We start from the raw sequence: 53,402 nt of genomic DNA on the forward strand, positions 1-53,402 counted from the left end.
TCGCCGGCGGACTGGGTGGTGCCGGTGTAGCTGATGTCTAGTGTGATGTTGGAGGTGCCGTTGGCCGTCACGTGGTCGGCTTCCATCGGAGCGATGACCAGCTGATGGGTGTCGGTACCCACGGTCAGGTCAATGTCGCCGTTGACGTCGAAGGCCAAGCCCTTTTCGGACCCGGGCATGCCCATGCCGTCCACCGCGTAGTGGATGTCGACAGCATTGGTAGCGGACTTGCGGAAATACTGCGTCAGCGTGTGCTGGTTGCCCTGCGAGTCGTAGACCACCGACACGCGCGACATATTGTAAGACTGCGGATCTGGCGAGGTGGGCGGGGTGGTGGTCGCGTCCGGCTCGACGTAGGGCACGACCGGCACGGTCCACTCGGCCGACAGATTGCTCACGTAGGTCAGCTTGGTGCTGGGCACGGCCGGAATCTGGCCGGTCGGCACCGTCAGGTCGCCCATCGGTCCCAGCGTGGTCGACGGCGGGGTCATGGCGAAGCCCTGCACCTTGCGCCCGGATGTGTCGGCCAGGAAACCGTTGGCATCCGCATGGAAGATGCCGACGCGGGTGTAGTTCATCTGGCCCTGGGCGTCCTTGGCGACGAAGAAGCCGCGGCCGTTGATGGCCGCGTCCATGCCCTGGCCGGTGTTGACCACGCCGCCGTTGCGGCCGATGCTCTGGGTGACCGAACCGATCTGCACGCCGGTGGCCTGGTCGCCCGCGTACTGCGAGGCGAAGTTGGCGCGGCTCGACTTGAAGCCGTAGGTACCCGCGTTGGCGATGTTGTTGGAGATGGTGCCCAGCTGCTCGTTGATGGCCTGGATGCCGGACAGTGCGATATCGAAACTCATGGCGAAAACCCTTTCGTGGTTGCGTCGTTAGTTGCTGGTAGAAGAGGAGGCGGCAGCGGCTTTGCCGTTGAACGCGGTAATAGCCGCCGGCGATGTTTCGCCAACGTTGGAGACATTCAGGACAACTGCCCCGCCCGAACCGAGCCGCACGCTGTTCAGGCGGCCTTTCAGGTCGATCGCGGGATTTTCTTTGCTGCTGGTTTCCACCCGCATCTTGTATTCGCCGGTGGGCAGGCCGAGCGCGGACGGGTCGAGCGCGAATGGCACGGCGCCGCTCGACTGCGAGCCCAGTTCGACCTTGTGCTCGCGCCCGTCCAGGCCAGTCAGCACCAGCGTGGTCTGGTTGCTGTTGCTCGACAGATTGATTTCGCCGTGCACCTTGGCCACGTCGAGCTGCACCTTCTCAGCCGATACCTGCACGTCCGAGCCGACCTGGGCGCCCAGCGCGAGCACCTGCATGCTTTGCAGGATGCTGGCGTTGGCGCTGGTCAGGTTGCCCACGTTTTGCAGCGCCTCGGTTTGCGACAGCTGGGTCAGCTGGTTGATGAACTGGCTGGGGTCGGACGGCGACAGCGGATCCTGGTTCTGGATCTGCGCGACCAGCAGCTTGGTGAACATGGTCGACGTTTCGCTGCCGCTGGCCAGCGGGTTGCTGCTGCCGGTGGTGGCGGCGGCGGGCGTCGTGCCCGGGAAGAAATTGGTTTGCATGGTTTAGCCTTCACCGAGTTTGAGCAGCGACTGCTGCATGGAGCGGATGCGCCCCAGCACTTCGACATTGGTTTCAAAAGCGCGCGAGGCCGACATCATGTCGGTCATCTCGGCCACCTGGTTGACGTTGGGGTAGAACACCATGCCGTCGGCATTGGCCAGCGGATTGCCCGGCTCGTACACCTTGCGCAGCGGTTCGCTGCTCTCGACCACGTCCAGCACCTGCACCTTGCCGCCGTTGTCGGCGTTGGCGCCCTCGTTCATCACGGCGGCGAACACCGGCTTGCGCGCGCGGTAGGTGGTGGCCTCGTTGCCGGAGACCGAGTCGGCGTTGGCGAGGTTGCTGGCCACCGTGTTCAGCCGCACCGTCTGCGCGGCCATGGCCGAACCGGCGATCTGGGAAATGTCCTTGAAGCTCATGATGGCTCGCTTAGATGGCCGTGACCGGCCGTGATTGCTTGTTGTTCGACAACTGCTTGAACCGCTTATTGACCATTGATGGCTTTGGCCAAGCCCTTGAGCTTCATGTTGATGAAGGTCAGGCTGGTCTGGAAGTCGGAGGCGTTCTGCGAGAAGGCCGCCTGTTCCACGCCGATCTCGACGGTGTTGCCGTCGCGGGTGGGGTGGAAGGGCACGCGGTACAGCGCGTTGCCGTCGGCATCGAATTGCGGCTCGCCGGCCTGCAGCGACTGGGTCTGCGCCAGCGTGGCGGCGAAATCCATGTCCTGGGCCTGGTAGCCGGGCGTGTTTTCATTGGCGATGTTGGATGCCAGGATGCGCGTGCGCTCGGCACGCAAATGGAGCGCATCGGAGTGCACACCGACTGCGTCTTTGAAGTTTATGCCCATTATTTTCCTCCCGTGGATAATTCATTGCCCATGTAAAATGGGGCCGGGGCGCTAGGTGCGCACCGCAGCCAACATAGTAAAGGTATTGCCCATGTTCAACAATCCAATTCTACCTCCGATTTTCGCCGCGTTGGCAATCATCGTGCCAATTCTTGGCGAAGCGGCCACGACAGCGGAGCAGACTGTGGCGTTGGTGGAACAAACGGCGCGCGAAGTGCTAAGCCGGCAAGCCGAAAGCGCAAACATGGTGGAGCCGCAATTCGAAGTGGCCGCTGTGCGCACCAGCCGCGTGCTGCCGCCGTGCGCCGTGCCGGTCGCGGTGGAGGCGCTCGACACGCGTTCGGTCACGCGCCTGCGCCTGGTGGCCAGCTGCCCGGGAGAGGGCGGCTGGAAATACGATATCGTGGTGCGCGCCAAGGTCACGGCGCGGGTCGCGGTGATGGCGTCCGACGTGGCCAGCGGCAAGCCGGTGGAGGCGGCCGATGTGTCGCTGGAGCGGCGCGACGTGAGCATGGTGCCGGACGCGGTGTCGGACCTGACGCTGCTCGAGGGCATGGCGGCGCGGCGTTCCCTGCGCAGCGGCGAACTGCTGCGCCAGAACATGCTGTCGGCGCAGGTGCTGGTCAAGCGCGGCGAAGCGCTGCGCATCGTGGCGCGGTATGAACAGATCGAGGTCAGCATGGGCGGCGAGGCGCTCGATCCCGGCGCGCGCGGCGCGCTGATACGGGTGCGCAACGCCAACGGCAACGTGATCAAAGCCCGGGTGACGGGAGCCGGTACGGTGGAACCTGCCGATCTGCCCGTGTCCATTCAGTCACCCAGATGAATTTTTAGCTGCTGGAGTTTGCCGGCCAGCTTGCTGAGCTTGTCGGCGTAGTGGGGGTCGGTGGCGTAGCCGCCGCGCGCCAGGCCGGCGGCGAAGGCGCGCGCGTCGTCGCCCGTGTTGAGCGCCTGCTGGTAGCGCGGATTGGCGATCAGGGTGTTCGCATAGTCGTGGAAGGCGGCGGCCTGGTCCGGATAGCTGCGGAAGCGCTCGACCTTTTTCAGGGCCAGGCCCTGTTCGTATTCGGTGGTGGCGGCGGCGGTGACCGCGCCCTGCCATTGCCCGCCGGCCTTGATGCCGAACAGGTTGTTGCTGCTGCCCAGGGGATGCTGGCCCCAGCCCGATTCCAGCGCCGCGTGCGCGGCTACCAGCTCGGGCGCCACGCCCAGGCGCTTGGCGGCGCTGGCCGCCCAGGGCTGGATGGTGGCGAGGAATTCCTGTTGTTCCACGGTGGTGCCGCCGTTGCCGGGACCGTCGCCGCCGCTGTTCGCATCGTCGATGGCGCCGGCCGCGCGCGCGCGCAGCGCCGCGGCGGCCGCGCTCATCGCCTGCGAGGGCAGCTCGCCGCCGCCGTTGCTGGCCTGGCCGCCGGCCGAGCTGCTCCAGCCGTTGTTGATATAGGCCGCGACGTCGCCCTGCACCTGGTGGAAGGCCGCGTTGAAACTGGCGTAGTTGGCAAGCCCGCCCGTGCCGCCGGTGCTGCCCAGGCTGGCCGTGGGCCGCATATTGCTGGCCGTGGCTGCGGTGGCCATGGTGGCCTGGGTGGGGCGCAGCATGTCAACCCGGCTCATAAATCTGGTCCTCGCCGTGCAGCACGCGCTGCATGATGGTGTACTGGTCGACCAGCAGGTCGCTATTGCGCTTGCCCAAACGTTTGCATTCGATCACCAGCGTCTCCAAGCGCGCCCAGTCCTGCTCCAGGCGGGCGCGCGGTTCGGCTTTGAGCAAGGTGAACACTTGCGCCATCGAAGGGGCAGGGCCCAGCAGGCGGACGGCGCATGCCACGCGCTGCTGGCGGCGCGCTTCCATGGCGTCGACCAGGACGGAGATGGTCTCGGCCAGCTGCTCGAGGCGGGCGCGCTGGTGGCGCACCGAGGCGTCGAATTGCTGTTCCAGCAAGTCTTGCAGTTCGGCATAGCCCGCCAGGTCCAGGGCGACACCGTGCAACAGCTGCTGCATGGCTTCCTGGCGCGTCGGCACGGCGCTGCCCGCAGCCGGAGCTGCGGGTGCCGCGTTCACCGCCTGTGTCACTTGTCGCTCCCGTGGAAGCGCTGGATCAGGCCGGCCAGCTTGTCCGGGTCGAAGGGCAGTTCGCCCTTGGCCAGCGCGTCGCGCAGCTCGGCCACGCGCTCGTGGTCGATCTCGGGCATGGCCTTCAGGGCCGCCAGCGCAGGCTGCAGCACGGCCGATTGCAGCTCGGCCGGAGCGCCGGACGCGGGTGCGGCCGCCTGCGCGCCGTCGGCGGGCGCGCTCTCGGCGACGCGCTGGACGGCCATGCCGTCCGCGCTTCCAGTCGAAATTCTCATACGTTGACCTCTGGTCTTGGAAGTTTGCATAGTAACCCGCCTTACACCGGCGAAGGTGGTATTTGTTCAGTTCCCATTGCGGCCCGTCCCGTATTTGCCTTCCGGACCGAGCTTGTTGCGCAGTTTCTGCAACGATTCGGCGTCCGGGATAGCGGTATCGATTTCCTCGCCCAGCTTGTTCTTCGCGCCCGGCATGCCGAACATGGATGATACCGCCTTGGCCTGGGCCGAGGTCAGTATCAGCAGCTCGATGCGGCGGTTGACGCCGGCGTCGGCCTTCTGGGTGTCGATCGGCGCGCGGTCGGCCATGCCGACCACCTGCAGCACGCTATCCTTGCGCATGCCGCCCGACAGCAGCATGGAGCGCGCCGCCATGGCGCGGTTGGCCGACAGGGTCCAGTTCGAATAGGCGAAATAGCCGGTGTCCGAGTACTGCGTGCCGTCGGTGTGGCCGACCACCAGCATCTGGTTTTCCATGCGTTCGAACAGCGGGCCCATGCTGCGCAGCAGGGCGCGAAAACGGTCGGTCGGCACGGCCGAGCCGCGCACGAACATGCCCTGCTTGTCGGTGTCGTGCAGCATCACGCGCAGGCCGTAGGGGGTGATCACCGATTCCAGGTTGGCCGCCAGGCCGGTCTCGGCGCTCAGCTTGTTGAGCGCCTTCGACAGCTTGTGCAGTTCGCCCGGGGTTTCATAGCTGACCTTCTGGTCGGCCTCGGACGAGGCGTCGCCGCTCGACAGGGCCTGGCCGGGCGATTCGCTCTTGCCGCTGCGCGGCATGGGGAAGCGCTCTATCAGGCTGCCGCGCGGTCCGCCCACCTGCTCGGGCATGACGCCCTTGCCCTGGTCGGTCTTGTTGCCGTCGGCCTCGGTCAGGATGTGCTGCAGGCTTTCCGTGTTGCGCGCGGCCATCAGCCACAGCACCAGGAACAAGCACATCAGCGCCAGGCAGAAGTCGGCGAAGGCTACCTTCCAGGCGCCGCCGTGGTCGTCGTGCGCATGCTTGCCGCCGCCGCGCTTGACGATGGTCTCTTCATGTTTCTCATGCGGCTTTAGCACGGCCACCTCCTCGGCGCGAACCGGATTCGGGCTCGCTGTCGCGGCCTTCGAGCTCGTTGATCCAGCGTTCCAGCTGGGCAAAGCTCGGTTTGATGTTGAGCGGCACCAGGCGGCGCCCTGCGTCGATCGCCAGCAGCGGCGGCTTGCCGGCCACGTGCGTGACCAGCACCACCTTCACGCATTCCTTGTTGGACGCTTCCTGGTTGACCAGCTGCTTCATGACGTTGGCGATCGGATCGAGCACGCCGTAGCACAGGAAAATACCGATGAAGGTGCCGACCATGGCGGCGCCCACGTGTTCCGCGATTTCGCCCGAGGTCGCGCCTTCGGACACGGTGTTCATGGTGATCACGATGCCCAGCACGGCGGCCAGGATGCCGAAGCCCGGCATCGCCTCGCCGATCTTGGCGATCGACTTGGCGGGCTGGTTCAGTTCCTCGTGGATGGCTTCCAGTTCCTGCTCCAGCACGCCTTCCAGCTCGTGCGCGTTGATCTTGCCCATGGCCATCAGGCGGAAGTTGTCGACGATGAAGGCGAGCAGCTTCGGTTCCTCCAGCACCTGCGGGTAGCGCTGGAACAGCGGGCTGTCCTTGGGCGCTTCGACGTGGGCGTCGAGCGCCTTCAGGCCGCCGGCGGCCAGTTGCAGCAGTTCATACATCAGCAGCAGCAACTGGCGCTGGAATTCGGAGTCGTATTTCTTGCGCGTGACGATCTTCTTGAGCTGCGTCATCATCTCGGCCAGCACATGGCGCGGATTGCCGATGATGATGGCGCCCAGGCCGGCGCCGGCGATCACGAACAGCTCGATCGGCTGCCAGATCTGGTGGAACACGCCGCCCATCATGAAGAAGCCGCCGAACACACTGCCCAGTACAATGATGATGCCGATTAGTTGCTGCATGATGATACGCCTTTCTGCGTCTATTCTTAATGTCGTGGACCACCGCTGGGCGGATCAGGCGCTTTTCAGCACCGCTTTCATTTTGCTCAGGGCCGCCTTGTTGAGCTGGCAGACGCGGGCGTCCGTCAGGTCCAGCACGGCCGCGATTTCCTTGTAGCTCAGTTCGAACTCGTAATACATCTGCACCACGCGCTGCTCGCGCTCGTCGAGCCCGCCCAGCGCCTGCGCCAGGCTGCGCCGCGTCATCAGCAAGTCTTCCGGGCTGGGCGCGGTGTCGCCGCCCGGGCTCACGGTGTCTTGCAGCACCTCGTCGAAACTGGACATCAGCTCGGCGCTTTCGTCGAGCTGGTAGGCCTGGTAGGCCTCGGCGGTGATGTTCAGGCCGGTGATGATCTCGCGCTCGTCCGGTTCGCGGCCGAGGCGGCGCGTCAGCTCGCGCACGGCGTCGCGCAGCTTGTGGCTCTGCTGGCGCACGGCGCGCGGGCGCCAGTCCTGGCGCCGCAACTCGTCGAGGATGGCGCCGCGCACCCGCAGGCTGGCGTAGCTGCCGAAGGCGGCGTCCGGCTCGCCGTAGCGGCGCAGCGCCTCGAGCAGGCCCATCAGGCCGATCTGCTCCATGTCCTCGCGGTCGATGGCGCCGCCGATCTGCGAATTAAGCTGGCGCACGATACGCTTGACCAGCGGCGCGTAGGCCAGCAAATGCTTTTGCTCGTCGGCCACGCTGTGCGTGGTCGGCGTGCTGCCCACGTCGCCATAGCTCTCGGCGTACGTGTCCGCGTCTTGCTCTATATATGCCATGCCCGCCCCACTCATATCGGCTGTACTCGATTATCCGATTATCCGATTACCCGATTACTCGAGGATCAGTTTCCCGATCATCACTTCCGAAAACGGCCGTTCGCGCTTGTCCTTCGCGTAGGTCTCGTCGAAAGCCTTGTTCAATTCGTCGGCGAACTGGTCGATCGACATGGTCGCCGCCTTCTGCATCGGCAAGCCGGACAGCGCCTTGACCGCCACGCTGCGCAGCAAGGGCAGATGCTCCTTGCACTCTTTTTCCTGCTTGGCCGTGGTGGCGACCACCAGGTCGGCCGACAGGTAGTGGGTGACCGTTTCGCCCTCGCCGCGCTTGAGCATGACGATCACTTTCTCGACGGTGATGTATTTCGGTGGTTCGGTGTCCGCCTTGACTTCCTCGTGCTTGACCGCCTTGCCCTCGGTGCCGGAGGCCGCCTGCTTGCCCATGTACCACACCGCACCGCCGGCCACGCCGCCGCCCAGCAGCAGCACGCCCACTAACGCTATCACCAGTTTTTTATTCATCTATTCTTTACTCCCGCTCGGTCGTCATGGCAAAGGTGGAGGACGCCTGTTCGTCCTCGGTCAGGGCGCGGCCCGGGGCGCGCTGCTCCTGGCCCTGGCCCTGCTGGCGGCCGTTGCCGCCGTCGGCCAGCGACGGGTTGCCGCCGCGCGGCGAGGCCGACACGGTGACCGCCACCTCGGAGAAGTTGCGCTGGGACAGGTCCTGGCGCACGCTGTCGCCGATGGTGTTGAGCTGGCGCAGCACTTCCGAATTATTGGCCGACAGGTTGACCTGCAGCGCGCCGGCCGTGTGGCGGATCGAAATCTCGATCGAGCCCATATTGGGCGGTTCCAGGCGGATCACGGCGTGGTCGTTATTGCGTTGCAAGCTCAGTTGCAAACGGTCGCCCAGGGCCTCGCGCAGCGGCTGTTGCCATTGCTCGGGCGTGCCGGCCAGCTTGACCGCGTCGGCGCCGGCCGTGGCCGGGGCCGGCTGGGCGACGCCGCCGGCCAGCGGCGGCGTGAGCACGAAGCCGGCACTGGCGCCGTCGGCGGCGGACTGGCTGCCGGCGGCCATCGGCGCGGCGCCGGCGGCCAGGGCAGCACCGCTGATGGTGGCCAGTTCGGCGCGCGGGCCGGCCTGGCGTTGATGGCCTTGCAGCATCTGGTTGGCCGCCTGCTGCAGCGCACTTTGGGCAGCTGCCTGGACGGCGTTTTGCGCGGCGGCCGTGGCCATGGCTTGCGGTTCGACGCGCGGCGCGGCGCTGGGCACGGCGTTGGGCACGGCGTTGGCGGCGGCTGCGAGATTGGCGGCCTGGGCTGCCGCGCGTTCTTCGCGCGCCGCGTACTGGGCGGCAGCCACGGCGGCGGTCGGCGCCGCAGTCGGGGCGGCGGTGGCTGCGGCGGTGCCATAGGCGGGCGGAGCCTGGGTGGGGAAGGCTGGCGCGGCGCTCGGGGCGGCCGTGCCAGGCGCATAGACGCCTGCCGTTGCCGGACTTGGTGCACCGGTGGGGGCTGCCGACGGGGCCGCCGAAGGGGCTGCGGACGGGGCATACACGCCGGCCGGGGCGGCGCTTGGCGCCTGGGTGGCGGCCTGCCAAGCCACGGACGGGGCCGGTGCGCCGGCGGGCGCGGCGGTCGGCGCCAAAGCCGGGGCGCCGGTCGGCGCCGTAGCGGCGGCAAGCAGGCCGGCCAGGGCGGTCGGTGCGCCGGCGCCGGCGGCGGCAATGCCGCCCACGGCGGAAACGGCAGGGGCGCCGGTGGGAGCGCCGGTGGGAGCGCCGGTCGGGTAGGCGCCGGGTGCCGTCGACGGCGCGCCGGTCGGGCCGGCGGTGGGCAGCAGCAGCGCCATCAAGGGGTTCATGCCGGCCATGGCGGCGCCGCCGTCGGCGCCCTGGGCTGCCTCGTCGGCGGCCGGGGCGCTTTGCTGGACTTCGGACGGGTCCGCTTGCGCGGCATCGTCCCCGGCCTCGCCGAGGAAGCGGGAAAACAGCGGCAGGGCGGCAACGGCGGCCGGGCCGCCCAGCAGCGCGGCCGCCGCCGCGGCGGCGTCAAGCGCGGCTGGCGCGGCCGCGCCAGGCGCCGCATCCAGCGGAGACTGGTTGCCTGGCGTGGCTGGCGCGGGTGTCGAGATCATAGTCATGCAGTGGTTCCAGTGGCAGCGGGGTCGCTGTGTTCGTCTAATTCGTTGTCCTCGCCGGTCATGGCGTACGCCATCCAGCCTTCCTTGTTCGATTGCATCTCGCTCATACGGGCGGCCAGTTCGCCGCTGGCCAGGTGGGCGCAGTGCTGGGCTTGCAGGTGCAGCTGGCGCAAGGCTGCCAGCGCGGCGCGCTCGGCCGGGCTCCACGGGCCCTGCGCCGCCATGGTGGGCAGCGCGGCGGCCATCAGCGTGTTGACCGCCACCAGCGCCGTCCAGTCGGCGGCGGCGGTGGCGGCGCTCATCTTCTGTGCCAGTTGCAGCAGTGACTGTTGTCTATCCATTCTTGGCTTGCACTCCGAGCCAGCCCTGCTTGATGGTGCTCAGCAGGCCGCTGACCTCGTCGAGCACGGCCGGGTCCATGTCGACCCCGGCGCGGTACAGGCGCGCCACGCAGTAGTCGTACAGCCGGCCCAGATTGGCCACCACCTCGCCGCCCTGCTCGTAGTCGAGCGAGCTGGACAGGCCGTTGATGATCTCGGTGCACTTGTTCAGGCTGAGCGCCTTGAGCTCGTAGCGCTTGCCGACCACGTGGCCGCGCGCGCGCGCCAGCTCTTCCAGCAGGCCGTCGGTCAGCACCAGCACCAGCTCGACCGGCGAGGCGCGCGCGGTCTGCGCGTCCAGATTGACTGAGTGATAACTGCTGTAGGCATCCTGGTTCATCATGGTTCTCGTGTGCTAGGGTGGGGCGGGCCCGGTTACGAATCTTTGCTGTTGCTGAACATGGCGTCGAACAGGCCGGTGTTCTGCGACATCTGGTTTTGCAGCGACTGCAGCTGCGTGAACTGCTGCAGATAGCGCTTGTAGGCGTTGTTGTACTGCCGGTCCAGGGTCACCTGGCGGTCGGTCAGCGAGGTTTGCAGGCGCTCGTTGGACGTGCGGCGCTGGCCGATCTGGCCCTTGACGCTGCTGGTCCACTGGCTCATCAGCTTGTCCAGGCCGCCCAGCAGGGCCGACGTGTTGGCGAGGCTGGCGGTGCCGAAAATAGTGTCCAGCGCGGCCGGGTTGGCGGCGATGGTCTTGGCCAGGCGCGTGCCGTCGACCGCGACGGTGCCGTCGCGCTGCGCGGTGATGCCGAAGGTGGCCAGGCTCTGGCCGCCCACCGGCTTGCGCAGCAGTTCCTGCATGCGGTTGCGCAGCGCCTTCAGGCCGGCGTCGTTGGCGAAGGGGCCGGGGGCCTTGTTGTTGGCGATGTCGCCGACGAAACCGAGCTCGTCGAGCACGGCGTTGAGCTTGTTGAACGCGTCGACAAAACTCTGCACATTGGACTGGGTGGCCGAGCTGTCCGGCGCCACCGTCAAGGTGACCGGCGGCGCGCCGACGGCTTGCGCGCTGGTGAACGTCATCTTGACATCGTCGACCACGGCGTAGGTGTTCGAGGCCTGCTGCATCTTGGTGCCGGTGCCCTGCGGGCCGACCCAGACGATGGCGTCCCGCGCGGTCACCAGCTGGGTTTGCTGGGCGACGTCGTCGAACATGGCCTTCAGCGCCAGGTTGGTCACGCCCGAGGTGTCCAGCGAGGCCGCGTTGTCGACGCCGGTGGCGTTCGAGCTGAGCACCAAGGTGGTGGCGCCGTTGACGGTTAGCGTGGAGGCGGTGACGGTGGAATTGTTGTCGGCCGCCGTGTTGATGGCGCTGGCCACTTCCTGTGCCGTCAGCGTGCCGTCCAGGTTTTTGTCGGCGTTGACCAGGTTGACGTTGAAATTGGTGCCGTCGGCCAGCACCACGTTCAGGCTGCCGCTGCCGGCGGCGGCGGTGTCGGACAGGCCGCCGTAGGAGATCTGGCCGGCCGTGGCCAACTGCTCGACGTAGAAGCTGTAGGTGCCGGCGACCGCGGCCGGCCCGGCGGTGGCGGTGCCGACGGTGGAGCTGAACGTGGCCGAGTTGGCCAGCACGCTCTTTTTCGCCGTCAGCGCGAGCAGGCTGCTGTCGAAGGTGCCGAGCGCCGAATTGAGCTTGGTGATGCCGCTGGCCACGGCGGCGGCGGCCTTGGTCTTGTCGGTCAGCAGCGCCTGGGTCTCTTCCGTGTAGCGTCCGGCCAGCTGAGTCGCCATGTAGGATGCGTATTCGCTGCTGTTAGTGCCTGGGACAGTGCTTGCCATGATCGTGCTCCGGAGAAATTAGAGGGAAGTGTACATTGGTAACAGGCGACCTAAAGTGTTTCCCTATGAAATTTATTCTGTTTAGCCGGGTTTTTGACTGCGCAACCACAGTTGCGTTGCCAGTTCGTCATGCTGTTTGCGTTCCTGCTGCCTTTCCTCCTGCACCACGGCCTGCTGTTTCTTCTGCAGCACCTGGTCCAGCACCTCGCGCTTGACGTAGGCGGCGGTCAGCGCGCGCTGCGACACGGCCATGTCGGCCTCGTGCATCGACAGGTCGAGGCGGTGGCTGTCGGCCATCTGCATCACGGCCTGCTTGTAGTCGCCGCAGTTGGACGCCAGCGCCATCGGCAGCTTGCCGCTGGCGCCGCTGTTCTGGTACAGGCCGGTGAGCCGGTCCAGGTTCTTCTGGTAGCGTTCGCGCACGCTTTCCTTGGCCGCCATCTCGGTCTGCAGGCGCTGCACGTCGCCGCTGCGCAAGTCCACCAGGGTGGACAGGTTGCGTATCATGTGGCCAGCCTGGGTTTTGGTGTCGCTCATGCCATCAGCCTTTCTAGCGTGTCCACGCAAGCGTTGTAGGGCGCCGCTTCCCTGGTGCCCTGGCACAGGAATTCTTCGATATGCGGATGCAGGTTGACCGCCTTGTCGGTGACCGGATCGGCGCCGGGCACGTAGGCGCCCAGCGGGATCAGGTCGCGCACGCGGTCGTGGCGCGCCATCGACGCCTTCAGCAGGCGCGCGGCCAGCACGTGTTCCTTGGCGATCACCTGGTTCATGCAGCGGCTGATCGAGGCGCCGATGTTGATCGCCGGGTAGTGGCCGCGCTCGGCCAGTTCGCGCGTGAGCACGATGTGGCCGTCCAGGATGGCGCGCGCGGTGTCGACCACCGGGTCCTGTTGGTCGTCGCCCTCGGCCAGCACGGTGTAGATCGCGCTCATGCTGCCGTTCGGGTTCTCGCCGTTGCCGGCCGACTCCACCAGTTGCGGCAGGGCCGAGAACACCGACGGCGGGTAGCCCTTGGTGGCCGGCGGCTCGCCCAGCGCCAGCGCCTGTTCGCGCAGCGCCATCGCGTAGCGCGTCAGCGAATCGACCAGCAGCAGCACGTTCTTGCCCTGGTCGCGGTAGTGCGCCGCGATCGAGTGGCACAGTTCGGTGGCCATGATGCGCATCAGGGGCGACTCGTCGGCCGGCGCGATCACCAGCACCGCCTTGCGCAAGCCTTCCGGCCCGAGCGACATGTCGACGAATTCGCGCACCTCGCGCGAGCGCTCGCCGATCAGTCCGACCACCACCACGTCGGCCACGGTCTGGCGCGTGAGCATGCCCAGCAGCACGGATTTGCCGACCCCGGAACCGGCCATCAGGCCGACGCGCTGGCCCTTGCCCAGGGTCAGCATGGAATTGATGGCGCGCACGCCCACGTCGAGCGGCTCGGTGACCGGCTTCTTGCGCAGCGGATGCACGCGCGGCGGCGTGTAGTCGAGCGGAAAGTCGCCGCCCAGCTTGCCCAGCCCGTCGATCGGCTCGCCCAGGCCGTTGACCATGCGCCCCAGCCAGCCGGGGCCGATGGTCAGGCTCACTTTCTCGGCCATCGGCATGACGCGCGCGCCGGTGGTCAGGCCGATGGCTTTCTTGAACGGCATCAGGAAAGACAGCTTGTCGCGGAAGCCGACCACTTGCGCATCCAGCCATTCGCCGCTCACCGTTTCGATCTGGCAACGCTGGCCTGTGTGCAGCGGGCAACCCATGGCTTCGAGCAGCAGGCCGGACGCTCCCACCAGGCGCCCGGTGGGGGTGGCCATGGGCACGGCGTCCAGTTCCAGCTTGCGCAAGGCATCGGCTATCATTCTTCGCTCTCGGACTCGTCGCCGCTGTCGGCGGCCTGTAATTGATTATCGACCTGTTCCATGACGGCGGCAAGGCGTTGGTGGCAACCGGCGTCGACCTCGTTGTCGCCGGCGCGGATGCGGCACTCGCCGATGTCGAGGCGGGCGTCCGGGATCAGGTTCCAGCGCTTGGTGCGTTTCGGGTCCAGGTCGGCGATGCGGCGCAATTCTTCCGGGTTCAGGTAGACGTCGATGTCCTCGCGCGTGGGCGGCATCGAGGCCAGGGTCTCGTCGACCAGGGCCATGATCTGCACCGGCTGCAGCGCCAGCTCGGCGCGGATGACGGAACGGGCCACCTTGGCCACCAGGTCCACCACCTCCTTGCGCTGCGCCGCGCGGTAGTCGGCGCGCAGTTTTTTGAGGCCCTTGAGCATGGCTTCCACCGGGCGCGCCATGGTGTCGAAGCCGACCAGGGTCTCGTTGCGGCCTTCCTCGCGGCCCTGCTCGAAGCCGGCGTTGCGGCCGGCCTCGAAGCCGTCCTCCTGGCCGCGCTGCAAGCCGATCTCGTAGCCGTCGCGCTGGCCTTGCTCGAAGCCTTCGCTGACCGAGGCTTGCCACTGGGCACTGTCGGTGGTCATGCCGCCGTTGCCGCCGGCGCGCGAAGGCGGCGGCGCGAACTGCGACAGGGGCGGGAAGCGGTAGGGGCGGAATTGCTTCATCATTCAACGACCTTTTCTGCGAACAGCTGCACTTCGACTTCGCCGGCGTCGGCCAGCGCCTTGACCGTGGCCATGATTTCCTGGCGGGTCTGCTCGATGCGCGACAGCGGCACCGGGCCGGCGCGCCGCATCATGTCCTCGAACGCTTGCGCCTGGCGTTTCGGCATGGTCTTGAGCACCGCGTCGCGGATCGCCAGCTCGGCGCCCTTGAGCGCGATGGCCCACTGCTCCAGCGGCACTTCCTCGATCAGGCGCGACAAGGTGGCCTCGGTCTGGGTCGACAGGATCAGGAAGTCGTACATCGACAGTTCGATCTGGTTCACCACCTCCGGGTCGTGCGCGCGCAGCAGTTCGACGATCTGCGAGCGGTTGCCGGGCAGGCGGTTCAGGATCTCGGCCACCTGGCGGATGCCCTCGACGCTGGTGCTCTGGCTGTCGAAGCTGCCCAGGCAGCGGTTGACCAGGTCGTCGAGCTCCTGCAGCAGGTCGCGGTCGATCTCGTCCAGGCGCGCCAGGTTCAGCAGCACCAGGTCGCGGCCCTCCATCGGCAGCGCGTCGATGATCTGGCCGGCCAGGGCCGGCGGCAGGAAGGCCAGGAACACGGCCTGCATCTGCACGTGCTCGTTGGCGATGTATTCTGCCAGCCACTTCGGCGAGGCCCACTGCAGACGCGCCATTTTCGGGCGCAGCTCGTCGCCGTAGATGTTGTTGAGCACGGTGTTCGCGATGTCGTTGCCCAGCGCCAGGTCCAGCGAACGCTTCAGGTAGGAGCGCGAAGCGCCGTGCACGCCGGACTGCTCGCGGTAGTCGTCGAAGAAGGACTGCATCGCGGTCTTGACGGAATCGACCTTGATGCCGCTCATGCGCGACATCACCTGCGTCACTTCCAGCAATTCCTCGCGCGACAGGCAGCGCAGCACCGCGGCAGCCGGCTCCTCGCCTATGCTCAGCAGCACGATGGCGGCTTGTTCGACCGGAGTCAGGCCCGAACCTTCGGGCAATTCGTTATTGAGATCGGCCATTCTTCTGCATCCATTGTTTGACGACTTCGGCTACGCGTTCCGGCTCTTTTTCGGCCAGGATCTTCAGGTGGTCGACCATCACGTCGACCGAGGAACCGGTCGGCGGCAGGTCGTAGTTTTCCAGCAGCGGCACCACCGGCATGCCAGGCTTGGCGCCGCCATGTTCGTCCAGCGCGGCGGCCTGGGCGGCCGCTTGCGCCGCCTCCGGCGAGCCCAGCGCGGGGGCGCCGGCGGCGGCCTTGTCGGCCGCCAGCGCGGCCGGCGAACCGGCCACCACGGTGGCTTCGGCGCTGTGGGCGCCGCGCCCGCCGGCCGCGTTGCGCAGCGCCGCAGGCGACGCCGCGGCCGGGGTGAAGCGCGTGGTGAGCAGGCGCAGCATGGGGCGCAGCAGCAGGAAGTAGCCCAGGATGGCGCCCACCGCGTACATGATCCAGCCGCTGAAGTCGACCACCGTGTCGCGTTCCTGCCACCATGGCACGACCGCCGCCTTGGGCGGGAAGTTCATGGCCGTCACCACCAGCGCGTCGCCGCGCTCGGCGTTGATGCCCAGGCCGTTGCGCAGCACCTTGTCGATGTTGGCCAGCTCGGCCGCGGTCCAGCCGGTTTTCGGGAAGGGCGCGGCGGCCTGCGCCAGCACCACCGCGATGCTCTGCTTTTCCAGCGTGCCGCGGGCGTGCCTGGTCTGCGTGATGCTGCGGTCGTAGGCGTACTGGCGGGTGGTGGCGTTCTTCTTGGCCGAGCCGTCCGGCTGCTGGTTGGGGTCGGCGGCCTTGCCGGCGTCGGCGGCCGGCGGGCGGTTCGACAGCGTGCCGGGCACGCCCATCACCAGGCGGTTGCGGTCCTGCTCCTCGCGCATGGCCTCGCTGGTCACTTTCGGCGTCTCGCCGTATTTCTCTACCGTTTCGTCGACCTTGTCGTTGTTGACCGAGGCCGTCACGCTGAGGCGGAAGTTGTCCTCGCCGACGATGGGGCCCAGCAGGCCGCGGATGTTGTTGCGGATGTCGTCCTGCAATCGCTTGCCGTTTTCGTTGCTGGCGGCCGACGAGTCGAAGCCGTCGGCCAGGTCGACGTGGGACGAGAGCAGGTTGCCGGCCTGGTCGACCAGGCTCACGCGCGCCGGGCTCAGGCTGGCCACGCTGCCCGACACCATGTTGACCACGGCGGCAATGGTTTCCGGCGACAGATTGCGGCCCGGCTTGGTGGCGATCACCACCGAGGCGGACGACTTGTCGCCGTCGCTGGTGACGAAGGAGGTCGATTTGGCGATGGACAGGTGGACCCGGGCCGAGGCGATCGCGTCGAGCGTCATGATGGACTGCGCCAGTTCGCCCTCCAGGCCGCGCCGGAAGCGCACGTCCTGCACGAACTGCGACACGCCCAGCGGGTCGTTCTTGTCCATCAGCTCCAGGCCGGCCGGCAGCTGGGCCGTCACGCCCTTCGACGCGAGCAGCATGCGCACCTTGCCCAGCATGGACTCGGGCACCAGCACCTGGCCGCTGTCCGGGTGCACGCGGTAGGGGATGTGTTCGCCGTCCAGCACCGTCATCATGTCGGCCGCCACCACTTTCTCTCGGGCGCCGAAGACCGGCTTGTAGGCCGACTGGTCTTTCCACAGCACCATCAGCACCAGCGCGGTCAGGCCGATCGCCAGCAGCAGGATGGGGGTGAGGTTCTTCAGCAGGGCGGGCGGCAGCGCGGGCGACTCGCCGGCGCCGGAGCGCCAGCGTCCGAATGCGGACTTGATGGTGTTGATCACTATGGACTTTCCCGTGGAAAGGAATAAACGAAATCGAAAAGGGGAGTGCTGGCCGGGCCGGCGCCGCCGTTACAGCGGGCCCGGCCGTGCCGCCGTCACAGCGGCAGCTTGATGAGCTCGTCGACCGCGCCCATCACCTTGTTGCGCACCTGCATCAGCATCGAGAAGGACAGGCTGGCCTCCTGGCTGGACAGCATGGCGCCGACCAGGTCGTCGCTGCGGCCGGCGTCGACGTCGGCCATTTTCTGGGCCGCCATCTGGTCGTCGTTGTTGACCCGGGTCACAGCGTCGCGCATCGATTGGGCGAACGAGAAGGAACTGTTGTTGCCGGCACCGCCGGCGTGGCCCGCCAGATCGGCGAACTGGGCGGCCGGCGCCACGGCGCTGCCCGACAGGTCGGCCGCGGCATTGGTCAGGGTAGCCAGATCCGCCTGGATCAAGCTGGCAAAGTCATTGGCCATATCCACCTCCACTTAATTGCATCGTTGCTCACACATGGCTACCATAGCCCCATGCCGGCCATATCCTGTCGTTGCCAGGCTCATGCACTGGCTGCGACGCGTGTAAAAGCGGACTCAGGGAATGATACATGCTGGAAATTAGTTCGGCGTACCGGCGTGCAGCGAAACAACAAAAAAGGCTGTGCTTGACACAGGAAAACGACAGAATTTCCTTTTTAATCATGGACTAAGCACACCGCAGACTATTTTTGTTGCAGCCTCGCGGGAAGCGGGTCATGCTACGAATAAGCTTACTAGCTAGCAACTTTTCTGTAAAGCCTTAATTGGTGGGATTTGGTGATATTGATGCATAGCAACATCAACCGTTTTCCTGTAAGCTTGGCGACCGTCAACTTCCTAGCTACGGCAACGGTTTTTAAGCTAGGATGTGGCATGCGGTGACGCTATGGCCCTTGTACGGCCCGGTGTACCGACCGCGTACCGATCAGATCCTATATGACCACCATAAAACAGACTGCGCAACATCAAGTCCTGGACCCGTGCCTGCTGGGCAGGCCGGTGCACAGGTTGCCCGTATTCGCCGCCCAGCTCAAGGAAGACCTGCGCCAGGCCATGCGCCTGAACGTGAACCGCCGCTACTGGGGCAGCTTCCAGGTCGACGGCGTGGAGTTCAGCCGCCTGGGCGACGCCGACGGCAGGCTGCGCTGGACCAACTTCTCCGCGCCGGCCGGCAATATCGCCTTCGCGCTCGAGCGCAAGGTGCTGCTGGCGGTGCTGAACTATCGCTACGGCCGCGCCAAGAGCGACGCCTCGGCCGACGAGGCCGGCGTGAAGCTGACCGCCACCGAGGAGCGCCTCGCTGTGGTGCTGGGGCAACAGTTGGCCGGCACCCTGGCCGGCCGCATCGAGCTCAATTTGCCGGCGCTGGACAAGCCGGCCGGCGCGGACGACGGCTTCAAGCCTTCGCCGGGCGTGTCGCCTGCCAAGGGCGGCTGGATCATCAGCGTCGCGGTCAGCGACCCCGACAGCGCAGGCAGCGCGCCGCTCAGCGGGCGCTTCTTCTTCGCGCTCGACAAGGAACTGATGGCCAGCGTGCTGCGCGGCCTGCAACCCGAGCGCGACCAGCGCCGCGCGCTGCGCAACAGCACGCCGCTCGCGGCGCGCCTGCCGGTGTCGCTGCAGGGCCGCCTGGTCAGCAAGGAAATGCAGCTGGGCCAGCTGTTCGACCTGCAGATCGGCGACGTGATCCCGATCACCATGCACCGGGCCGAAGTGCTGCTCGACGACTCGCGCCTGTTTACGGCCGCCGTGAGCGAGCACAAAGGCAAGCTCTGTTTAACCTCTTTTGAAGACGTCGAATAAACCCATGATGAACATCAACGCAAACAGCACCAGCGACGCGCTGCTGGAGGACATGTCGGAAGAAATGATCATCGACCAGGTCAGCAGCGACCTGGCCGACGTGGCGCCGGCGCGCAGCGCCCGCGACCGCCGCGAACTGCCGCAGATGATGCGCAAGATCCCCGTCACGCTGACCCTGGAGGTGGGCTCGGCCCGCATCTCGCTGCAGGAACTGATGGCGATCGGTCCGGACAGCGTGGTCGAGCTCGACCTGCTGGCCGGCGAGCCGCTGATCATCAAGGTCAACGGCACCGCGATCGGCCGCGCCGAGGTGGTGGTGGCTGGCGAGAACTACGGTTTGAAGGTAATCGACCTGGACGGCCTGAATCTCGACATGATGGCGCCATGACCCTGGCGTTGCGCGGGCGCACGCCCGGCGCCTTGCTGCTGTTGTGCCTGGCCGGCCTGCTGTGCAGCATGCCGGCGCACGCGGTCGACCTGCTGGCCAATGTGGTGCCGGGGGCGAAGACCGAGCTGACGGTCAAGACCCAGATCCTGATCATCATGACCTTGCTGGGCTTGCTGCCCATCCTGGTGATGATGATGACCAGCTTCACCCGCTTCGTCATCGTGCTGTCGCTGCTGCGCCAGGCCCTGGGCCTGCAGCAGGGCTTGCCCAACCGCGTGGTCACCGGCGTCGCGCTGATCCTGACCCTGCTGGTGATGCGGCCGATCGGCGACCAGGTCTGGAAGGACGCCTTCGTGCCCTACGACCAGGACAAGATCGGCCTGGAGCAGGCCTTGAAGATCGCCGAGGCGCCCATTTCGCGCTTCATGCTGGCCCAGACCAGCAAGGCCGCGCTCAAGCAGATCGCCCACCTGGCCGGCGAGGACAAGGTGGACAAGCCGTCCGAGCACGCCTTCACCGTCAAGCTGGCCGCTTTTGTGCTCTCGGAGCTGAAGACCGCGTTCCAGATCGGCTGCCTGCTGTTCATCCCCTTCCTCATCATCGACCTGGTGGTGTCCTCGGTGCTGATGGCGATGGGCATGATGATGCTCTCGCCGCTGGTCATTTCATTGCCCTTCAAGCTGCTGCTGTTCGTGCTGGTGGACGGCTGGACGCTGACCGTCAACACGCTCGTGACCAGCATCCAGGCCTATTAGCGGAGCGACCAGACATGCTGACTCCCGACATCGCCGTCGACCTGATCGTCGAATCGCTGCACATCGTCATGGTGCTGGTGCTGGTGCTGGTGGTGCCCGGCCTGATCATGGGCCTGCTGGTGGCGCTGGTGCAGGCCGCCACCCAGATCAACGAACAGACGCTGAGCTTCTTGCCGCGCCTGCTGGTCACCTTGCTGGCATTGATCCTGGCCGGGCGCTGGATGGCCGGCTACCTGATGGATTACTGCGTGTCCATTTTCACCCGCGCCGCGACACTGGTAGGGTAGGGCGGAGCGGCCATGGAATCGGTGCTGGCCCAGTTGCTGCCTCTGCTGAACGCCTGGTGGTGGCCCTTCGTGCGCGTGCTGGCGGTGCTGAGCGCCGCGCCCGTGGTGGGCGAGGCCATGATGCCGGTGACGGTGCGCATCCTGCTCGCGCTGGTGCTGTCCATTTTGATGCTGCCGCTGACCCAGAACGCGCTGTCCATCGACCCGATGTCGCTGCAGGGCGTGGCGGTGACGGTGGAGCAGGCCGTGATCGGCGGCGTGCTGGGGCTGGCGTTCCACTTCAGCATGTCGGTGATGATGGTGCTGGGCTACCTGGTGTCGAGCCAGATCGGTTTTTCGATGGCGGTGATGAACGACCCGGTCAACGGCCAGTCGTCGGACGTGGTGTCGGCGCTGCTGTCCATGCTCACCATCATCGTGTTTTTCGCCATCGACGGCCACCTGGTGATCGCCGGCGTGATCGGCGGCAGCTTCCAGGCCTGGCCTCTGGGCGGCGGCTACAACCCGCTGCTGCTGCAGACGGTGGCCTGGAACGTGGCCTGGATTTTTGCCGCCGCCATGCTGCTGGCGGTGCCCATCGTGTTCGCCACCATGGTGGTGCAGATCGGCTTCGGCTTCCTGAACCGGGTGGCGCCGACCATGAATCTGTTCGCGCTGGGTTTTTCGGTGATCACCATCTTCGGCCTGCTGATGCTGGGCCAGGTGGTGCGCTTCATCCCTGAGCACTACATCCGCATGACGGGGCGGGTGCTGGAAATGATACGGCAACAGATGCAGGTGGCCCACCATGGCTGAGAGCAGCACCGGCGACAAGTCAGAAAAGGCTTCACAACAGAAGCTCAAGAAGTCGCGCCAGGAAGGGCAGGTGGTGCGTTCGCGCGACCTGGCGACCGCGCTCGGCATCCTGGTGACCTTGAAGCTGTTCATCTGGCTGCTGCCCAGCTACCTGACGGACTTCCGCGAGCTGTTCCACCAGAGCTTCGCCCGCTTCGACAGCCAGGGCGCGCTGGAGAACACGCTGTCGACCATTTTCATGACGTCGATGTGGCTGCTGATCAAGATGCTGCTGCCGCTGTTCGTGGTGCCGCTGTCCATCGTGCTGGGCGCCATGGTGCCGGGCGGCTGGGTGTTCTCCAGCAAGCACTGGGAGCCCAAGCTGGAGCGCTTCAGCCCGATCGCCAACCTGGGCCGCCTGTTCACCGGCAAGCATGCCTTCGAGTTCGGCCTGTCGCTGGCCAAGGCCAGCGTGCTGATCTGGGTGCTGGTGCACGTGGCCACCACCAGCATGGGCGGCTACACGCGGCTGCAGGGCATGCCGCTGAACGAGGCGCTGCTCAATGGTTCGGCGCTGATGCTCGACGGGCTGATGGCGCTGGTGTCGGTGTTCATCATGTTCGCCATCCTGGACGTGCCGGCGCAGGCCTTTTTCTTCGCCAAGAACCAGCGCATGAGCAAGCAGGATTTGAAGGAGGAGTACAAGAGCAACGAGGGCCGGCCCGAGGTGCGCCAGCGCATCCGCCAGCTGCAGCGCGCGCTGTCGCAGCGCGCCGCGCGCAAGACGGTGCCGAACGCGGACGTGGTGATCGTCAACCCCGAGCACTACGCGGTCGCGCTCAAGTACGACGAGGACCGCGCCGAGGCGCCCTATGTGCTGGCCAAGGGCGTCGACGAGATGGCGCTGTTCATCCGCCAGATCGCGCAGGAACACGAGATCGAGATTTTGCCCCTGCCGCCATTGGCGCGGGCCATTTACAATACCAGCCAGGTCAACCAGCAGATTCCGGTGCAGCTCTACCAGGCCGTGTCGCAAGTGCTGAATTATGTGTTGCAGCTGAAGGCCTTCCGTGCCGGACGCCGCAACGCCGAGCCTAATTTCCCCAATGAAGTCGCCGTGCCAGCTTCCATGAGTGAGGTCAAACCCGCATGAATCTCCTGAACAAGATAATCGCAGAGATGCGCCGTCACAAGTTCGCCACCCCGCTGTTCGTGATGGCCATCCTGGGGATGATCATCCTGCCGCTGCCGCCGGTGCTGCTGGACGTGTTGTTCACCTTCAACATCGTGCTGGCGCTGATCGTGATCCTGGTCAGCGTGTCGGCCAAGCGGCCGCTCGACTTCTCGGTGTTCCCGACGGTGATCCTGGCCACCACCCTGATGCGGCTGACCCTGAACGTGGCGTCGACCCGGGTGGTGCTGCTGCACGGCCACCAGGGCACGGACGCGGCCGGTAAGGTGATCGAGGCCTTCGGCAACGTCGTCATCGGCGGCAACTTCGTGGTCGGCATCGTGGTGTTCGTGATCTTGATGATCATTAACTTCGTGGTGGTGACCAAGGGCGCCGAGCGGATTTCGGAAGTGTCGGCCCGCTTCACGCTGGACGCCTTGCCGGGCAAGCAGATGGCGATCGACGCCGACCTGAACGCCGGCCTGATCAACCAGGAAAAAGCCCAGGCCAGGCGCAAGGACGTGGCCAACGAGGCCGACTTCTACGGCGCCATGGACGGCGCCTCGAAGTTCGTGCGCGGCGACGCCGTGGCTTCCATCCTGATCCTGATCATCAACATGGTCGGCGGCGTGGCGATCGGTTCGCTGATGCAGGACATGTCCTTCGGCGACGCCTTCCGCCAGTACGCGTTGCTGACCATCGGCGACGGCCTGGTGGCGCAGATCCCGGCGCTGCTGCTGTCGGCCGCCTCGGCCATCCTGGTGACGCGCATCAGCGACGCCGGCGACTTCGAGGACACCGTCAAGGGTCAGCTGCTGACCTCGCCGAGCGTGATCGGCGGCGCGGCCGGCCTGATGGCGGTCCTGGCCGTGGTGCCGGGCATGCCGTGGCTGATGTTCATGACCTTCGCGCTGGCGCTGGGCTATGTGGCCTGGCGTTTGAGCCGCCAGGTCAAGGTGCCGGACACCAGCGCCATCCAGGCCATCGAGGCCGCGCTGCGCGAGGAGAAGGCGCCCGAGCTGGAGTGGCAGAGCTTGCCGGCCGTGCAGCCGCTGCAGCTGTCCTTGGGCTACAAACTGGTGGGCATGATAGACAAGGCCCACGGCGAACCGCTGAGCAAGCGCGTGCGCGGCGTGCGCCAGAGCCTTTCCGAGGCGATGGGCATGGTGCTGCCGCCTATCGGCGTGCGCGACGACCTGGGCTTGAAGCCGTCGCAGTACGCGGTCATGCTGAGCGGCAGCGTGGTGGCGCAGGCCGAGGTGTTCCCGGACCGCCTGATGGCCATCCCGTCGCCCACCGTGTACGGCAAGATCGACGGCATCCCCGGCGTCGAGCCGGCCTACGGCATGCCGGTGACGTGGATCGACGTCAGCGAGAAGGCCAACGCGCTCGGGCTGGGCTACCAGGTGGTCGAGGCGCCGAGCGCCATCGCCACCCACGTCTCCAAGCTGATCCGCGAATACCTGCCCGAGCTGTTCCGCCACGAGGACGTGCCGGCGATACTGGAACGCCTGACGGCGCTCTCGCCCAAGCTGGCCGGCTCGCTCGACAAGGCGCTGACCCACACCCAGCTGCTGCGCGTGTTCCGCGTGTTGCTGGCCGAGAACGTGTCACTGAAGGACATCGTGCCGATCGCCACCACCTTGCTCGACAGCTCGGAGACCACCAAGGACCCCATCCTGCTGGCGGCCGAGGTGCGCTGCGCGCTGCGGCGCCAGATCGTCACCGGCCTGTTCGGGCAGAAGTCCGAGATGCTGGCCTTCAACCTGGGCGGCGAGCTGGAGAACATGCTGCTCGGTTCGCTGAACCAGGCCCGCCAAAGCGGCAAGGTGGTGCTGGACAACTATCCGATCGACCCGCACCTGCTGGCCCAGCTGCAGGTGAACATGCCGGTCGCGCGCGAGCAGATGAAGCAGCAGGCCACGCCGCCGCTGCTGCTGGTGCTGCCGCAGATCCGGCCGCTGCTGGCGCGCTACGCGCGATTGTTCGCGCCGGGATTGAACGTGTTGTCGTACAACGAGGTGCCCGAGAACCGCGAAGTGAGCATTATCGGCACGGTGGGCTAGGGCATGTCATTCCCGTGCAAACGGGAATCCATGGGGCGTATGGAAGTTGAGTATGGTTGGTTTCCCGTTTTCACGGGAATGAGCTGTCTCAGGCCGACTCGGAGAACAGGTCTTTGGGCTGCTGCGGCTGGGATAGCAGCACGGCCGTCTCGGCCATGGCCTTGAAGATGGACTGGGTCAGCATGGCGGTCTGGACCCGGGTGGGATTGTTGTATTCCTCGCGCACCGGCGCCAGTTCGCGCATCAGGTGGCAGCGCACCAGGGTCAGGCCGTTGCGGGTGACGATGGCGGCCAGCTCGGGCAGCATTTCGCGCATGAAGGCCATGCTGGCGTTCTGGTTGGCGCCGATCTCCAGCACCACGCCCTCGCCGGCCGGCTCCATCTGCACCAGCACCTTGCCCAGGCCTTCCAGATGCAATTCAAGCCGGATCGCCACGCGCGCGCGGCGGCGGCGCGGCTCGTCCGGCTGGCCGGGGTCGCGCGAGACCACCCGCAGCACCAGCTTTTCGGCGCCCCAGGCGTAGACGGCGAAGCGCCAGGTTTCCATTTCGTTCAACAGCTGCGGCGCGGCGCGGCCCTCGCGCATGGCGGACTGGCCGTGCTCGGTCATGAACAGGCCGGACGGCAGGCGGCGGCCGTGGGCCTGCTCCATCAGCGCGGCGCGCTGTTCGCCGTAGGTGCGCACCATCACCGCCCAGGACATGGCCATGGTGGTGGCGTCGGGCTGCTGCCAGACCAGCTGGCGCGACATCTGCAATTGATCGGGACGCAGCGCGGCGGGGTCGGCCAGGCTGGCGGCCTGCGCCTGCGCGGCGTTGGCGAACGAGCGCAGGCCCGGCTGGGCCAGCAGGGCTTCCTGCGCGTCGGCCACGACCACGCCGCCCAGTGCCTGCGACAGGCCCGGGGGCAGCGAAAAGCTGGCTTCCTCGCCCGGCACGTTGGCCACCGGCGGGATCGCCTGGTTCTGGCCTGGCTGCTCGCGCACCATCCTGTCGTGGATGTTGAGCGATGGGGCGGAAGGCGTAAGTCGTTCTATTGCCATAGAGTAAGCTCGTATTGCCTACAAATAAAAAAAGCCAACCGGCAGTCCGGTTGGCTCTAGTCGTCCCGGGCGCGCGAGCACCCGGGAAGCCCTGGCTATTACTGCAGCAGGGACAGAACCAGCGAGGACTGGCTGTTGCTTTGCTTCAGCATCGCGGTGCCGGCTTGCAGCAGCATCTGGCTCGAGGTCATCGAAGCGGACTCGGAAGCGAAGTCTACGTCCATGATACGGCCGGTTGCGGTTTTGGTGTTGGTCGAAATGTTCGACAAGTTGTTGTAGACGTGGTCCAGGCGGTTCGAGATCGCACCGATTTTCGAACGCAGGGTCGATACCGAGTTGATGGCGTCGTCCAGGTCGCTGATGGTGCCGTTGGCCAGGGCCGAGCCTGCTGCAGCGCTGGCAGCGCCGCCGCCCACTTCGCTACCAGGTGCGGCCATCGCCACGCCGGTTGCGCCATCATAGCCTGCGGACACGGCCAGCAGCGTGGTGTGCACGTCGGTCAGTTCGGCCGACATGTCGCCGTCCATGGTTTCTGACTGGTCGGCGCCGATCTGGAAGGTCACAGCGGCCGACAGCTTGCCGGTGCCGCTGGTCAGCAGCGCGGTGCCGCCGAACTTGGTGTTGGTCATGATGTTGCTCAGTTCGTTGGTCAGCGAGTCGAACTCAGCCTGGATCGCGGTCTGGTCGTCCGCCGTCGACGAGCCGTCGGCTGCCTGGGTGGCCAGGTCTTTCATGCGGACCAGGATGTTGGTGGTCTCGTCCAGCGCGCCTTCGCCGGTTTGCAGCATCGAGATCGAATTCTGGGTGTTGCGCATCGCCATCGCCATGCCGCTGGTCTGTGCTTTCAGACGGGTTGCAATCTGCAGGCCTGCAGCGTCATCCATTGCCGAGTTGATGCGGTAGCCGGTGCTCAGACGAGTCATCGACGTCGACAGGTTATCCTGCGTGCGGGAGATCGAATTTTGTGCGGACAGGGCCGCGGCGTTGGTGTGAAGGCTCAGCATGAATAACTCCTGGTAGGTGGGTTCGATTCAGAGCAGCGTTGCTTTATTTGCGCTCTCCCAAGTACAAGACGACCAATCCGAAGCGGACATTAAATGCTTTAGAGAAATTTCGTGAAAAATATTTCGTCATGGACGATTATGGCCCGAAACGCACAACAGCGCAGGCCCGGGGGAGCGCTGCGCTGTTGTTTTATTGCCAGCCTACATGCTTGTTACATGTTCGGATAGTTGGGGCCGCCGCCGCCCTCCGGCGTGACCCAGACGATGTTCTGGGTCGGATCCTTGATGTCGCAGGTCTTGCAGTGCACGCAGTTCTGGGCGTTGATCTGCAGGCGGTCCTGGCCTTCGTCCGTCTTGATGAACTCGTATACCCCGGCAGGGCAGTAGCGCGCTTCGGGACCTGCGTACTTGGACAGGTTGACGGACACCGGCACGCTGGCGTTCTTCAAGGTCAGGTGGATGGGCTGGTCTTCTGCGTGGTTGGTGTTCGAGATGAACACCGACGAGAGGCGGTCGAAGGTCAGCTTGCCGTCCGGCTTGGGATAGGCGATCGGTGCGTAGTTGGCGGCCGGCTTCAGGCATTCGTGGTCGGCGTGGCTGTGGTGCAAGGTCCACGGCGCCTTGCCGCGCAGGATCAGCTGGTCGATGCCGGTCATCACGGCACCCAGGTACAGGCCTTTGCTCAGCCAAGGCTTGACGTTGCGCGCCACGTGCAGTTCCTCGTGCAGCCACGATTGCTCGAAGGCGACCGGGTAGGCTGCCAGTTCGTCGTGCTGGCGGCCTGCGCCCAGGGCGTCGAACGCCGCTTGCGCGGCCAGCATGCCGGTCTTGATGGCGGCGTGCGAACCCTTGATGCGGCTCATGTTCAGGAAGCCGGCGTCGCAGCCGACCAGCGCGCCGCCCGGGAACACCAGCTTGGGCAGGCATTGCAAACCCCCTGCCGTGATCGCGCGGGCGCCATAGGAAATGCGCTTGCCGCCTTCGAAGAAGCTCTTGATGGCAGGGTGGGTCTTGTAGCGCTGGAATTCCTCGTACGGCGACAGATAGGGGTTCTCATAGTTCAGGCCGACCACATAGCCGACCATGACCTGGTTGTTTTCCAGGTGGTACAGGAAGGAGCCGCCGTAGGTCTTGCTGTCCAGCGGCCAGCCGGAGGTGTGCACCACCAGGCCGGGCTGGTGTTTGGCCGGATCGATTTCCCACAGTTCCTTGATGCCGATGCCGTAGGACTGCGGGTCCTTGCCCTTGTTCAGGTCGTACCTGGCCATCAGCTGCTTGCCCAGGTGGCCGCGCGCGCCTTCGGCGAACAGCGTGTACTTGCCGTGCAGTTCCATGCCCAGCTGGAAGTCCGGACCGGCTTCGCCGTCGCGCTTGACGCCCATATTGCCGGTGGCGATGCCCTTGACCGAGCCGTCGTCGTTGTACAACACTTCGGCGGCGGCGAAGCCGGGGAAGATCTCCACGCCCAGCGCCTCGGCCTGCTGGCCCAGCCAGCGCACCACATTGCCCAGCGAGATGACATAATTGCCGTGGTTCTCGAAGCAGGCCGGCAGCAGCAGGTTCGGCGCCTTGTAGGCCTTGCTCTCGGTCAGGAACAGGAAGCGGTCTTCGGTCACCTCGGTGTTCAGCGGTGCGCCCAGTTCCTTCCAATTCGGGATCAGCTCGGTCAGCGCGCGCGGGTCCATGATGGCGCCCGACAGGATGTGCGCGCCCAGTTCGCCGCCTTTTTCCAGCACCACGACCGACACTTCCTGGCCTTTTTCCGCGGCCAACTGCTTGAGTTTGATGGCGGCCGAAAGGCCGGCCGGACCGCCGCCGACGATGACGACGTCATATTCCATCGCGTCGCGGGGGCCATACTGTTCTACGAGATTTTGTGTCATGGTTTTTATATAAAAGTATTGCGGGATTCTACGCCGACTGCTCGCACGGCTCTAATAATTAGCACGAGTGTGCTTCTTTTTGCCGGGTTTGGCAATATGCGCGCCATTTTGCGGGACAATCTTAGACGCCGCAATCTAATACTGGCATTTTGTGTAATGATTACGATCAGACAGCGGCGGCGCGCGGAGCTTGCACAGGCTCGCGCGGCGCCGGTCATGATAACAACGGATACAGGGAGTAGCGCCGTGGGCATAGAAGTGAACTTTGAAGGCAAAATCGCGCTGATTACCGGCGCTTCCAGCGGACTCGGCGCCCGCTTCGCCAAGGTGCTGGCGCAGGCGGGCGCGCAGGTGGTGCTGGCGTCGCGCCGCATCGAGCGGCTGAAGGAGTTGCGGGCCGAGATCGAGGCGGACGGCGGCGCGGCCCATGTCGTGGCGCTGGACGTGACGGACTACGCCAGCATCAAGTCGGCCATCGCGCACGCGGAGACCGAGGCGGGGCAGATCGACATCCTGGTGAACAATTCAGGTGTGTCCACTACGCAACGTTTGGTCGACGTGACGCCGGAGGATTACTCTTTTGTGATGGACACGAACCTGCGCGGCGCCTTCTTCGTGGCGCAGGAAACGGCCAAGCGCATGATCGCGCGCGCCAAGGGAGACCCGAAAAAGCAGCACCGCATCATCAATATCGCGTCGGTGGCGGGCTTGCGGGTGCTGCCGCAGATCGGCGTGTACTGCATGAGCAAGGCCGGCGTGGTGCAGATGACCAAGGCGATGGCGGTGGAGTGGGGCAAATACGGCATCAACACCAATGCCATCTGTCCGGGCTACATCTCGACCGAGATCAACGAGGACTATTTCGCCAGCGAACCGGGCCGCAAGCTGATCGACATGCTGCCGCGCCGCCGCCCGGGCAAGCCGGAGGACCTGGACGGCTTGCTGCTGCTGCTGGCCGGCGACGATTCCCACTTCATCAACGGCGCCGTGATCTCGGCTGACGACGGCATGACGGCGATGTAGTTTCTACAGCTGCACACCCACCAGCTTGTGCACCAGCTCGGAGGAGGTGGCCGCCTCGAACTTGCGCATCAGGCGGGCGCGGTGCATTTCGACCGTGCGCGGGCTGAGGTCGATCTGGCGCGCGATCACCTTGCTGGTCTTGCCTTCCACGAGCAGGGCGGCGATTTCGCGCTCGCGGGGGGTCAACTCGGCCGTCACAGGCCGCTTTTCACTCACATCCTCGAAGGTCCAGATGCCCGGTCCCAGCGGTTCGCGCGCCTTGAGCGCGTGGCCGGTGACGTGGCACCAGAACAGCTCCCCGTTCGCGCGGCGCATGATGCGCTCGTCCGAATAACGGCCCTTGGCGTTCATGATGGGGATGATGCGGTCGCCCGTGCGCTGGAACTCGTCCGGCGTGGGATACAGCAGGCAGAACGATTTGCCCACCAGCGCCTCGCGCGTGTAGCCGAACATGCCGGCCAGCGCCTCGTTGCAGGACTGGATGGCGCGGTTCTCGGAAATGCACATCCCCACAGGCGCATGCAGGAAGATGGTTTCGTAGTCGATCGCGAGCGGTGCATTCATCGGAGCCTGGCCGGTAGTTCTACGGTATTGTGGTTTCACAGTGCGTATTCTATGCTGATACCCCATGTGAACAACAGTGCAAGCTTATCAAAACATAAGGGGACGTGTATGAATAAAGTTTATCCCGATGCCGCAGCCGCCCTGGCCGGTATTGTGCAAGATGGGCAAACCATCGCCGTCGGCGGCTTCGGCCTGTGCGGCATACCGGAAGCACTGATCGCCGCGCTGCGCGACAGCGGCGTCAAGCAGCTGACCGCCATTTCCAACAACGCCGGCGTCGACGGCTTCGGCCTCGGCCAGTTGCTGGAGACGCGCCAGATCCGCAAGATGATCGCCTCCTACGTGGGGGAGAACAAGGAGTTCGCGCGCCAGTACCTGGCCGGCGAGCTGGAACTGGAATTCACGCCGCAGGGCACGCTGGCCGAGAAGCTGCGCGCCGGCGGCGCGGGCATCCCCGCCTTCTTCACCAAGACCGGGGTCGGCACCATTGTGGCCGAGGGCAAGGAAATCCGCGAATTCGATGGCGAGCAGTACGTGATGGAGCGTGCGCTGGTGGCCGATGTGTCGCTGGTGAAAGCATGGAAGGCCGACAAGGCCGGCAACCTGGTGTTCCGCAAGACGGCGCGCAATTTCAACCCCAACGTGGCCGCCGCCGGCAAGATCACCGTGGTGGAAGTCGAGCAGCTGGTGGAAATCGGCGAGATCGATCCGGACCAGGTGCATACGCCGGGAATTTTCGTGCACCGCATCGTCGTCAACGCGACGCCGGAAAAACGCATCGAACAGCGCACCGTGCGCGCCAACTGAGGAGACGGACATGGCATGGACTCGTGATGAAATGGCGGCCCGCGCGGCCAAGGAACTGCAAGACGGTTTTTACGTCAACCTGGGCATCGGTTTGCCTACAATGGTGGCCAACTATGTGCCATCGGATATCGAAGTGTTCCTGCAGTCGGAAAACGGCCTGCTCGGCATCGGCCCCTTCCCGACCGACGCCGAGGTGGACGCCGACCTGATCAATGCCGGCAAGCAGACCGTGACGGCGCTGCCGGGTTCGGCCTATTTCAGCTCGGCCGATTCCTTCGGCATGATACGGGGCGGCAAGATCAACCTGGCCATCCTGGGCGCGATGCAGGTGTCGGAGCAGGGCGACCTGGCCAACTGGATGATCCCTGGCAAGATGGTCAAGGGCATGGGCGGCGCGATGGACCTGGTGGCCGGCGTCAAGAAGGTGGTGGTGCTGATGGAGCACGTGGCCACCGCCAAGGACGGCAGCACTTCGCACAAGCTGCTCAAGAAATGCGACCTGCCGTTGACCGGCGTGGGCGTGGTGGACCTGGTCATCACCGACCTGGGCGTGATGGAAGTGACGCCGGCCGGCCTGAAGGTGACCGAACTGGCGCCCGGCGTGACGCAGGAGCAGATCGCCGCGGCCACCGGCACCGAGCTGGATTTTTCGGCCCTGTAATCGCGCAAGCCCTCATCGAAAGCACGCTGCGGCGTGCTTTTTTTATGTGCGCCCAGCATGGGAGCACTCTTGTGGGTGAAAGTCCCGCCGTGAGTTGACCACAGCGAGCGAAGTGAAGCGCAACTGCGGAAGGGTGACCGACTGCGGGAAGGAAGCGTGGAGCGAAACTGCGAGCCGATGAACAAGAACCGGATAGAAGGCGCTGCCAAGTAGGTCGAGCGGGCATAAAACCGCGAAGCTCTCGTGGTCAAAGCGAAGCGGCGTAGATCCGGCGGTTGTGCAGGGAAGGAGCGCGTTCTTACCTGGGGAGATCTCGCCTCATGCCTGAAAGGGCGACGTTGAGAAACGGCGCGGGAAGTCAGCAGAGGCCGTAGTAGCTGGATTTATTTTTCAGCGAAGGGCCCCCAACCGGCGCGGCGCGACCGTCTGATTCAGCTGGCACTGTTGCAAGTGCTGCAGCCGCTGATCGATCCTACCTTTAGTGAACACAGCCATGGATTTCGGCCCGGACGCCGGGCACGCGATGCCGTGCTGGCTGCGCAGCAGTATGTGCAGGAAGGCTTCCGGGTGGTTGTCGATGGTGACCTGTCCAAGTTCTTTGACCGGGTCATCCACGATATCCTGATCGACCGACTAAGGAAACGCGTGAGCGATGCCGGCATCATCCGGCTGGTGCGTGCCTACCTGAATGCGGGAATCATGGATAACGGCGTGGTGCTGGAACGGGTGGACGGAACGCCGCAGGCGGTCCGCTCTCTCCGTTATTGGCTAATGTGCTACTCGACGAGGTGGATCGTGAGCTGGAATGGCGAGGCCATCGCTTCGCTCGCTATGCCGACGACTGCAATGTGTATGTGCGCAGTCGGAAAGCTGACGAACGGGTAACGAACCTGCTCAAGCGGCAATACGACAAGCTGCACTTGAAGATCAATGAATCAAAAAGTGCGGTTGCCAGCGCGATTGGCCGCATGTTTCTGGGCTTATTCCCTTTGGGCCGCTCGGATAGGCGAGGTTAAGCGTAAGGTGTCGTGGAAGGCGCTGGAGACGTTTAAGCAAAGGATACGGCAGATTACACGCCGGACCGGACGCAGTATCGCCGAGGTGATCGATAAACTGCGCGGCTATGAGCTGGGACGGAAGGGCTATTTTAGATTGGCGCAGACGCCGACAATCTGGCGCGAGCTGGACATGTGTATGCGCCATCGGATGCGGGCTTATAATGGCCGCCCCTATGCCTATGCGCCAAGCAAGGCCGCGTTCGAGCAAGTGCGAGTCTCGCCGCAAGCTGATCATAGCTGCTGCAACTCCGAACGGCTTTGCACGGGGTCCCCAGAAGATAGCACAGGAACTATGATATGGTTTCCACTTGGAAATTTAATTAGGGTTTTTATGATACATAAGAGGATGATGGTTGGACTTGCCGGACTTGCTGCTTTGACCGTGGGTGGCGCGTCAGCCAGTGTGATAAGCCTGGATGCAAACGCGCTGGCGACTAATCGGGTGGTTGACTTCAATGAACTGCTCTTACCTACGGCAACTCCGGTGCTGTCTCAATTCGGTTCACAGGGCATTATGTTCTCAGGCCCAGTCTATGGTAACTCCTGCGCAATCAGCTCGCTCGGTAGTTACGCTAATTTTTCGGGAAATAAACTTTATTCGAAGTCGCATTGCTATCCTGAGAATGAGCCCCAGGTACAATTTTCAATGCGCCTAGACCATGATGTAAATCGATTTTCAATGGGAGTATATGCAATTGATAGCGCGCTCACGCGTGACACGTTGGAGTTGTGGCACGATGGAGGAAGGGTCACGAGCTTTTCGCTCTTCAATATTCAGAATAGTCTGCCATTTTGCACTACGCCAGCGTGCATAAGCGGTACCAATGCTCGCGGAATTCTAAATATTGACGGGTTGATTTTTGATGAATTTCGCTTTACCAAGATTGGTGACGATACCTCGTATCTAGTCTTTGACAACGTCGGTTTTACGTATGCTCCAACTGTTGTACCGCCGCGTTCGGTACCGGAACCGGGGACTGCTCTGCTCATTGCCCTGGGATTGCTGGGGGTTGTTCTCTTCCGGAAACGTGACGTCACCGAGGTCGGACGAGTGTGACAAGGTGGTTCGGATGTGCGCAAGCGGGGCAGTTCCGGCAACAGCCGGAGCGCGGAGAGGGGGCAGTTCCAGCAACGGAGCGGGGTCATCACCGACCTGGGCGTGATGGAAGTGACGCCGGCCGGCCTGAAGGTGACCGAACTGGCGCCCGGCGTGACGCAGGAGCAGATCGCCGCCGCCACCGGCACCGAGCTGGATTTTTCGGCCCTGTAATCGCGCAAGCCCTCATCGAAAGCACGCTGCGGCGTGCTTTTTTTACGGCTAAGGCGGCTGCTGTCGACTGCTTGATTCCTATCCGAGGATATTTGCGCTGATTTTTAGTCGGACGCATGCGGAGTGCAGGCGTCGGTCCCGGGTCCACAGTAACGGCGGCGGCTCAAGTAGAGCTGAAGCGAGCAAATGGACGTCAACAAACCCCAGACCCGTGCCAAACAGCCGATGACCCACGAGCACATGAAGGAAGTAGTCCTCATTCGCAACGATTGCCTGAGGTAATGATCGAAGTTCGTGCAGCGTGTCCTCGCGGTCCCGCAAATTGCCAACGGCAAGCTCACCTGTGACAAAGGGGTGAACCAAAATCTCGCCTGCGCCAAGGAAAGCTTTCATGAGCGGGTCGCGCTGGCGCAGATAATCCACCCAAACCGAGGTGTCGGCCAATATCATGCGCGTTTGGATCTGCGTCTAGGAATGTCGTCCAAGAATGGTTCAGATCCGCCTCTAAGGGCTAATTGCCGCGCCGCCTCACGTTGGACAAGGGCAGTAAGGGCTGTATGTATCAAGGCGTTGAGGTCCATAGGGCCGGCAAAGTGGAAGGCCTCTGCCAGCAATTTCTCATCTATTTCGACAAACGCTTTCATGATTTTCCTCCTAGCTTGCTCTATCAATGTAGCAGCAAGAGAGAAGGACAGCGATGACGGAACGCAAGCCGATCAGGACCTTGGCACTGCCTGCAGCGCCTTGCGCATGAAGATCGTCGCTTGCGGGTTGTCGTTGTAGCGGGCGCAGCGCAGGTAGCCGCGCCGTTCGTAGACGCGCAGTGCCGGGGCCAGGTCATCCTTGGTGTCGAGGTAGATCCATGCGGCACCGCCGGCCCCGGCGTGTTCTTCCATGGCGTCGAGCAGCGCCTCGGCGATACCCCGGCCACGGAATGCAGGTTGCACATACAGGCGCTTGCATTCGGTCGCGGCTGGCGTATCGGCCAGCGGCAGCGCGCGCAGGGCGACGCAGCCGGCCGGGGCGCCGTCCGAATACGCGATCCACAAGGCGCTGGACGGCTCGGACAGGAAGGCGGCGATGTCTTCCGGATTATCGCGCACCACCACGCCGATGGCGTCGAAATATTCATACAGCAGGGACTGGGCGTGCTCCAGGTCGGCGATCGCGGCGCGGATGATGTTCATGGCGGCATGGGTTATGGCAATGCCATGACTCTAACCGATCCGCCCGCCGCCCGCAAAACGTCGCGCCCCGGCCTCTCCCCGATGGGCCTGGCCGGTAACGCCGGCTTCGACGAGGTGCGCTATTTCGCTTTCGCCTCCGCCAACAAGCAGAGCGGCTTCAGCCCGGCGCGATCGATGAGGTGAGGGGAGGGGTGGGGTGCCGGAACCGGCGTCGCTGCTGTTGCTGGCCGTGGGCCTGCCGGGAATGACGACGGCGCGCAGGAAGCGCGCCGCCGGTGCTGCCACTACGTAGAATTAGCCTGCTTTTGCCACAGCCGCGATCGGTGCCGGAGCAGCTGCCGCGTTCTCGTCAACCGGAGCCGACGGGTTGGCCAGTTCGCGGTGCATGGTTTCCATGTCCAGCTCGTTTTCCCACTTCGACACCACCACGGTGGCCACACCGTTGCCGATGAAATTGGTCAGCGCGCGGCATTCGCTCATGAAGCGGTCGATGCCCAGGATCAGCGCCATGCCCGCCACCGGGATGGTCGGCACCACAGCCAGCGTCGCGGCCAGGGTGATGAAGCCGGCGCCGGTGATGCCGGAGGCGCCCTTCGAGGTCAGCATCGCCACCGCCAGGATGGTCAGTTCCTGGCCCAGGGTCAGGTCGGTGTTGGTGGCCTGGGCTACGAACAGCGCGGCCATGGTCATGTAGATATTGGTGCCGTCCAGGTTGAAGGAGTAGCCGGTTGGAACCACTAGGCCGACGACAGGCTTGGAGCAGCCCAGCTTTTCCAGTTTTTTCATCAGCGAAGGCAGTGCGCTTTCCGACGAGCTGGTGCCCAGCACGATCAGCAGTTCTTCCTTGATGTAGAGGATGAAGCGGCCGATCGAGAAGCCGGTGAACTTGGCGATGGCGCCCAGCACGATGAAGATGAACAGTGCGCAGGTCAGGTAGAACGAACCCATCAGCTTGGCCAGCGGCAGCAGCGAATCGATGCCGTATTTGCCGATGGTGAAGGCCATGGCGCCGAACGCGCCGATCGGGGCTACTTTCATGACCATGTTGACCATGCCGAAGATGGCGTGCGCCAGTTCGTCGATCAGTTTGGCCAGCGGACGGCCTTTTTCACCCATCAGCGACAGCGCGAAACCGAACAGCACGGAAATCAGGAGCACTTGCAGGATGTCGCCCTTGGCGAAGGCGTCGACCACCGTGTTCGGGATGATGTTCATCACGAACTCGATAGTGGTCTGGCTCTTGGCTTTTTCGGTGTACTGGGCGATGGCCTTGGTGTCCAGGGTGGTTGGATCGACGTTGAAGCCGTCGCCGGGACGCAGGATGTTGGCCACGAACAGGCCGATCACCAGGGCGAAGGTGGACACCACTTCGAAGTAGAGCAGGGCCTTGCCGCCGACGCGGCCGATTTTCTTGATGTCCTGCATGCCGGCGATACCGGCGACGACGGTGCAGAAGATTACCGGCGCGATGATCATCTTGATCAGTTTGATGAAGCCGTCGCCGAGCGGTTTCATGGCCACGCCGTTGGCCGGGAAATACATTCCCAGCAGCACGCCGCACAAGATGGCGAAGAGGACCTGTACGTACAGGACTTTGTAAAATGGTTTTTTCATGATCGTCTCCCTAAAATCTGAACTCCAGGGCTCCGATCATGATGGAAACGCTATATGCCAGCTATTGTGGGCTTCCCCATTGTTGTTAACCACATTGCGGTTAACCACATTGCGGTCATCCACACTGGCGCGCGGATGGGCTGCCCCTTATTGCGCGACCCAGCCGCCGTCCATATTCCACGCCACGCCGCGTACCTGCTTGGCAGCATCGCCGCACAGGAACACGGCCAGCGCGCCCAACTCCTCCGGCGTGACGAACTCGCCGGACGGCTGCTTGTCGGCCAGCAGCGCCTTTTTCGCCTCCTCGTTGCTCAAGCCTTCCTTGACGGCGCGCGCGTCGACCTGCTTTTGCACCAGCGGCGTCAGCACGAAGCCGGGGCAGATGGCGTTGGCTGTGACGCCGGTCTGCGCCGTTTCCAGCGCGGTGACCTTGGTCAGGCCCACCAGGCCGTGCTTGGCCGCCACATAGGCCGACTTGCCGGCCGAACCCACCAGGCCGTGCGCCGACGCCAGGTTGATGATGCGGCCCCAGTTGCGCCCGCGCATATAGGGCAGCGCCAGGCGCGAGGTGTGGAAGGCCGAGGTCAGGTTGATGGCGATGATGGCGTCCCATTTCTCGACCGGGAAGTCTTCCACATTGGCCACGTGCTGGATGCCGGCATTGTTCACCAGCACGTCGATGCCGCCGAACTTGTCGGCCGCGAAGGCGAACAGGGCTTCGATTTCCTTGGCTTTCGACATGTCGGCGTTGTGGTAGGCGGTCTGCACGCCGAATTCGTGCGCCGTGTCGGCCTGCAATTGCGCGATCTCGGCGGCGTCGCCGAAGCCGTTGAACAGGATGTTGGCGCCTTCGGCCGCCAGCGCGCGCGCCATGCCCAGGCCGATGCCGGACGTGGAGCCGGTGACGAGTGCGGTCTTGCCGCGGAGGAGGGAGCTGGCCATGGTGTTCCTTTAAGAAAGTGTGGTAGTTGTCGGATGGGAAATGGGTGCGCTAAACTTCATAAGATTTTAAGCGCAACGCCGGGTAAAATGTCATACGTTGAAAAAAAGGACACAGCATGCTAGAGCCAAAATTAAAGTCTGTTCAGTGCATCTCGCCCAGCGGCTTGCACCAGATGGCCTACAAGGAGTGGGGCGACCAGGACAATCCCAACGTGCTGATCTGCGTCCACGGCGTGACCCGCGTGTCGGACGACTTCGACAATATGGCGCGCGCGCTGGCCGGCGATTACCGCGTGGTGGCGCCCGACGTGGTCGGCCGGGGCCGCTCCGGCCGTCTGCGCAACCCGGAACTGTACCGTCTGCCCCAATACGTGGCCGACATGGTCACGCTGGTGGCGCGCGTGACCGCGCGCGGTCCGCGCAGCACCGTGGACTGGTTCGGCACCTCGATGGGCGGCTTGATCGGCATGGGCCTGGCCTCGCTGCCGGACAGTCCGATCAGCAAACTGGTCCTCAACGATATCGGCCCGGTGCTCGACCCGGAAGCGCTGCAGCGCATCGGCGACTACATCGGCCAGCACCTGCGCTTCCCGACCTTTGACCTGGGCGCCAAATTCGTGCGTGACGTGTCGCTGCCGTTCGGCCCGCATACCGAGGCGGAATGGCACAAACTGGCCGCCGATGTTTTGCGCCAGGACAACGACGGCCAGTGGGTGCGCCACTATGATATGGGATTGGCCCAGCCGTTCCGCTCGGCCACGCCCGAATCGGCGCGGGCCGACGAGGCGATGCTGTGGGCGGCCTATGACGCGATCCGCTGCCCCACCTTGCTGGTGCGCGGCGCGCAATCGGACCTGCTGTCCCCAGCGACAGCATTGAGCATGACCCAGCGCGGGCCAAAAGCCACGCTGGTGGAGATACCGGACGTCGGTCACGCTCCCACCTTCCTCCATGACGACCAGATCGCCATCGCGAAGAAGTTTTTACTTGATCAGTGACATTTTTTTAATAAACACAACAGAAAGAATAGTATGGAAATCAATCGCCTGCACATTGGCAAACGCCTGTCCGAAGTTGCCATCCACAACGGTACCGTGTACCTGGCCGGCCAGATCGCCAACGACACCAGCAACGACATCGTGGGCCAGACCCAGGAAGTGCTGGCCAGCATCGACCGTCTGCTGGCCGAAGCCGGCAGCGACAAGACCTGCATCCTGAGCGCTCAGATCTACATCACCGACATGGCGCTGTTCCCCGGCCTGAACGAAGTGTGGGATACCTGGGTTCCGCAAGGCCACACGCCGGCCCGCGCCACCGTGGAAGCCAAGCTGGCCAACCCGGCCTGCCTGGTCGAAATCGTCGTGGTTGCCGCCCAGCGTTGATGTGTTTCTGTCGTTCCCGCGCAGGGTGTAGCAGGGAATTCGCAGCGCATCGCTCTGCGCCTGCGAAACGACCGGCATGGGGGAACCCATAGGCAGCGTGTGTGCACGCGGCGCATGGATTGCACAGCGGCACGCCGCCGCCTGCGCGGGAATGACAATCGATTTAACTTAGCAAGAGGTAACATGGTTTCTATTGCCGCGCTCAACAGCGCAACGTCGGACCAGCTGGTCCAAGGCTTGTCCGCCGAGGATGGCGCGCGGGTCCTGGCCGCGCTCGACTTGGCCAGTGAAGCGTATGGCGACAAGACCTGCAGCAGCGGCCAGGGTGCCTTCGACTTCGCCGTCGGCGTCGCCGGCACGCTGGCCTTCCTGCGCACCGACGCGGAAACCCGCATCGCCGGCCTGATGTTCGAGCTGACCTTGCTCGACCCGAGCCAGGCCGCCATGATAGAACCCCGTTTCGGCGTGCCGGTGGCCGAGCTGGTCAACGGCGTGCGCCAGCTGATACGCTTGCGCGAGCTGACCCAGAGCCATCCTGCCGGCGCGCCCGGACGCGGCAAGAACGCGGCCCAGCAAGCCATGGCGCAAGTGGAAACGCTGCGCAAGATGCTGCTGGCCATGGCCAGCGACATGCGCGTGGTGCTGGTGCGCCTGGCGTCCTGCGTGACCACCTTGCGCTACTTCGCCGACATCAAGCGCTTCGACGAGCTGACCCGCAACTACGGCCGCGAAACGCTGGACCTGTACGCGCCGCTGGCCAACCGGCTCGGCATCTGGCAGCTCAAATGGGAACTGGAAGACTTGTCGTTCCGCTTCATCGAGCCGGAGGCGTACAAGCGCATCGCCAAGATGCTGGAGGAAAAACGCATGATGCGCGAGGGCTTCGTCACCTCGTCCATCACCCGTTTGCAAAACGAGCTGGACAGCGCAGGCATCAAGGCCGAAGTGTTCGGCCGGCCCAAGCACATCTACTCGATCTGGAGCAAGATGCGCGGCAAGGAGCTGGACTTCACCGAGCTGTACGACGTGCGCGCCTTCCGCGTCATCGTGGCCGACGTCAAGACCTGCTACACCGTGCTGGGCGTGGTGCACAACATCTGGACCCCGATCCCGAAAGAATTCGACGACTACATCTCGCGGCCCAAGCCGAACGGCTACCGTTCGCTGCACACGGTGGTGACGGCCGACGACGGCCGCCCGCTGGAAGTGCAGATCCGCACCCAGGAGATGCACAATTTCGCCGAGTACGGCGTGGCCGCGCACTGGCGCTACAAGGAAGAGGGCGGTTCGAACTTCCAGGGCCAGAAGTACGATGAAAAAATCGCCTGGCTGCGCCAGCTGCTGGCCTGGAAATCCGACGTGGCCGATGCCGTGGTCGGCCAGGAAGACATCCAGCGCGAATGGGTGGAGAAGCTGAAATCGGCCTCGCTGGACGACCGCATCTTCGTGCTGACGCCGCAGGCCCGCGTGCTCGAACTGCCGGTGGGCGCGACCCCGATCGACTTCGCCTACCACCTGCACAGCGATGTCGGCCACCGCTGCCGCGGCGCGCGCGTGGACGGCATCATGGTGCCGCTGAACACGCAGCTGAAGAACGGCCAGACCTGCGAAATCATTACCGCCAAGGGTGCGCCCGGCACCGCCGGACCGTCGCGCGACTGGCTCAACCCCGAATACACGGTCAGCAGCCGGACCCGCTCCAAGGTGCGCGCGTGGTTCCACGCGATCGACCAGCAGGAAACGCTGTCCCACGGCCGCACGCTGGTGGAGAAGTCGCTGCAGCGCGAAGGCAAGACGGCGGTCAACCTGGAAGCACTGGCGCACAAGCTGGGCTTCGCCAAGGTGGACGATTTGTTCATCTCGGTGGGCAAGGAGGAATTCAGCCTGCGCCACGTCGAGCAGGCGCTGCACGACAGCGGCGAGCCGGCCGAGGTGGAGGACGCGGTGGTGCTCGGCAAGAGCCGGGCCTCGAGCGTGGAGCAAGGCGCCAAGTCGGGCGTGCTGGTGGTGGGCACCGACGGGCTGATGACGCAGCTGGCCAAGTGCTGCAAGCCGGCGCCGCCGGACAGCATCGTCGGCTTCGTCACGCGCGGCAAGGGCGTGTCCATCCACCGCACCACGTGCAAGAACTTTGCCGAGATGCGCGCCAAGGCGCCGGAGCGCGTCATCGTCACCGAGTGGGGGCGCGCGGTCAACGAGACCGTGTACCCGGTCGGCATCTTCGTGCTGGCGGGCGACCGCCAGGGCCTGCTGCGCGACATTTCCGAGATCTTCTCGCGCGAGAAGCTCAACGTGATCGGCGTCAACACGCAGAGCGCGAAAGGGCAGGCGCGCATGACTTTCACCGCAGAAATCGGCTCCACGGCGCAACTGCAGAAGGCCTTGTCGGCGATCGCCGAGGTCAGCGGCGTGCTGGAAGCGCGCCGGGCCTAGGCGCCGCCGCCATCGCAAGCCACCTTGTCATTCCCGCGCAAGCGGGAATCCATGCTGAGTATGGATCCCCGCCTGCGCGGGGATGACACGATAAGCGCGGGGACGACACGATATGCGCGGGGACACGATATGCGTGGGGATGACACGATATGCGCGGGGATGACACGAAAAGCGCGGGGATGGCACGATAAAGGTGACCGCAGGACGCGCGGGAGCGGCAGCCTACGCGGCCAGTTCGGCCTGCAGCGTGACGTGGTCGATGCCGTGCCGCGCCAGCAGCATGGTCTTGATGGCGGCCAGGATGGCCGGCCATTCCTGCAAGTCCCGCACTTCGATGTGGCCGATTAGCGCCGGCTGGCCGGGCGACATCGACCATACGTGCAGGTCGTGCACGGATTCCACGCCCGCCACTTGCTCGAGGTCGGCGCCCACCCGTTTGTAGTCGATCTGCTCCGGCACGCCTTCCATCAAGTGGTGATAGGACTCGCTCAGTATCCCCAGCGTTGATTTCAGAATCAGCAGCGAGACCAGCACCGACAGCAGCGGGTCGATCTGCATCCAGCCGGTGTACCAGATCACGGCGCCGGCGACCAGGGCGGCGACCGAACCCAGCAAGTCGCCCATTACATGCACCAGTGCGGCGCGCGTGTTCATGCTCTTGGTGTCGTGCGACAGCACCCACGCCACCAGCAGGTTGATGCACAGGCCGATGCCGGCCACCACGAACACGGTGCCGCCGGCAACCTGTTGCGGCGCGCTGAAGCGCTGCACCGCTTCGAACACGATCCAGCCCACCACGCCCAGCATCAGCAAGCCGTTGACGAAGGCGGCCAGCGCCTCGGCGCGGCCGTAGCCGAAGGAGTAGCGCGCCGACGGCGGGCGCTTGGCGATCAGCTGCGCCAGCAAGGCCAGGCCCAGCGCGGCGGCGTCGGTCACCATGTGGCCGGCGTCCGAAATCAGCGCCAGCGAATTGGCCAGGAAGCCGGACGCCGCCTCCACCGCCGCGAAACCCAGCGTCAGCGCGACCGCCCAGGCCAGGATCTTCAGGCTGCGGTCGCCCACATAGTGCTTGTGCTGGGCGTCGCCCGCGCCGTGCGCGTGCAAATGGGTGCTGTCTGTGTGCATGGGTTTTATTTGTAGGTGCCGCAGGTGATGACGAACTGGCCCACTTGGCGGAACCAGGCCGACTTGGCTTGCATCTGCTGCGTCAGCGGCTGTATCCATTTATAGTCGACCGGCCCTTGCTGGCCCTTGGCCGCCTTGTCCAGGATTTCGCGCACGAAGTATTTGTCCTCCTCGTCGCGGTAGTCGAAGACATTGATACCGACCAGGCGCGGTATCGCGCCGTGCGCCATCACCTTGCCGTGGCTGTCGTAGATCACGATATACAGGTCGCGGTAGGTGAAGCGGCCCTTGGGGTTGCTGGCTTCGAAGAAGGTCTTGGCCGGACCTTCGTCCACCAGGTAGGCGGCGGTCTTGTTGATCAGGGCCAGCGCCTCGGCGGGCGTGCCATGTTCGGCCGCGCGGGCGCTCAGGCAGAGCAGCGCGGCGGCGAGGAGAGCGAGCAAATGTTTCATATTTTTGGTGTTCTGTGCGACGGCTGAATATAGCATAGTGGGGTAGAGCAATGTTTTCACGTTTGCCCCTTGTGCTTCCCGTTTTCACTCTCTATAATGCTGGTCTTCGGGCGGTTAGTTCAGCTGGTTAGAATACTTGGTCGACATCCAAGGGGTCGGGGATTCGAATTCCTCACCGCCCACCAGAACATGTAGTAAGATGGTTTTCCGTAGTTGTAGTTGCGGCAAGGCAGTACCAAAGGGCGGTTAGTTCAGCTGGTTAGAATACTTGGTCGACATCCAAGGGGTCGGGGATTCGAATTCCTCACCGCCCACCACCAACATTATGTAAGAGCGAGAAAGGCAATCCGGTTATGACACCGCGAACTACTACCAAGGTTAGTAAGTAACGCTAGTCACCGGCTTTCTCACGCTATCACATTGAAGAAAAACGCGGCTAGCCCGCGTTTTTTTTCGTCCGCATTTTCCTATACTTCCGTTTCACACACTTTTCCGGCATTTGCCGACTGGAGAGCATGATGGTTGCAGTCCGACTTCCCGATGGTTCCGTACGTCAATTCGACGCCCCTGTGACGGTGGCCCAGGTGGCTACCAACATCAGCACCAGCCTCGGCAAAGCCGCGCTGGCAGGCAAGGTCGACGGCAAAGTGGTCGATACCTCCTTCCTGATCGAAAAAGATGCGGACGTCGCCATCGTCACCGAGCGCGACCCCGAAGGCCTGGACGTGATCCGCCACTCGACCGCCCACTTGCTGGCCTACGCCGTCAAGGAGCTGTTCCCCGACGCGCAAGTGACCATCGGTCCCGTCATCGAAAACGGCTTCTACTACGATTTCTCCTACAAGCGCCCGTTTACCCCGGACGACCTGGTGGCGATCGAGAAGAAAATGGCCGAGCTGGCCAAGAAGGACGAGCCGGTCACCCGCCAGGTGCTGCCGCGCGACGAGGCCGTGGCCTACTTCAAGTCGATCAACGAGCACTACAAGGCCGAGATCATTTCCTCGATCCCTGCCGACCAGGACGTCTCGCTGTACAGTGAAGGCAAGTTCACCGACTTGTGCCGCGGCCCGCACGTGCCGTCGACCGGCAAGCTGAAAGTGTTCAAGCTGATGAAGCTGGCCGGCGCCTACTGGCGCGGCGACTCGAAAAACGAGATGCTGCAGCGCGTCTACGGCACCGCCTGGACCAAGAAGGAAGACCAGGAGCAATACCTGCACATGCTGGAGGAGGCCGAGAAGCGCGACCACCGGAAGCTCGGGAAGCAGCTGGACTTCTTCCACTTCCAGGACGAGGCGCCGGGCCTGGTGTTCTGGCACCCTAAGGGCTGGACCATCTGGCAGCAGGTCGAGCAGTACATGCGCAACAAATACCAGGTCAACGGCTACCAGGAAGTGAAGGCGCCGCAGATCCTGGACGCCACCCTGTGGGGCAAGACCGGCCACTGGGACAACTACCGCGAAAACATGTTCGTGACGGAATCGGAAAACCGCTCCTACGCGCTCAAGCCGATGAACTGCCCGGGCCACGTGCAGATCTTCAACAGCAATATGCGCTCCTACCGCGACCTGCCGCTTCGCTACGGCGAGTTCGGCCAGTGCCACCGCAACGAGCCGTCCGGCGCGCTGCACGGCATCATGCGCGTGCGCGGCTTCACCCAGGATGATGGCCACATCTTCTGCACCCAGGAGCAGATCGAGCCGGAAGTGGTGTCTTTCCACACCCAGGCGATGGAGGTGTACGCCGACTTCGACTTCACCAACATCGAAGTCAAGCTGGCCCTGCGCCCCGACAACCGCATCGGCACCGACGAAGTGTGGGATGAAGCCGAGGATGCGCTGCGTTCCGGCCTGCGTGCCTGCGGCGTGACTTGGACCGAGCTGCCGGGCGAGGGCGCCTTCTACGGCCCGAAGATCGAATACCACCTGAAGGATTCGCTGGGCCGCCCATGGCAGGTCGGCACCATGCAGGTCGACTTCTTCATGCCCGAGCGGCTGGGCGCCGAATACGTGGCGGCCGACAACTCGCGCCAGGTGCCGGTCATGCTGCACCGCGCAATCGTCGGCTCGATGGAGCGCTTCATCGGCATCCTGATCGAGAACTACGCGGGTGCGCTGCCGATGTGGCTGGCGCCGGTGCAAGTGTCGGTGCTCAACATCTCGGATGCGCAAGCCGATTACGTCCAGGATGTGGCCGCCAAGCTGCGCAAGCAGGGCTTCCGCGTGCAGACCGATTTGCGCAACGAGAAGATAACGTATAAAATACGCGAACATTCCGTCCAAAAACTGCCGTACATCCTTGTTGTCGGCGACAAAGAGCGGGATGCCAACACTGTGGCCGTGCGGGCGCGTGGGAATGTCGATCTGGGCGTAATGTCCATCGACGCCCTGGTTGAGCGACTCCTTGAGGACGTTGCCAACAAAGCCTGACCCCGAGGAAACTCGCATACCGGTCTATCATCAGATTTTTAAAGGAAACTACAATAGCTACTGACAAGTCGCATCGCATCAATGGCGAAATCACCGCTCCCGAAATGCGTCTGAGCGGGGTTGAAAACGAACCGCTTGGTATCGTGAGCCTGGCCGAAGCCTTCCGCCTGGCGGAAGAAGCGAACGTCGACCTGGTGGAGATCGCCCCGACGGCGGTCCCTCCAGTGTGCCGTCTGATGGACTACGGCAAGTTCAAGTATTCGGAGCAGAAGAAAGCCCACGAAGCGAAGCTGAAGCAGAAGATCATCGCCGTGAAGGAAGTCAAATTCCGTCCCGGTACCGATGACGGCGATTACAATATCAAACTGCGCAACCTTATCAAGTTCCTCGACGAGGGCGATAAGACCAAGATCACGCTGCGTTTCCGCGGCCGTGAAATGGCGCACCAGGATATCGGTTTCCGCATGCTTGAACGTCTGAAGGCCGACCTGGAGCCCTACGGCCAGGTCGAACAGTTCCCGAAGATGGAAGGCCGCCAGATGATCATGGTCCTGGCGCCGAAAAAGAAGAAGTAAGAAGCATTCTGTCATTCCCGCCAGCGCGGGAATGACACTTATTTGCGAAACTGGGCTATAATCCGGTTCCGCAAAATGTAGTGGCCATCGCAAGCCGGCCGCTGCATCAACAAGTGAAAGCAGGCCTCTAAGCGCGGCGTAGTGCTGCCACCTGCAATCCTGTTAATTTGGAGCTGTCCGTAAGGACAGATGTGTTATGCCAAAAATGAAGACCAAAAGCTCCGCGAAAAAACGTTTTCGCGTGCGTCCAGGTGGTACTGTTAAATCGGGTATGGCTTTCAAGCGCCACATCCTGACCAAGAAGACCACCAAAAACAAGCGTCAGCTGCGTGGTACCCGTAACATCAACGCGTCGGACGTCACGTCCGTCATGCGTATGATGCCTACCGCTTAATCTCACACTCATTTAAGGAGCTAATATGCCTAGAGTAAAACGTGGGGTTACTGCGCGTGCCCGTCATAAAAAAGTACTGAACCTTGCCAAAGGTTACCGTGGTCGTCGCAGCAAGGTATACCGTGTTGCCAAGCAAGCAGTCATGCGCGCTGGCCAATATGCTTACCGCGACCGCCGCAACAAGAAGCGCGTCTTCCGCCGCCTGTGGATCGCCCGTATCAACGCCGCTTCCCGTGAGCATGGCGTGACGTACAGCGTATTCATGAACGGTCTGAAGAAGGCGAACATCGAGCTGGACCGTAAGGTTCTGGCCGATATGGCTGTGATGGACAAGCCGGCCTTCGCCGCGATTGTCAACACCGTCAAAGCAAAAATCGCTGCCTGATATCGGCGTTTGATGCATAGCGCTGCCTACGGCGGCGCATGAGAGCGGGGCAAGGTGTGAACCTGTGCCCCGTTTTTAATTTCCAAGACAGGAATATTGCTTGATGAACTCCCTGGAAGAACTGGTTGTCTCGGCACGTGCTGACTTTATCGCCGCCGCAGACGCCGCCGCACTTGAAAACGCCAAAGCCAAGTACCTGGGCAAGACCGGCCAGATCACCGATTTGATGAAGGGCCTGGGCAAGCTCGACCCCGAGGCGAAAAAAGCCCAGGGTGCGCTGATCAACGCCGCCAAAGTGCAGATCGAAGCCGCGCTCACCGCGCGCCGCGACGCCATGGCCGAAGCCCAGCTGCAAGCCCGCCTGAACGGCGAGGAAATCGACGTCACCTTGCCAGGCCGCGGCCGCGCCGGCGGTGGCCTCCATCCCGTGATGCGCACCTGGGAGCGCGTCGAGGAGATCTTCCGCTCGATCGGCTTCGACGTGGCCGGCGGCCCCGAGATCGAGACGGACTGGACCAATTTCACCGCCCTGAACAGCCCGGAAAACCATCCGGCCCGCTCGATGCAGGACACCTTCTACATCGACGGCAACGACAGCACCGGCAAGCCGCTGCTGCTGCGCACCCACACCAGCCCGATGCAGGTGCGCTACGCGCGCACCCACACGCCGCCGATCAAGGTGATCGCACCCGGCCGCACCTACCGCGTCGACAGCGATGCCACGCACTCGCCGATGTTCCACCAGGTCGAAGGCCTGTGGATCGCCGAGGACATAAGCTTCGCCGACCTGAAGGGCGTGTACCTGAACTTCGTCAAGGCCTTCTTCGAGACCGACGACCTGCAGGTGCGCTTCCGCCCCTCGTATTTCCCGTTTACCGAACCGTCGGCCGAGATCGACATCGCCTTCGGCAGCGGTCCTTTGAAGGGCCGCTGGCTGGAAGTGTCCGGCTCGGGGCAGGTGCATCCTTCGGTGGTGCGCAACTTCGGCCTCGATCCCGAGCGCTACATCGGTTTCGCGTTCGGCTCCGGCCTCGAGCGCCTGACCATGCTGCGCTACGGCATCAACGACCTGCGCCTGTTCTACGAAGGCGACCTGCGTTTCCTGAAACAGTTCAACTGACACGGCCATCATGTCATTCCCGCGCAGGGCTCGGGGCCCCCGCGGGAATCCATGCCGCGCCACCCCTGGTCGCCTCAGCATGGGTTTCCGCCTACGCGGGAACGACATGGATAACATGAAAGCTCGAAATTATGCAATTCTCTGAAAATTGGCTGCGTACCCTGGTTGATCCGAAGATGACTTCGGACGAGTTGGCTCACATGCTCACCATGTCCGGCCTGGAAGTGGAAGAAGTGGAGCCGGTTGCTCCGCCGTTCTCGAACGTGGTCGTGGGCCATGTGCGCGAGATGGCCAAGCATCCGGACGCGGACCGCCTGAACGTGTGCCAGGTCGATGTCGGCACCGGCACCATGCTCAACATCGTGTGCGGCGCGCCCAATGTGCGTCCGGGCCTGAAGGTGGTGTGCGCCATGGCCGGCGCCTTGCTGCCGCCCGGCGCGGACGGCAAGCCGTTCGAAATCAAGGTGGGCAAGCTGCGCGGCGTCGAGTCGCAGGGCATGCTGTGCTCGGCCAAGGAACTGAAGCTGTCCGAAGAAGGCTCGGGCTTGCTCGAGCTGCCGGACGACGCGCCGGTCGGCCAGAATTTCCGCGACTACTACGCGCTCAACGACCTGAAGTTCACCATCAAGCTGACCCCGAACAAGGCGGACTGCCTGTCGGTGCTGGGCGTGGCGCGCGAAGTGTCCGCGCTGACCGGCGTGCCGCTGACCCTGCCGGCTTTCCGCACCGTGCCGGTCACGCTGGACGAAGTGCTGCCGGTGAAGATCTCGGCGCCGGACCTGTGCGGCCGTTTCTCGGGCCGCGTGATCCGCAACCTCAACGCCAAGGCCGCCACCCCGGAATGGATGAAGCAGCGCCTCGAGCGCAGCGGCCAGCGCCCGGTGTCGGCGCTGGTGGACATCTCCAACTATGTGATGCTGGAACTGGGCCGTCCGTCGCACGTGTTCGACCTGGCCAAGATCCACGGCGGTCTGGACGTGCGCTGGGGCAAGGCCGGCGAAACGCTGAAGCTGCTGAACGGCAACACCGTTCCGGTCGATGAATGGGTGGGCGTGATCGCCGACGACAAGGAACTCGAGTCGCTGGCCGGCATCATGGGCGGCGACGCCACCGCCGTTTCGCTCGAGACCGAGTCCATCTACCTGGAAGCGGCATTCTGGTGGCCGAACGCCATCCAGGGCCGGGCCCGCAAATACAATTTCTCGACCGACGCGGCGCACCGCTTCGAGCGCGGCGTGGACTACGCCACCACGGTCGAGCACATCGAGCGCATCACCTCGCTGCTGGTGGAAATCTGCGGCACCCCGGCCACGCAAGTGGGCCCGGTGGATGACCAGATCGTCAACGTGCCGCAGCCCAAGCCGGTGCAGATGCGCACCGCGCGCGCCCGGAAAGTCATCGGCGTGCCGCTGAGCGACGAGCTGGTGGCCGACATCTTCACCCGTTTGGCGCTGCCGTTCACGCTGGAAGCCGGCGAAAACGGCGGCGTCTTTTCGGTGACTGCGCCGTCCTACCGTTTCGACATCGAAATCGAGGAAGACCTGATCGAAGAAGTGGCGCGCGTGTACGGCTTCGAGAACATCCCGGCCGTGGCGCCGGTGGCCCCCAACACCATGCATATCGCGCCGGAGAACACCCGTTCCCTGTTCGCGGTGCGCCACCAGCTGGCCGACTACGGCTACCAGGAAGTGGTGAACATGAGCTTTGTCGAAGCCCAGTGGGAACTGGACTTCAGCGGCAATGACAACCCGATCAAGCTGCAAAACCCGATCGCCAGCCAGATGGGCGTGATGCGCTCCTCGCTGATCGGCAGCCTGGTGGCCAATGTGCGCTACAACCTGAACCGCAAGGCCAACCGCGTGCGCGTGTTCGAGCTGGGCGCCATCTACCAGCGCGACGCGTCGGTGCAGGACGGCCCGCTGAGCGTGGCCGGCTACAGCCAGCCGCAGCGCGTGGCGGCCCTGGCCTACGGCCCGCTGGCCGACGAGCAGTGGGGGCAGGACAGCCGCCTGGTCGATTTCTTCGACGTCAAGGCCGACCTCGAGCAGCTGTTCGCGCCGCTGGCGCTGCGCTTCAGCAAGGCGGCCCACCCGGCGCTGCATCCTGGCCGCTCGGCCAATGTCGAGCTGGACGGCAAGGTGATCGGCTTCATCGGCGAACTGCACCCGCGCTGGCTGCAAAAATACGATTTGCCGCAGGCGCCCGTGCTGTTCGAAGTCGATGCAATTGCCTTGCAGAAACGTAATGTGCCAAAATACAGCGAGATATCGAAATTCCCGGGCGCCACGCGCGACCTGGCGCTGGTGGTCAAGCAAGCGGTGCCGGCGCAAGGCCTGCTCGACGCTTTCCGCGCGGCGCTGCAAGGTCACGACCATGGTAAGCTGGTGCAAGCCATTGTTTTGTTTGATGAATATCGCGGCAAGGGGCTGGAGGCGGACGAGAAATCGCTTGCTTTCCGCTTTAGCTTGCAAGATACTCAAACCACCCTGCAGGACGATGTGGTGGACGCCGTGATGCGTGCGGCGGCCGAATCGGCGCAGCAGCAGCACGGCGCCAAAGTGCGCGCGTAGGGACTTCTCCCTGAATCCGGCTGCGGCCGGATTCTCGTTCCAAGGATTCTCGTTCCATTTATAAGGCAGGGCAGCAAAATTAATAATAACGACGTCAATACCGCCGTACTCGAATCCGCCCTGGACGCCGAGCTGCACAGCGCGATGCTGGTGGCGAAAGTGCGCCAGGAAGCGGAAAAGGACATGCCGACCTTGACCAAGGCGGAGCTGGCTGAGCTGTTGTTCGAACAGGTCGGCCTGAACAAGCGCGAAGCCAAGGACATGGTGGAAACCTTCTTCGACGAGATCCGCAACGCGCTCGAGCGCGGCGAGGCCGTCAAGCTGTCCGGTTTCGGCAATTTTCAGCTGCGCGACAAGCCGCAGCGCCCGGGCCGCAATCCGAAGACCGGCGAGGAAATCCCGATCACGGCGCGGCGCGTCGTCACTTTCCACGCCAGCCAGAAGTTGAAGAGCATGGTCGAGGAAAGCAATCCTATGGCGCGCGCCGCCTGAGTGAGACAGCAGCATGAACGATAGGCCAGGCAAGTCCGAACTGGTGGTACTGCCGCCGATCCCGGCCAAGCGCTATTTCACGATAGGCGAGGTGAGCGAGCTGTGCGGCGTGAAGCCGCACGTGCTGCGCTATTGGGAGCAGGAGTTCACCCAGCTCAAGCCGGTCAAGCGGCGCGGCAACCGGCGCTACTATCAGCATCATGAAGTGCTGCTGATACGGCGTATACGCGAATTGTTATATGAACAGGGCTTCACCATCAGTGGCGCCCGCAACAAACTCGATAGCCGGGGCGCCGATCCGGTGCAGGCAGGGTATGATGACGGTTATGAGCGCGATGCGCAGGCGCCGGACGCGCCGCCGCCGCTGGACCGGGAAATGATACGCAGCGAACTGCTGGCCATCCTCAGCTTGCTAAGCTGATCGTGGTGGCGGCACACATGAAGGCGCGCCGCTAGCGCCTTTTTTTTCGCGTAGAATAGCAGTGCAACTATATTAAGATTATTCTTTTGTTTAGAATGTTCTTGCTTAGCGGAGCGCGGGGGGACTTTCCCATGCATGGAAGACACGAGGGAACACATGATACGCGTTGCCATATGTGACGATCACCAAATTGTAAGAGCCGGCTTCAAGCAGATCTTTTCATCTGCCGACGATTTCACCGTAGTGGCGGAGGGCAGTACCGGGCGCGAAGCGCTCGACATTGCGCGCCGCGAGATTTGCGACGTGCTGTTGCTCGACATTGCGATGCCGGACCAGTCCGGCATCGATACGCTGCGCACCATACGCCAGGGCCAGCCGGACTTGCCGGTGCTGATCTTGTCCGGCTATCCGGCCCAGCAGTATGCCTTGAACCTGTTCAAGATGGGCGCGAACGGCTACCTGAACAAGGAGTGCGAGGCGGACGAGCTGATCACGGCGGTGCGCACGGTGCACCAGGGCCGGCGCTACGTCAGCTCGCAAGTGGGCGAGCTGCTGGCGCAGAGCTTCGACCGCGACCCGAACACGGCCTTGCACACTGAACTGTCGGACCGCGAGTTCCAGGTTTTCCTGCGCCTGGCGCGCGGCGCCACGGTGTCCGACATCGGCGTGGCGCTGTCGCTCAGCATCAAGACGGTGAGCACCTACCGTACCCGCATCATGGAAAAAATGGGGTTGCAGTCGAACAGCGACCTGACTTATTACGCGATGAAAAACAATCTGCTGGACTGAGACGGCGCAACAAGCGATTCACTTTTCCTGAATGCAAAAGGTGCGCACGGTAGAAAACTGGTGCGGCGCAGCAAAAAACGACAGGGTCTATAATGGCCCTGCCACAATGGCTGCTCATCTAGCAAAGGATGCCTACCAGGATGTATTTCACCGTCGACGCGGCGCCCCAACACAGACTGCCCCTGTATAAAACCGTACTGTGCGTCACTTGCGCACTGATACTGATCGTGAACGGCTTCAGCCTGTTCCACAACCTGCAGTCATTGAAGGGCGCCAACTTCTTGCTGGGTCAGACTTCGCGGGTCGCGGAGCGCCTGCAATACCTGAACGTGCTGGTGCTCGACGCCGAGAGCAGCATGCGGGGTTACTTTGTATCCGGCAAAGAAGCGTATCTCGGGCCGACGCGTACCGTCACGGCCGAGACCGAACTCGAATTCAAGGAACTGGAACTGCTGCTGGCCGACAGTCCGTCGCAGTTGAAGAACCTGACCCAGCTGCATACGCTGGTGCGGCGCAAACTGGCGCTGATGACCCAGGCCATCGAAGTCTACCGCCACGGCGGCCTGGAAGAAATCGTCAACATCGCCAAGGTCAGCGACGAGCGCTCGGCCATGGACGAATTGCGCCTGCTGGTCGTCATCATGGTGCAGGAACAGAACGAAACCCTGGCCGCGCGCAGCGCCAGCTTCTACCAGCAATACCAGAAGGCCGTGCTGCTCGGCATGGGCATCAATGCCGTCGCCATCGTCGTGCTGATCATGTTCTACCAGCTGGTGCGGCGCAGTTTCCGCAACCAGGCCGCCGTCGAGCACGCCTTGCAGATGTCCAATGAAACCCTCGAATCGATGGTGGCGCAGCGCACCGAGCAGCTGTCCGTGCTGTCGCGCCACCTGATCAGCATCAGCGAGGAGGAAAAAGTGCGCCTGTCGCGCGAGCTGCACGACGAAATGGGGGCCAACCTGACTTCCATCAGCATGGACGTGGGCGCCGTCATGCACAAGCTGCAGAAGAGCGATCCGGAACTGGCTGCCCAGCTCAAGCGGGCCCGCGCCACCTTGCTCGACACGGTCGAAATGAAGCGCCGCATCGTCGAGAATTTGCGCCCCAGCCTGCTCGACAACCTGGGGCTGTGCGCGGCCATCGAAAGCTACTGCGAAGAATTCAGCCGCATGTCCGCGCTGCCGTGTGAAACCGACATCGCCCAGCACATCGACGGCGTGGCCAAGGGGCGCGACGCCAGCCTGGCCATCGCGCTGTTCCGCATCGTGCAGGAATCGCTGACCAATATCCGCAAATACGCGCGGGCCAGCAAGGTCACCGTCACGCTCCAGTGCAGCGAAGAGCTGCTGGTGCTGCGCGTGATCGATGACGGGGTGGGCATAG

General features: G+C 64.0%; 59 protein-coding genes, 2 tRNA genes and 2 pseudogenes (2 of these 63 running past the window's edge). 31 read left to right on the forward strand and 32 right to left on the reverse strand.

The window, feature by feature from the left end; translation table 11 throughout:
• The 4 genes from ACSQ8Y_RS06640 to flgB form a co-directional block, all read right to left on the reverse strand.
• A protein-coding gene (locus ACSQ8Y_RS06640; RefSeq protein WP_436265666.1) for a flagellar hook protein FlgE crosses the window boundary here: on the reverse strand, positions 1-851 show its 5' portion. It extends 394 nt beyond the left edge of the window; the window shows 851 of its 1,245 coding nt (coding positions 1-851); it begins with the start codon at positions 849-851; its stop codon lies off the left edge, out of view.
• Positions 852-878: 27 nt separating this feature from the next.
• The gene (locus tag ACSQ8Y_RS06645; protein ID WP_436265667.1) at positions 879-1,559 is read right to left on the reverse strand and encodes a flagellar hook capping FlgD N-terminal domain-containing protein; all 681 of its coding nucleotides are present in this window, start codon (positions 1,557-1,559) and stop codon (positions 879-881) included.
• A 3-nt stretch (positions 1,560-1,562) separates the two neighbouring features.
• On the reverse strand, positions 1,563-1,979 hold the full coding sequence (flgC, locus tag ACSQ8Y_RS06650; RefSeq protein WP_436265668.1) for a flagellar basal body rod protein FlgC: 417 nt from the start codon (positions 1,977-1,979) through the stop codon (positions 1,563-1,565).
• Positions 1,980-2,044: 65 nt separating this feature from the next.
• Positions 2,045-2,407, reverse strand: coding sequence for a flagellar basal body rod protein FlgB (flgB, locus tag ACSQ8Y_RS06655; protein ID WP_436265669.1), 363 nt, complete (start codon positions 2,405-2,407; stop codon positions 2,045-2,047).
• A 142-nt stretch (positions 2,408-2,549) separates the two neighbouring features.
• On the opposite strand from flgB, the gene flgA reads away from it, so the two are divergent.
• Entirely contained in the window at positions 2,550-3,233 is a 684-nt protein-coding gene (gene flgA / locus ACSQ8Y_RS06660; RefSeq protein WP_436265670.1) for a flagellar basal body P-ring formation chaperone FlgA, read from the forward strand.
• On the opposite strand, the gene ACSQ8Y_RS06665 is transcribed toward flgA, so the two are convergent.
• The 17 genes from ACSQ8Y_RS06665 to ACSQ8Y_RS06745 form a co-directional block, all read right to left on the reverse strand.
• On the reverse strand, positions 3,218-4,021 hold the full coding sequence (locus ACSQ8Y_RS06665; protein WP_436265671.1) for a glycoside hydrolase family 73 protein: 804 nt from the start codon (positions 4,019-4,021) through the stop codon (positions 3,218-3,220). The genes flgA and ACSQ8Y_RS06665 overlap by 16 nt on opposite strands.
• A complete protein-coding gene (gene flgN, locus ACSQ8Y_RS06670; RefSeq protein WP_436265672.1) occupies positions 4,008-4,481 on the reverse strand; it encodes a flagellar export chaperone FlgN in 474 nt (157 codons plus the stop codon). Before flgN ends, ACSQ8Y_RS06665 begins: the two co-directional genes overlap by 14 nt.
• Positions 4,478-4,756, reverse strand: coding sequence for a flagellar biosynthesis anti-sigma factor FlgM (gene flgM / locus ACSQ8Y_RS06675; protein ID WP_436265673.1), 279 nt, complete (start codon positions 4,754-4,756; stop codon positions 4,478-4,480). The genes flgN and flgM overlap by 4 nt, the downstream gene beginning before the upstream one ends.
• A gap of 66 nt (positions 4,757-4,822) precedes the next feature.
• A complete protein-coding gene (locus ACSQ8Y_RS06680; RefSeq protein ID WP_436265674.1) occupies positions 4,823-5,815 on the reverse strand; it encodes a flagellar motor protein MotB in 993 nt (330 codons plus the stop codon).
• On the reverse strand, positions 5,799-6,716 hold the full coding sequence (gene motA / locus ACSQ8Y_RS06685) for a flagellar motor stator protein MotA (protein WP_436265675.1): 918 nt from the start codon (positions 6,714-6,716) through the stop codon (positions 5,799-5,801). The genes ACSQ8Y_RS06680 and motA overlap by 17 nt, the downstream gene beginning before the upstream one ends.
• Positions 6,717-6,770: 54 nt before the next feature.
• Entirely contained in the window at positions 6,771-7,514 is a 744-nt protein-coding gene (locus ACSQ8Y_RS06690; protein ID WP_436265676.1) for a FliA/WhiG family RNA polymerase sigma factor, read from the reverse strand.
• A gap of 54 nt (positions 7,515-7,568) precedes the next feature.
• The gene (locus tag ACSQ8Y_RS06695) at positions 7,569-8,036 is read right to left on the reverse strand and encodes a flagellar basal body-associated FliL family protein (protein ID WP_436265677.1); all 468 of its coding nucleotides are present in this window, start codon (positions 8,034-8,036) and stop codon (positions 7,569-7,571) included.
• Positions 8,037-8,043: 7 nt separating this feature from the next.
• Positions 8,044-9,657 (reverse strand): flagellar hook-length control protein FliK, encoded by a 1,614-nt coding sequence (locus tag ACSQ8Y_RS06700; RefSeq protein ID WP_436265678.1) that lies wholly within the window; start codon positions 9,655-9,657, stop codon positions 8,044-8,046.
• A complete protein-coding gene (locus tag ACSQ8Y_RS06705; protein WP_436265679.1) occupies positions 9,654-9,998 on the reverse strand; it encodes a hypothetical protein in 345 nt (114 codons plus the stop codon). Before ACSQ8Y_RS06705 ends, ACSQ8Y_RS06700 begins: the two co-directional genes overlap by 4 nt.
• Complete coding sequence (fliS, locus tag ACSQ8Y_RS06710; protein ID WP_436265680.1) at positions 9,991-10,380, reverse strand: flagellar export chaperone FliS; 390 nt, start codon at positions 10,378-10,380, stop codon at positions 9,991-9,993. The genes ACSQ8Y_RS06705 and fliS overlap by 8 nt, the downstream gene beginning before the upstream one ends.
• 32 nt (positions 10,381-10,412) lie before the next feature.
• On the reverse strand, positions 10,413-11,816 hold the full coding sequence (fliD, locus tag ACSQ8Y_RS06715; protein ID WP_436265681.1) for a flagellar filament capping protein FliD: 1,404 nt from the start codon (positions 11,814-11,816) through the stop codon (positions 10,413-10,415).
• 81 nt (positions 11,817-11,897) lie between these two features.
• Complete coding sequence (gene fliJ / locus ACSQ8Y_RS06720; protein WP_436265682.1) at positions 11,898-12,353, reverse strand: flagellar export protein FliJ; 456 nt, start codon at positions 12,351-12,353, stop codon at positions 11,898-11,900.
• The gene (fliI, locus tag ACSQ8Y_RS06725; RefSeq protein ID WP_436265683.1) at positions 12,350-13,660 is read right to left on the reverse strand and encodes a flagellar protein export ATPase FliI; all 1,311 of its coding nucleotides are present in this window, start codon (positions 13,658-13,660) and stop codon (positions 12,350-12,352) included. Before fliI ends, fliJ begins: the two co-directional genes overlap by 4 nt.
• Positions 13,657-14,358 carry a flagellar assembly protein FliH gene (gene fliH, locus ACSQ8Y_RS06730; protein WP_436269770.1) on the reverse strand — a complete coding sequence of 234 codons (702 nt, stop codon included), beginning with the start codon at positions 14,356-14,358 and terminating at the stop codon, positions 13,657-13,659. Before fliH ends, fliI begins: the two co-directional genes overlap by 4 nt.
• A complete protein-coding gene (locus tag ACSQ8Y_RS06735) occupies positions 14,358-15,380 on the reverse strand; it encodes a flagellar motor switch protein FliG (RefSeq protein ID WP_436265684.1) in 1,023 nt (340 codons plus the stop codon). Before ACSQ8Y_RS06735 ends, fliH begins: the two co-directional genes overlap by 1 nt.
• Positions 15,364-17,136 carry a flagellar basal-body MS-ring/collar protein FliF gene (gene fliF, locus ACSQ8Y_RS06740; protein ID WP_436265685.1) on the reverse strand — a complete coding sequence of 591 codons (1,773 nt, stop codon included), beginning with the start codon at positions 17,134-17,136 and terminating at the stop codon, positions 15,364-15,366. Before fliF ends, ACSQ8Y_RS06735 begins: the two co-directional genes overlap by 17 nt.
• Before the next feature lie 95 nt (positions 17,137-17,231).
• Positions 17,232-17,597 carry a flagellar hook-basal body complex protein FliE gene (locus ACSQ8Y_RS06745; RefSeq protein WP_436265686.1) on the reverse strand — a complete coding sequence of 122 codons (366 nt, stop codon included), beginning with the start codon at positions 17,595-17,597 and terminating at the stop codon, positions 17,232-17,234.
• 495 nt (positions 17,598-18,092) lie between these two features.
• Between ACSQ8Y_RS06745 and ACSQ8Y_RS06750 the strand changes: the two genes are divergently transcribed.
• From ACSQ8Y_RS06750 to ACSQ8Y_RS06780, 7 genes are read left to right on the forward strand one after another with little or no spacing between them, the layout of a single operon-like run.
• Positions 18,093-18,959 carry a FliM/FliN family flagellar motor switch protein gene (locus ACSQ8Y_RS06750; protein WP_436265687.1) on the forward strand — a complete coding sequence of 289 codons (867 nt, stop codon included), beginning with the start codon at positions 18,093-18,095 and terminating at the stop codon, positions 18,957-18,959.
• A gap of 4 nt (positions 18,960-18,963) precedes the next feature.
• Positions 18,964-19,347, forward strand: a complete 384-nt coding sequence (locus ACSQ8Y_RS06755; RefSeq protein ID WP_436265688.1) for a FliM/FliN family flagellar motor switch protein — start codon at positions 18,964-18,966, stop codon at positions 19,345-19,347.
• Positions 19,344-20,102 carry a flagellar type III secretion system pore protein FliP gene (gene fliP, locus ACSQ8Y_RS06760; protein WP_436265689.1) on the forward strand — a complete coding sequence of 253 codons (759 nt, stop codon included), beginning with the start codon at positions 19,344-19,346 and terminating at the stop codon, positions 20,100-20,102. Before ACSQ8Y_RS06755 ends, fliP begins: the two co-directional genes overlap by 4 nt.
• A 14-nt stretch (positions 20,103-20,116) precedes the next feature.
• A complete protein-coding gene (locus ACSQ8Y_RS06765; RefSeq protein WP_436265690.1) occupies positions 20,117-20,389 on the forward strand; it encodes a flagellar biosynthetic protein FliQ in 273 nt (90 codons plus the stop codon).
• Positions 20,390-20,401: 12 nt separating this feature from the next.
• The gene (locus tag ACSQ8Y_RS06770) at positions 20,402-21,184 is read left to right on the forward strand and encodes a flagellar biosynthetic protein FliR (protein ID WP_436265691.1); all 783 of its coding nucleotides are present in this window, start codon (positions 20,402-20,404) and stop codon (positions 21,182-21,184) included.
• The gene (locus ACSQ8Y_RS06775) at positions 21,177-22,316 is read left to right on the forward strand and encodes an EscU/YscU/HrcU family type III secretion system export apparatus switch protein (protein ID WP_436265692.1); all 1,140 of its coding nucleotides are present in this window, start codon (positions 21,177-21,179) and stop codon (positions 22,314-22,316) included. The genes ACSQ8Y_RS06770 and ACSQ8Y_RS06775 overlap by 8 nt, the downstream gene beginning before the upstream one ends.
• Positions 22,313-24,400: a flagellar biosynthesis protein FlhA gene (locus ACSQ8Y_RS06780; protein WP_436265693.1), complete on the forward strand. Its 2,088-nt coding sequence runs from the start codon at positions 22,313-22,315 to the stop codon at positions 24,398-24,400. Before ACSQ8Y_RS06775 ends, ACSQ8Y_RS06780 begins: the two co-directional genes overlap by 4 nt.
• Before the next feature lie 88 nt (positions 24,401-24,488).
• Here ACSQ8Y_RS06780 and ACSQ8Y_RS06785 read toward each other — a convergent pair whose 3' ends face one another.
• The 3 genes from ACSQ8Y_RS06785 to ACSQ8Y_RS06795 all read right to left on the reverse strand — a co-directional run bounded on the left by ACSQ8Y_RS06785 (position 24,489) and on the right by ACSQ8Y_RS06795 (position 28,287).
• Positions 24,489-25,442, reverse strand: coding sequence for a hypothetical protein (locus tag ACSQ8Y_RS06785; protein WP_436265694.1), 954 nt, complete (start codon positions 25,440-25,442; stop codon positions 24,489-24,491).
• Between the two features lie 98 nt (positions 25,443-25,540).
• The gene (locus ACSQ8Y_RS06790) at positions 25,541-26,446 is read right to left on the reverse strand and encodes a flagellin (protein ID WP_436265695.1); all 906 of its coding nucleotides are present in this window, start codon (positions 26,444-26,446) and stop codon (positions 25,541-25,543) included.
• Positions 26,447-26,658: 212 nt separating this feature from the next.
• The gene (locus tag ACSQ8Y_RS06795) at positions 26,659-28,287 is read right to left on the reverse strand and encodes an electron transfer flavoprotein-ubiquinone oxidoreductase (RefSeq protein WP_436269771.1); all 1,629 of its coding nucleotides are present in this window, start codon (positions 28,285-28,287) and stop codon (positions 26,659-26,661) included.
• A 258-nt stretch (positions 28,288-28,545) separates the two neighbouring features.
• Here ACSQ8Y_RS06795 and ACSQ8Y_RS06800 point away from each other — a divergent pair, with 258 nt between their 5' ends.
• A complete protein-coding gene (locus ACSQ8Y_RS06800) occupies positions 28,546-29,352 on the forward strand; it encodes an SDR family oxidoreductase (RefSeq protein WP_436265696.1) in 807 nt (268 codons plus the stop codon).
• A gap of 3 nt (positions 29,353-29,355) precedes the next feature.
• On the opposite strand, the gene ACSQ8Y_RS06805 is transcribed toward ACSQ8Y_RS06800, so the two are convergent.
• Positions 29,356-29,916 (reverse strand): LuxR C-terminal-related transcriptional regulator, encoded by a 561-nt coding sequence (locus ACSQ8Y_RS06805; RefSeq protein ID WP_436265697.1) that lies wholly within the window; start codon positions 29,914-29,916, stop codon positions 29,356-29,358.
• Between the two features lie 108 nt (positions 29,917-30,024).
• Here ACSQ8Y_RS06805 and ACSQ8Y_RS06810 point away from each other — a divergent pair, with 108 nt between their 5' ends.
• The 5 genes and pseudogenes from ACSQ8Y_RS06810 to ACSQ8Y_RS06830 form a co-directional block, all read left to right on the forward strand.
• Positions 30,025-30,723 (forward strand): CoA transferase subunit A, encoded by a 699-nt coding sequence (locus ACSQ8Y_RS06810; RefSeq protein ID WP_436265699.1) that lies wholly within the window; start codon positions 30,025-30,027, stop codon positions 30,721-30,723.
• A gap of 10 nt (positions 30,724-30,733) precedes the next feature.
• On the forward strand, positions 30,734-31,384 hold the full coding sequence (locus ACSQ8Y_RS06815) for a 3-oxoacid CoA-transferase subunit B (RefSeq protein WP_436265701.1): 651 nt from the start codon (positions 30,734-30,736) through the stop codon (positions 31,382-31,384).
• 408 nt (positions 31,385-31,792) lie between these two features.
• Positions 31,793-32,632, forward strand: a pseudogene (locus ACSQ8Y_RS06820) (reverse transcriptase domain-containing protein); the annotation flags it as partial.
• Between the two features lie 489 nt (positions 32,633-33,121).
• Positions 33,122-33,499 carry a PEP-CTERM sorting domain-containing protein gene (locus ACSQ8Y_RS06825; RefSeq protein ID WP_436269772.1) on the forward strand — a complete coding sequence of 126 codons (378 nt, stop codon included), beginning with the start codon at positions 33,122-33,124 and terminating at the stop codon, positions 33,497-33,499.
• Positions 33,500-33,583: 84 nt separating this feature from the next.
• Positions 33,584-33,712 (forward strand): annotated as a pseudogene (locus ACSQ8Y_RS06830) (succinyl-CoA--3-ketoacid-CoA transferase); the annotation flags it as partial.
• A 78-nt stretch (positions 33,713-33,790) separates the two neighbouring features.
• Here the strand turns inward: ACSQ8Y_RS06830 and ACSQ8Y_RS06835 are convergent.
• From ACSQ8Y_RS06835 to ACSQ8Y_RS06845, 3 genes are all read right to left on the reverse strand, one after another.
• A complete protein-coding gene (locus ACSQ8Y_RS06835) occupies positions 33,791-34,162 on the reverse strand; it encodes a type II toxin-antitoxin system VapC family toxin (protein ID WP_436265702.1) in 372 nt (123 codons plus the stop codon).
• The gene (locus tag ACSQ8Y_RS06840) at positions 34,159-34,356 is read right to left on the reverse strand and encodes a type II toxin-antitoxin system VapB family antitoxin (RefSeq protein WP_436265703.1); all 198 of its coding nucleotides are present in this window, start codon (positions 34,354-34,356) and stop codon (positions 34,159-34,161) included. The genes ACSQ8Y_RS06835 and ACSQ8Y_RS06840 overlap by 4 nt, the downstream gene beginning before the upstream one ends.
• A 72-nt stretch (positions 34,357-34,428) precedes the next feature.
• Complete coding sequence (locus tag ACSQ8Y_RS06845) at positions 34,429-34,899, reverse strand: GNAT family N-acetyltransferase (RefSeq protein ID WP_436265704.1); 471 nt, start codon at positions 34,897-34,899, stop codon at positions 34,429-34,431.
• A 24-nt stretch (positions 34,900-34,923) separates the two neighbouring features.
• On the opposite strand from ACSQ8Y_RS06845, the gene ACSQ8Y_RS06850 reads away from it, so the two are divergent.
• Positions 34,924-35,082: a hypothetical protein gene (locus ACSQ8Y_RS06850; RefSeq protein ID WP_436265705.1), complete on the forward strand. Its 159-nt coding sequence runs from the start codon at positions 34,924-34,926 to the stop codon at positions 35,080-35,082.
• 13 nt (positions 35,083-35,095) lie between these two features.
• On the forward strand, positions 35,096-35,191 hold the full coding sequence (locus tag ACSQ8Y_RS06855; protein ID WP_436265706.1) for a PEP-CTERM sorting domain-containing protein: 96 nt from the start codon (positions 35,096-35,098) through the stop codon (positions 35,189-35,191).
• 2 nt (positions 35,192-35,193) lie between these two features.
• Here the strand turns inward: ACSQ8Y_RS06855 and ACSQ8Y_RS06860 are convergent, their stop codons facing one another.
• Positions 35,194-36,516, reverse strand: a complete 1,323-nt coding sequence (locus ACSQ8Y_RS06860; RefSeq protein WP_436269773.1) for a dicarboxylate/amino acid:cation symporter — start codon at positions 36,514-36,516, stop codon at positions 35,194-35,196.
• 144 nt (positions 36,517-36,660) lie between these two features.
• Positions 36,661-37,455 (reverse strand): 3-hydroxybutyrate dehydrogenase, encoded by a 795-nt coding sequence (locus ACSQ8Y_RS06865; RefSeq protein WP_436265707.1) that lies wholly within the window; start codon positions 37,453-37,455, stop codon positions 36,661-36,663.
• Between the two features lie 116 nt (positions 37,456-37,571).
• Here ACSQ8Y_RS06865 and ACSQ8Y_RS06870 point away from each other — a divergent pair, with 116 nt between their 5' ends.
• The 3 genes from ACSQ8Y_RS06870 (at position 37,572) to ACSQ8Y_RS06880 (ending at position 41,270) form a co-directional block, all read left to right on the forward strand.
• Positions 37,572-38,453 carry an alpha/beta fold hydrolase gene (locus tag ACSQ8Y_RS06870; protein ID WP_436265708.1) on the forward strand — a complete coding sequence of 294 codons (882 nt, stop codon included), beginning with the start codon at positions 37,572-37,574 and terminating at the stop codon, positions 38,451-38,453.
• Positions 38,454-38,486: 33 nt separating this feature from the next.
• A complete protein-coding gene (locus tag ACSQ8Y_RS06875) occupies positions 38,487-38,837 on the forward strand; it encodes a RidA family protein (RefSeq protein ID WP_436265709.1) in 351 nt (116 codons plus the stop codon).
• A gap of 183 nt (positions 38,838-39,020) precedes the next feature.
• Positions 39,021-41,270: a RelA/SpoT family protein gene (locus ACSQ8Y_RS06880; protein ID WP_436265710.1), complete on the forward strand. Its 2,250-nt coding sequence runs from the start codon at positions 39,021-39,023 to the stop codon at positions 41,268-41,270.
• 222 nt (positions 41,271-41,492) lie between these two features.
• On the opposite strand, the gene ACSQ8Y_RS06885 is transcribed toward ACSQ8Y_RS06880, so the two are convergent.
• Positions 41,493-42,395 carry a cation diffusion facilitator family transporter gene (locus tag ACSQ8Y_RS06885; RefSeq protein ID WP_436265711.1) on the reverse strand — a complete coding sequence of 301 codons (903 nt, stop codon included), beginning with the start codon at positions 42,393-42,395 and terminating at the stop codon, positions 41,493-41,495.
• A gap of 5 nt (positions 42,396-42,400) precedes the next feature.
• Positions 42,401-42,847, reverse strand: a complete 447-nt coding sequence (locus tag ACSQ8Y_RS06890; RefSeq protein ID WP_436265712.1) for a cache domain-containing protein — start codon at positions 42,845-42,847, stop codon at positions 42,401-42,403.
• A gap of 108 nt (positions 42,848-42,955) precedes the next feature.
• On the opposite strand from ACSQ8Y_RS06890, the gene ACSQ8Y_RS06895 reads away from it, so the two are divergent.
• From ACSQ8Y_RS06895 to ACSQ8Y_RS06950, 12 genes are all read left to right on the forward strand, one after another.
• Positions 42,956-43,032, forward strand: a tRNA-Val gene (locus ACSQ8Y_RS06895).
• 55 nt (positions 43,033-43,087) lie between these two features.
• Positions 43,088-43,164 (forward strand) — tRNA-Val (locus tag ACSQ8Y_RS06900).
• Positions 43,165-43,365: 201 nt separating this feature from the next.
• Positions 43,366-45,273 (forward strand): threonine--tRNA ligase, encoded by a 1,908-nt coding sequence (thrS, locus tag ACSQ8Y_RS06905; RefSeq protein ID WP_436269774.1) that lies wholly within the window; start codon positions 43,366-43,368, stop codon positions 45,271-45,273.
• Between the two features lie 29 nt (positions 45,274-45,302).
• Complete coding sequence (gene infC / locus ACSQ8Y_RS06910) at positions 45,303-45,848, forward strand: translation initiation factor IF-3 (RefSeq protein WP_436269775.1); 546 nt, start codon at positions 45,303-45,305, stop codon at positions 45,846-45,848.
• Positions 45,849-46,044: 196 nt separating this feature from the next.
• The gene (gene rpmI / locus ACSQ8Y_RS06915) at positions 46,045-46,242 is read left to right on the forward strand and encodes a 50S ribosomal protein L35 (protein ID WP_008449407.1); all 198 of its coding nucleotides are present in this window, start codon (positions 46,045-46,047) and stop codon (positions 46,240-46,242) included.
• Between the two features lie 25 nt (positions 46,243-46,267).
• Positions 46,268-46,627 (forward strand): 50S ribosomal protein L20, encoded by a 360-nt coding sequence (gene rplT, locus ACSQ8Y_RS06920; protein ID WP_436265713.1) that lies wholly within the window; start codon positions 46,268-46,270, stop codon positions 46,625-46,627.
• A gap of 103 nt (positions 46,628-46,730) precedes the next feature.
• Positions 46,731-47,747: a phenylalanine--tRNA ligase subunit alpha gene (pheS, locus tag ACSQ8Y_RS06925; protein ID WP_436265714.1), complete on the forward strand. Its 1,017-nt coding sequence runs from the start codon at positions 46,731-46,733 to the stop codon at positions 47,745-47,747.
• Positions 47,748-47,878: 131 nt separating this feature from the next.
• Positions 47,879-50,317: a phenylalanine--tRNA ligase subunit beta gene (gene pheT / locus ACSQ8Y_RS06930; RefSeq protein WP_436265715.1), complete on the forward strand. Its 2,439-nt coding sequence runs from the start codon at positions 47,879-47,881 to the stop codon at positions 50,315-50,317.
• A gap of 144 nt (positions 50,318-50,461) precedes the next feature.
• Positions 50,462-50,809 (forward strand): integration host factor subunit alpha, encoded by a 348-nt coding sequence (locus ACSQ8Y_RS06935; RefSeq protein WP_057157010.1) that lies wholly within the window; start codon positions 50,462-50,464, stop codon positions 50,807-50,809.
• Between the two features lie 13 nt (positions 50,810-50,822).
• Complete coding sequence (locus ACSQ8Y_RS06940) at positions 50,823-51,230, forward strand: MerR family transcriptional regulator (RefSeq protein ID WP_436265716.1); 408 nt, start codon at positions 50,823-50,825, stop codon at positions 51,228-51,230.
• 156 nt (positions 51,231-51,386) lie between these two features.
• Entirely contained in the window at positions 51,387-52,019 is a 633-nt protein-coding gene (locus tag ACSQ8Y_RS06945) for a response regulator (protein ID WP_436265717.1), read from the forward strand.
• Between the two features lie 140 nt (positions 52,020-52,159).
• Positions 52,160-53,402, forward strand: the 5' portion of a protein-coding gene (locus ACSQ8Y_RS06950; RefSeq protein ID WP_436269776.1) for a CHASE3 domain-containing protein. Its footprint extends 263 nt past the window's final position; the window shows 1,243 of its 1,506 coding nt (coding positions 1-1,243); its start codon is at positions 52,160-52,162; the stop codon falls past the right edge of the window.

It is taken from the genome of Pseudoduganella sp. LjRoot289 (assembly GCF_964252925.1).
Lineage (GTDB): Bacteria > Pseudomonadota > Gammaproteobacteria > Burkholderiales > Burkholderiaceae_D > Rugamonas.

What these genes read in the sequence shown, in the direction of transcription:
- ACSQ8Y_RS06645 (WP_436265667.1), bottom strand. Translation starts at nt 1,559, where the DNA reads ATGCAAACCAATTTCTTCCCGGGCACGACGCCCGCCGCCGCCACCACC.
- flgC (WP_436265668.1), bottom strand. Translation starts at nt 1,979, where the DNA reads ATGAGCTTCAAGGACATTTCCCAGATCGCCGGTTCGGCCATGGCCGCG.
- flgB (WP_436265669.1), bottom strand. Translation starts at nt 2,407, where the DNA reads ATGGGCATAAACTTCAAAGACGCAGTCGGTGTGCACTCCGATGCGCTC.
- ACSQ8Y_RS06665 (WP_436265671.1), bottom strand. Translation starts at nt 4,021, where the DNA reads ATGAGCCGGGTTGACATGCTGCGCCCCACCCAGGCCACCATGGCCACC.
- flgM (WP_436265673.1), bottom strand. Translation starts at nt 4,756, where the DNA reads ATGAGAATTTCGACTGGAAGCGCGGACGGCATGGCCGTCCAGCGCGTC.
- motA (WP_436265675.1), bottom strand. Translation starts at nt 6,716, where the DNA reads ATGCAGCAACTAATCGGCATCATCATTGTACTGGGCAGTGTGTTCGGC.
- ACSQ8Y_RS06690 (WP_436265676.1), bottom strand. Translation starts at nt 7,514, where the DNA reads ATGGCATATATAGAGCAAGACGCGGACACGTACGCCGAGAGCTATGGC.
- ACSQ8Y_RS06695 (WP_436265677.1), bottom strand. Translation starts at nt 8,036, where the DNA reads ATGAATAAAAAACTGGTGATAGCGTTAGTGGGCGTGCTGCTGCTGGGC.
- ACSQ8Y_RS06700 (WP_436265678.1), bottom strand. Translation starts at nt 9,657, where the DNA reads ATGACTATGATCTCGACACCCGCGCCAGCCACGCCAGGCAACCAGTCT.
- ACSQ8Y_RS06705 (WP_436265679.1), bottom strand. Translation starts at nt 9,998, where the DNA reads ATGGATAGACAACAGTCACTGCTGCAACTGGCACAGAAGATGAGCGCC.
- fliS (WP_436265680.1), bottom strand. Translation starts at nt 10,380, where the DNA reads ATGATGAACCAGGATGCCTACAGCAGTTATCACTCAGTCAATCTGGAC.
- fliD (WP_436265681.1), bottom strand. Translation starts at nt 11,816, where the DNA reads ATGGCAAGCACTGTCCCAGGCACTAACAGCAGCGAATACGCATCCTAC.
- fliJ (WP_436265682.1), bottom strand. Translation starts at nt 12,353, where the DNA reads ATGAGCGACACCAAAACCCAGGCTGGCCACATGATACGCAACCTGTCC.
- fliI (WP_436265683.1), bottom strand. Translation starts at nt 13,660, where the DNA reads ATGATAGCCGATGCCTTGCGCAAGCTGGAACTGGACGCCGTGCCCATG.
- fliH (WP_436269770.1), bottom strand. Translation starts at nt 14,358, where the DNA reads ATGAAGCAATTCCGCCCCTACCGCTTCCCGCCCCTGTCGCAGTTCGCG.
- ACSQ8Y_RS06735 (WP_436265684.1), bottom strand. Translation starts at nt 15,380, where the DNA reads ATGGCCGATCTCAATAACGAATTGCCCGAAGGTTCGGGCCTGACTCCG.
- ACSQ8Y_RS06745 (WP_436265686.1), bottom strand. Translation starts at nt 17,597, where the DNA reads ATGGCCAATGACTTTGCCAGCTTGATCCAGGCGGATCTGGCTACCCTG.
- ACSQ8Y_RS06750 (WP_436265687.1), top strand. Translation starts at nt 18,093, where the DNA reads ATGACCACCATAAAACAGACTGCGCAACATCAAGTCCTGGACCCGTGC.
- ACSQ8Y_RS06755 (WP_436265688.1), top strand. Translation starts at nt 18,964, where the DNA reads ATGATGAACATCAACGCAAACAGCACCAGCGACGCGCTGCTGGAGGAC.
- fliP (WP_436265689.1), top strand. Translation starts at nt 19,344, where the DNA reads ATGACCCTGGCGTTGCGCGGGCGCACGCCCGGCGCCTTGCTGCTGTTG.
- ACSQ8Y_RS06765 (WP_436265690.1), top strand. Translation starts at nt 20,117, where the DNA reads ATGCTGACTCCCGACATCGCCGTCGACCTGATCGTCGAATCGCTGCAC.
- ACSQ8Y_RS06770 (WP_436265691.1), top strand. Translation starts at nt 20,402, where the DNA reads ATGGAATCGGTGCTGGCCCAGTTGCTGCCTCTGCTGAACGCCTGGTGG.
- ACSQ8Y_RS06775 (WP_436265692.1), top strand. Translation starts at nt 21,177, where the DNA reads ATGGCTGAGAGCAGCACCGGCGACAAGTCAGAAAAGGCTTCACAACAG.
- ACSQ8Y_RS06780 (WP_436265693.1), top strand. Translation starts at nt 22,313, where the DNA reads ATGAATCTCCTGAACAAGATAATCGCAGAGATGCGCCGTCACAAGTTC.
- ACSQ8Y_RS06785 (WP_436265694.1), bottom strand. Translation starts at nt 25,442, where the DNA reads ATGGCAATAGAACGACTTACGCCTTCCGCCCCATCGCTCAACATCCAC.
- ACSQ8Y_RS06790 (WP_436265695.1), bottom strand. Translation starts at nt 26,446, where the DNA reads ATGCTGAGCCTTCACACCAACGCCGCGGCCCTGTCCGCACAAAATTCG.
- ACSQ8Y_RS06795 (WP_436269771.1), bottom strand. Translation starts at nt 28,287, where the DNA reads ATGGAATATGACGTCGTCATCGTCGGCGGCGGTCCGGCCGGCCTTTCG.
- ACSQ8Y_RS06800 (WP_436265696.1), top strand. Translation starts at nt 28,546, where the DNA reads ATGATAACAACGGATACAGGGAGTAGCGCCGTGGGCATAGAAGTGAAC.
- ACSQ8Y_RS06805 (WP_436265697.1), bottom strand. Translation starts at nt 29,916, where the DNA reads ATGAATGCACCGCTCGCGATCGACTACGAAACCATCTTCCTGCATGCG.
- ACSQ8Y_RS06810 (WP_436265699.1), top strand. Translation starts at nt 30,025, where the DNA reads ATGAATAAAGTTTATCCCGATGCCGCAGCCGCCCTGGCCGGTATTGTG.
- ACSQ8Y_RS06815 (WP_436265701.1), top strand. Translation starts at nt 30,734, where the DNA reads ATGGCATGGACTCGTGATGAAATGGCGGCCCGCGCGGCCAAGGAACTG.
- ACSQ8Y_RS06825 (WP_436269772.1), top strand. Translation starts at nt 33,122, where the DNA reads ATGGGAGTATATGCAATTGATAGCGCGCTCACGCGTGACACGTTGGAG.
- ACSQ8Y_RS06835 (WP_436265702.1), bottom strand. Translation starts at nt 34,162, where the DNA reads ATGATATTGGCCGACACCTCGGTTTGGGTGGATTATCTGCGCCAGCGC.
- ACSQ8Y_RS06840 (WP_436265703.1), bottom strand. Translation starts at nt 34,356, where the DNA reads ATGAAAGCGTTTGTCGAAATAGATGAGAAATTGCTGGCAGAGGCCTTC.
- ACSQ8Y_RS06845 (WP_436265704.1), bottom strand. Translation starts at nt 34,899, where the DNA reads ATGAACATCATCCGCGCCGCGATCGCCGACCTGGAGCACGCCCAGTCC.
- ACSQ8Y_RS06850 (WP_436265705.1), top strand. Translation starts at nt 34,924, where the DNA reads ATGACTCTAACCGATCCGCCCGCCGCCCGCAAAACGTCGCGCCCCGGC.
- ACSQ8Y_RS06865 (WP_436265707.1), bottom strand. Translation starts at nt 37,455, where the DNA reads ATGGCCAGCTCCCTCCTCCGCGGCAAGACCGCACTCGTCACCGGCTCC.
- ACSQ8Y_RS06870 (WP_436265708.1), top strand. Translation starts at nt 37,572, where the DNA reads ATGCTAGAGCCAAAATTAAAGTCTGTTCAGTGCATCTCGCCCAGCGGC.
- ACSQ8Y_RS06875 (WP_436265709.1), top strand. Translation starts at nt 38,487, where the DNA reads ATGGAAATCAATCGCCTGCACATTGGCAAACGCCTGTCCGAAGTTGCC.
- ACSQ8Y_RS06880 (WP_436265710.1), top strand. Translation starts at nt 39,021, where the DNA reads ATGGTTTCTATTGCCGCGCTCAACAGCGCAACGTCGGACCAGCTGGTC.
- ACSQ8Y_RS06885 (WP_436265711.1), bottom strand. Translation starts at nt 42,395, where the DNA reads ATGCACACAGACAGCACCCATTTGCACGCGCACGGCGCGGGCGACGCC.
- ACSQ8Y_RS06890 (WP_436265712.1), bottom strand. Translation starts at nt 42,847, where the DNA reads ATGAAACATTTGCTCGCTCTCCTCGCCGCCGCGCTGCTCTGCCTGAGC.
- thrS (WP_436269774.1), top strand. Translation starts at nt 43,366, where the DNA reads ATGGTTGCAGTCCGACTTCCCGATGGTTCCGTACGTCAATTCGACGCC.
- rpmI (WP_008449407.1), top strand. Translation starts at nt 46,045, where the DNA reads ATGCCAAAAATGAAGACCAAAAGCTCCGCGAAAAAACGTTTTCGCGTG.
- rplT (WP_436265713.1), top strand. Translation starts at nt 46,268, where the DNA reads ATGCCTAGAGTAAAACGTGGGGTTACTGCGCGTGCCCGTCATAAAAAA.
- pheS (WP_436265714.1), top strand. Translation starts at nt 46,731, where the DNA reads ATGAACTCCCTGGAAGAACTGGTTGTCTCGGCACGTGCTGACTTTATC.
- pheT (WP_436265715.1), top strand. Translation starts at nt 47,879, where the DNA reads ATGCAATTCTCTGAAAATTGGCTGCGTACCCTGGTTGATCCGAAGATG.
- ACSQ8Y_RS06935 (WP_057157010.1), top strand. Translation starts at nt 50,462, where the DNA reads ATGCTGGTGGCGAAAGTGCGCCAGGAAGCGGAAAAGGACATGCCGACC.
- ACSQ8Y_RS06940 (WP_436265716.1), top strand. Translation starts at nt 50,823, where the DNA reads ATGAACGATAGGCCAGGCAAGTCCGAACTGGTGGTACTGCCGCCGATC.
- ACSQ8Y_RS06945 (WP_436265717.1), top strand. Translation starts at nt 51,387, where the DNA reads ATGATACGCGTTGCCATATGTGACGATCACCAAATTGTAAGAGCCGGC.